Source organism: Microbacterium schleiferi, from assembly GCF_015565955.1.
In the GTDB taxonomy this organism is placed as follows: domain Bacteria; phylum Actinomycetota; class Actinomycetes; order Actinomycetales; family Microbacteriaceae; genus Microbacterium; species Microbacterium schleiferi_A.
In genome coordinates this window covers 2459594-2515608 of sequence record NZ_CP064760.1, presented here as the reverse complement: position 1 = coordinate 2515608, position 56015 = coordinate 2459594, and the positions used below count along the sequence as shown (strand labels likewise).

At 67.7% G+C, this 56015-nt stretch carries 56 protein-coding genes, 1 tRNA gene and 3 pseudogenes (2 of these 60 running past the window's edge); 31 read left to right on the top strand and 29 right to left on the bottom strand.

Annotated features, from left to right (window positions below):
* Positions 1-536 carry the 3' portion of a LysR family transcriptional regulator gene (locus IT882_RS12200; protein WP_195692078.1) on the top strand. 352 nt of this gene lie to the left of the window's left edge, so only the last 536 of its 888 coding nucleotides appear in the window; its start codon lies off the left edge, out of view; its stop codon occupies positions 534-536.
* 60 nt (positions 537-596) lie between these two features.
* Positions 597-983 carry a hypothetical protein gene (locus IT882_RS12195; RefSeq protein WP_195692077.1) on the top strand — a complete coding sequence of 129 codons (387 nt, stop codon included), beginning with the start codon at positions 597-599 and terminating at the stop codon, positions 981-983.
* Positions 984-994: 11 nt separating this feature from the next.
* Here IT882_RS12195 and IT882_RS12190 read toward each other — a convergent pair whose 3' ends face one another.
* Positions 995-1951 carry an EamA family transporter gene (locus IT882_RS12190; protein ID WP_195692076.1) on the bottom strand — a complete coding sequence of 319 codons (957 nt, stop codon included), beginning with the start codon at positions 1949-1951 and terminating at the stop codon, positions 995-997.
* A 67-nt stretch (positions 1952-2018) separates the two neighbouring features.
* Here IT882_RS12190 and IT882_RS12185 point away from each other — a divergent pair, with 67 nt between their 5' ends.
* Together IT882_RS12185 and IT882_RS12180 are read left to right on the top strand one after the other, a co-directional pair.
* Complete coding sequence (locus tag IT882_RS12185) at positions 2019-4325, top strand: MMPL family transporter (RefSeq protein ID WP_195692075.1); 2307 nt, start codon at positions 2019-2021, stop codon at positions 4323-4325.
* A gap of 19 nt (positions 4326-4344) precedes the next feature.
* Entirely contained in the window at positions 4345-4923 is a 579-nt protein-coding gene (locus IT882_RS12180; protein ID WP_195692074.1) for an isochorismatase family protein, read from the top strand.
* On the opposite strand, the pseudogene chrA reads toward IT882_RS12180, so the two are convergent.
* The 4 genes and pseudogenes from chrA to IT882_RS12160 all read right to left on the bottom strand — a co-directional run bounded on the left by chrA (position 4924) and on the right by IT882_RS12160 (position 8314).
* Positions 4924-6158: pseudogene (gene chrA, locus IT882_RS12175) on the bottom strand (chromate efflux transporter).
* Between the two features lie 9 nt (positions 6159-6167).
* Positions 6168-6932 carry an aquaporin gene (locus IT882_RS12170; protein WP_195692073.1) on the bottom strand — a complete coding sequence of 255 codons (765 nt, stop codon included), beginning with the start codon at positions 6930-6932 and terminating at the stop codon, positions 6168-6170.
* Positions 6929-7339: an arsenate reductase ArsC gene (locus IT882_RS12165; protein ID WP_195692072.1), complete on the bottom strand. Its 411-nt coding sequence runs from the start codon at positions 7337-7339 to the stop codon at positions 6929-6931. Before IT882_RS12165 ends, IT882_RS12170 begins: the two co-directional genes overlap by 4 nt.
* 72 nt (positions 7340-7411) lie before the next feature.
* Positions 7412-8314 (bottom strand): metalloregulator ArsR/SmtB family transcription factor, encoded by a 903-nt coding sequence (locus tag IT882_RS12160; RefSeq protein WP_195692071.1) that lies wholly within the window; start codon positions 8312-8314, stop codon positions 7412-7414.
* 79 nt (positions 8315-8393) lie between these two features.
* Here IT882_RS12160 and IT882_RS12155 point away from each other — a divergent pair, with 79 nt between their 5' ends.
* Both IT882_RS12155 and IT882_RS12150 read left to right on the top strand, forming a co-directional pair.
* Positions 8394-9188: an MOSC domain-containing protein gene (locus IT882_RS12155; protein WP_195692070.1), complete on the top strand. Its 795-nt coding sequence runs from the start codon at positions 8394-8396 to the stop codon at positions 9186-9188.
* A gap of 55 nt (positions 9189-9243) precedes the next feature.
* Positions 9244-10092 (top strand): SDR family oxidoreductase, encoded by an 849-nt coding sequence (locus IT882_RS12150; protein WP_195692069.1) that lies wholly within the window; start codon positions 9244-9246, stop codon positions 10090-10092.
* A 22-nt stretch (positions 10093-10114) separates the two neighbouring features.
* Here IT882_RS12150 and IT882_RS12145 read toward each other — a convergent pair whose 3' ends face one another.
* From IT882_RS12145 to IT882_RS12135, 3 genes are all read right to left on the bottom strand, one after another.
* A complete protein-coding gene (locus IT882_RS12145; RefSeq protein WP_195692068.1) occupies positions 10115-10855 on the bottom strand; it encodes a peptidase M56 family protein in 741 nt (246 codons plus the stop codon).
* The gene (locus tag IT882_RS12140; RefSeq protein WP_195692067.1) at positions 10852-11427 is read right to left on the bottom strand and encodes an RNA polymerase sigma factor; all 576 of its coding nucleotides are present in this window, start codon (positions 11425-11427) and stop codon (positions 10852-10854) included. Before IT882_RS12140 ends, IT882_RS12145 begins: the two co-directional genes overlap by 4 nt.
* Before the next feature lie 84 nt (positions 11428-11511).
* Positions 11512-11587: transfer RNA gene (locus IT882_RS12135), tRNA-Lys, on the bottom strand.
* A 109-nt stretch (positions 11588-11696) separates the two neighbouring features.
* Between IT882_RS12135 and IT882_RS12130 the strand changes: the two genes are divergently transcribed.
* Entirely contained in the window at positions 11697-11948 is a 252-nt protein-coding gene (locus tag IT882_RS12130) for an antitoxin (RefSeq protein ID WP_195692066.1), read from the top strand.
* On the top strand, positions 11945-12373 hold the full coding sequence (locus IT882_RS12125) for a TA system VapC family ribonuclease toxin (RefSeq protein WP_195692065.1): 429 nt from the start codon (positions 11945-11947) through the stop codon (positions 12371-12373). The genes IT882_RS12130 and IT882_RS12125 overlap by 4 nt, the downstream gene beginning before the upstream one ends.
* A 99-nt stretch (positions 12374-12472) precedes the next feature.
* On the opposite strand, the gene IT882_RS12120 is transcribed toward IT882_RS12125, so the two are convergent.
* Positions 12473-13141 carry a fasciclin domain-containing protein gene (locus IT882_RS12120; RefSeq protein ID WP_324253886.1) on the bottom strand — a complete coding sequence of 223 codons (669 nt, stop codon included), beginning with the start codon at positions 13139-13141 and terminating at the stop codon, positions 12473-12475.
* A 122-nt stretch (positions 13142-13263) separates the two neighbouring features.
* On the opposite strand from IT882_RS12120, the gene sigK reads away from it, so the two are divergent.
* From sigK to IT882_RS12100, 5 genes are all read left to right on the top strand, one after another.
* Positions 13264-13854: an ECF RNA polymerase sigma factor SigK gene (gene sigK, locus IT882_RS12115; RefSeq protein WP_195692064.1), complete on the top strand. Its 591-nt coding sequence runs from the start codon at positions 13264-13266 to the stop codon at positions 13852-13854.
* Positions 13851-14606, top strand: coding sequence for an anti-sigma factor (locus IT882_RS12110; RefSeq protein WP_195692063.1), 756 nt, complete (start codon positions 13851-13853; stop codon positions 14604-14606). Before sigK ends, IT882_RS12110 begins: the two co-directional genes overlap by 4 nt.
* Before the next feature lie 30 nt (positions 14607-14636).
* Positions 14637-15275 carry a DNA-directed RNA polymerase subunit beta gene (locus IT882_RS12105; RefSeq protein WP_195692062.1) on the top strand — a complete coding sequence of 213 codons (639 nt, stop codon included), beginning with the start codon at positions 14637-14639 and terminating at the stop codon, positions 15273-15275.
* A 319-nt stretch (positions 15276-15594) separates the two neighbouring features.
* A complete protein-coding gene (locus IT882_RS16640) occupies positions 15595-15903 on the top strand; it encodes a hypothetical protein (protein WP_229382107.1) in 309 nt (102 codons plus the stop codon).
* Positions 15900-16478, top strand: a complete 579-nt coding sequence (locus tag IT882_RS12100) for an aminotransferase class IV (RefSeq protein ID WP_229382106.1) — start codon at positions 15900-15902, stop codon at positions 16476-16478. Before IT882_RS16640 ends, IT882_RS12100 begins: the two co-directional genes overlap by 4 nt.
* 243 nt (positions 16479-16721) lie before the next feature.
* On the opposite strand, the gene IT882_RS16635 is transcribed toward IT882_RS12100, so the two are convergent.
* From IT882_RS16635 to IT882_RS12075, 5 genes are all read right to left on the bottom strand, one after another.
* Positions 16722-17195, bottom strand: coding sequence for an endonuclease domain-containing protein (locus tag IT882_RS16635; protein ID WP_229382105.1), 474 nt, complete (start codon positions 17193-17195; stop codon positions 16722-16724).
* Positions 17196-17806: 611 nt separating this feature from the next.
* Positions 17807-18586 (bottom strand): phosphate ABC transporter ATP-binding protein PstB, encoded by a 780-nt coding sequence (gene pstB / locus IT882_RS12090; protein ID WP_195692061.1) that lies wholly within the window; start codon positions 18584-18586, stop codon positions 17807-17809.
* Positions 18587-18602: 16 nt separating this feature from the next.
* Positions 18603-19694, bottom strand: coding sequence for a phosphate ABC transporter permease PstA (pstA, locus tag IT882_RS12085; RefSeq protein WP_195692060.1), 1092 nt, complete (start codon positions 19692-19694; stop codon positions 18603-18605).
* A complete protein-coding gene (gene pstC / locus IT882_RS12080) occupies positions 19694-20656 on the bottom strand; it encodes a phosphate ABC transporter permease subunit PstC (protein WP_195692059.1) in 963 nt (320 codons plus the stop codon). The genes pstA and pstC overlap by 1 nt, the downstream gene beginning before the upstream one ends.
* Positions 20657-20784: 128 nt before the next feature.
* A complete protein-coding gene (locus IT882_RS12075) occupies positions 20785-21888 on the bottom strand; it encodes a phosphate ABC transporter substrate-binding protein PstS (RefSeq protein WP_195692058.1) in 1104 nt (367 codons plus the stop codon).
* Positions 21889-22063: 175 nt separating this feature from the next.
* Between IT882_RS12075 and IT882_RS12070 the strand changes: the two genes are divergently transcribed.
* From IT882_RS12070 to IT882_RS16625, 3 genes are read left to right on the top strand one after another with little or no spacing between them, the layout of a single operon-like run.
* Positions 22064-26077 (top strand): Pls/PosA family non-ribosomal peptide synthetase, encoded by a 4014-nt coding sequence (locus IT882_RS12070; protein WP_195692057.1) that lies wholly within the window; start codon positions 22064-22066, stop codon positions 26075-26077.
* On the top strand, positions 26074-26775 hold the full coding sequence (locus IT882_RS16630) for a hypothetical protein (protein WP_229382104.1): 702 nt from the start codon (positions 26074-26076) through the stop codon (positions 26773-26775). The genes IT882_RS12070 and IT882_RS16630 overlap by 4 nt, the downstream gene beginning before the upstream one ends.
* Positions 26667-27503, top strand: coding sequence for a M1 family aminopeptidase (locus IT882_RS16625; RefSeq protein WP_229382103.1), 837 nt, complete (start codon positions 26667-26669; stop codon positions 27501-27503). The genes IT882_RS16630 and IT882_RS16625 overlap by 109 nt, the downstream gene beginning before the upstream one ends.
* Here the strand turns inward: IT882_RS16625 and IT882_RS12060 are convergent.
* The 4 genes and pseudogenes from IT882_RS12060 to IT882_RS12045 form a co-directional block, all read right to left on the bottom strand.
* Positions 27500-28069, bottom strand: coding sequence for a chemotaxis protein CheY (locus IT882_RS12060; RefSeq protein ID WP_195692056.1), 570 nt, complete (start codon positions 28067-28069; stop codon positions 27500-27502). The two genes, IT882_RS16625 and IT882_RS12060, sit on opposite strands and share 4 nt — an antisense overlap.
* The gene (locus IT882_RS12055; protein ID WP_195694353.1) at positions 28066-29004 is read right to left on the bottom strand and encodes an NUDIX hydrolase; all 939 of its coding nucleotides are present in this window, start codon (positions 29002-29004) and stop codon (positions 28066-28068) included. The genes IT882_RS12060 and IT882_RS12055 overlap by 4 nt, the downstream gene beginning before the upstream one ends.
* Positions 29005-29033: 29 nt before the next feature.
* Positions 29034-31199 carry an RNA degradosome polyphosphate kinase gene (locus IT882_RS12050; protein ID WP_195692055.1) on the bottom strand — a complete coding sequence of 722 codons (2166 nt, stop codon included), beginning with the start codon at positions 31197-31199 and terminating at the stop codon, positions 29034-29036.
* Between the two features lie 50 nt (positions 31200-31249).
* Positions 31250-31947, bottom strand: a pseudogene (locus IT882_RS12045) (response regulator transcription factor).
* 78 nt (positions 31948-32025) lie between these two features.
* Here IT882_RS12045 and IT882_RS12040 point away from each other — a divergent pair.
* The 4 genes from IT882_RS12040 (at position 32026) to IT882_RS12025 (ending at position 35447) form a co-directional block, all read left to right on the top strand.
* Entirely contained in the window at positions 32026-32316 is a 291-nt protein-coding gene (locus IT882_RS12040) for a hypothetical protein (RefSeq protein WP_195692054.1), read from the top strand.
* Positions 32317-32581: 265 nt separating this feature from the next.
* Positions 32582-33193: an FABP family protein gene (locus IT882_RS12035; protein WP_195692053.1), complete on the top strand. Its 612-nt coding sequence runs from the start codon at positions 32582-32584 to the stop codon at positions 33191-33193.
* On the top strand, positions 33193-34305 hold the full coding sequence (locus IT882_RS12030) for a YgfZ/GcvT domain-containing protein (protein ID WP_195692052.1): 1113 nt from the start codon (positions 33193-33195) through the stop codon (positions 34303-34305). Before IT882_RS12035 ends, IT882_RS12030 begins: the two co-directional genes overlap by 1 nt.
* Positions 34302-35447, top strand: coding sequence for an FUSC family protein (locus IT882_RS12025; protein ID WP_229382102.1), 1146 nt, complete (start codon positions 34302-34304; stop codon positions 35445-35447). Before IT882_RS12030 ends, IT882_RS12025 begins: the two co-directional genes overlap by 4 nt.
* Positions 35448-35462: 15 nt before the next feature.
* On the opposite strand, the gene IT882_RS12020 is transcribed toward IT882_RS12025, so the two are convergent.
* On the bottom strand, positions 35463-36284 hold the full coding sequence (locus IT882_RS12020) for a class I SAM-dependent methyltransferase (protein ID WP_195692051.1): 822 nt from the start codon (positions 36282-36284) through the stop codon (positions 35463-35465).
* A gap of 94 nt (positions 36285-36378) precedes the next feature.
* Between IT882_RS12020 and IT882_RS12015 the strand changes: the two genes are divergently transcribed.
* Positions 36379-37128 carry a phosphoglyceromutase gene (locus IT882_RS12015; protein ID WP_195692050.1) on the top strand — a complete coding sequence of 250 codons (750 nt, stop codon included), beginning with the start codon at positions 36379-36381 and terminating at the stop codon, positions 37126-37128.
* Positions 37129-37199: 71 nt separating this feature from the next.
* On the opposite strand, the gene phoU is transcribed toward IT882_RS12015, so the two are convergent.
* The gene (gene phoU / locus IT882_RS12010) at positions 37200-37871 is read right to left on the bottom strand and encodes a phosphate signaling complex protein PhoU (protein WP_195692049.1); all 672 of its coding nucleotides are present in this window, start codon (positions 37869-37871) and stop codon (positions 37200-37202) included.
* A gap of 166 nt (positions 37872-38037) precedes the next feature.
* Here phoU and IT882_RS12005 point away from each other — a divergent pair, with 166 nt between their 5' ends.
* Positions 38038-39342 (top strand): sensor histidine kinase, encoded by a 1305-nt coding sequence (locus IT882_RS12005; protein ID WP_195692048.1) that lies wholly within the window; start codon positions 38038-38040, stop codon positions 39340-39342.
* The gene (locus tag IT882_RS12000; protein ID WP_195692047.1) at positions 39339-40022 is read left to right on the top strand and encodes a response regulator transcription factor; all 684 of its coding nucleotides are present in this window, start codon (positions 39339-39341) and stop codon (positions 40020-40022) included. Before IT882_RS12005 ends, IT882_RS12000 begins: the two co-directional genes overlap by 4 nt.
* Before the next feature lie 77 nt (positions 40023-40099).
* Here the strand turns inward: IT882_RS12000 and IT882_RS11995 are convergent, their stop codons facing one another.
* On the bottom strand, positions 40100-40564 hold the full coding sequence (locus tag IT882_RS11995) for a DNA modification methylase (RefSeq protein WP_195692046.1): 465 nt from the start codon (positions 40562-40564) through the stop codon (positions 40100-40102).
* A gap of 167 nt (positions 40565-40731) precedes the next feature.
* On the opposite strand from IT882_RS11995, the gene IT882_RS11990 reads away from it, so the two are divergent.
* Positions 40732-41214 carry a CarD family transcriptional regulator gene (locus IT882_RS11990; protein ID WP_195692045.1) on the top strand — a complete coding sequence of 161 codons (483 nt, stop codon included), beginning with the start codon at positions 40732-40734 and terminating at the stop codon, positions 41212-41214.
* A gap of 4 nt (positions 41215-41218) precedes the next feature.
* Complete coding sequence (ispD, locus tag IT882_RS11985) at positions 41219-42448, top strand: 2-C-methyl-D-erythritol 4-phosphate cytidylyltransferase (protein WP_195692044.1); 1230 nt, start codon at positions 41219-41221, stop codon at positions 42446-42448.
* A 16-nt stretch (positions 42449-42464) separates the two neighbouring features.
* Here the strand turns inward: ispD and IT882_RS11980 are convergent, their stop codons facing one another.
* Positions 42465-42938, bottom strand: coding sequence for a GNAT family N-acetyltransferase (locus IT882_RS11980; protein WP_229382100.1), 474 nt, complete (start codon positions 42936-42938; stop codon positions 42465-42467).
* A 92-nt stretch (positions 42939-43030) separates the two neighbouring features.
* Between IT882_RS11980 and cysS the strand changes: the two are divergent.
* Together cysS and rlmB are read left to right on the top strand one after the other, a co-directional pair.
* Positions 43031-44463: pseudogene (gene cysS, locus IT882_RS11975) on the top strand (cysteine--tRNA ligase).
* On the top strand, positions 44460-45455 hold the full coding sequence (rlmB, locus tag IT882_RS11970; protein WP_195692043.1) for a 23S rRNA (guanosine(2251)-2'-O)-methyltransferase RlmB: 996 nt from the start codon (positions 44460-44462) through the stop codon (positions 45453-45455). Before cysS ends, rlmB begins: the two are co-directional and overlap by 4 nt.
* Positions 45456-45584: 129 nt before the next feature.
* On the opposite strand, the gene IT882_RS11965 is transcribed toward rlmB, so the two are convergent.
* The 3 genes from IT882_RS11965 to IT882_RS11955 form a co-directional block, all read right to left on the bottom strand.
* Positions 45585-47015: an amidohydrolase family protein gene (locus tag IT882_RS11965; protein ID WP_195692042.1), complete on the bottom strand. Its 1431-nt coding sequence runs from the start codon at positions 47013-47015 to the stop codon at positions 45585-45587.
* A gap of 69 nt (positions 47016-47084) precedes the next feature.
* Entirely contained in the window at positions 47085-47981 is an 897-nt protein-coding gene (locus tag IT882_RS11960) for an NAD(P)-dependent oxidoreductase (protein ID WP_195692041.1), read from the bottom strand.
* Positions 47978-49360 (bottom strand): M24 family metallopeptidase, encoded by a 1383-nt coding sequence (locus IT882_RS11955; protein ID WP_195692040.1) that lies wholly within the window; start codon positions 49358-49360, stop codon positions 47978-47980. The genes IT882_RS11960 and IT882_RS11955 overlap by 4 nt, the downstream gene beginning before the upstream one ends.
* Before the next feature lie 115 nt (positions 49361-49475).
* Between IT882_RS11955 and IT882_RS11950 the strand changes: the two genes are divergently transcribed.
* Together IT882_RS11950 and IT882_RS11945 are read left to right on the top strand one after the other, a co-directional pair.
* Complete coding sequence (locus IT882_RS11950; RefSeq protein ID WP_229382099.1) at positions 49476-50177, top strand: SDR family NAD(P)-dependent oxidoreductase; 702 nt, start codon at positions 49476-49478, stop codon at positions 50175-50177.
* 92 nt (positions 50178-50269) lie between these two features.
* On the top strand, positions 50270-50956 hold the full coding sequence (locus IT882_RS11945; protein WP_195692039.1) for a helix-turn-helix domain-containing protein: 687 nt from the start codon (positions 50270-50272) through the stop codon (positions 50954-50956).
* Positions 50957-50991: 35 nt separating this feature from the next.
* Here the strand turns inward: IT882_RS11945 and IT882_RS11940 are convergent, their stop codons facing one another.
* Both IT882_RS11940 and IT882_RS11935 read right to left on the bottom strand, forming a co-directional pair.
* On the bottom strand, positions 50992-52053 hold the full coding sequence (locus IT882_RS11940; RefSeq protein ID WP_195692038.1) for a zinc-dependent alcohol dehydrogenase: 1062 nt from the start codon (positions 52051-52053) through the stop codon (positions 50992-50994).
* A 5-nt stretch (positions 52054-52058) separates the two neighbouring features.
* Positions 52059-52370: a Dabb family protein gene (locus IT882_RS11935; RefSeq protein WP_195692037.1), complete on the bottom strand. Its 312-nt coding sequence runs from the start codon at positions 52368-52370 to the stop codon at positions 52059-52061.
* A 138-nt stretch (positions 52371-52508) separates the two neighbouring features.
* Between IT882_RS11935 and IT882_RS11930 the strand changes: the two genes are divergently transcribed.
* Complete coding sequence (locus IT882_RS11930) at positions 52509-53534, top strand: ketopantoate reductase family protein (RefSeq protein ID WP_195692036.1); 1026 nt, start codon at positions 52509-52511, stop codon at positions 53532-53534.
* Positions 53535-53562: 28 nt separating this feature from the next.
* Here IT882_RS11930 and IT882_RS11925 read toward each other — a convergent pair whose 3' ends face one another.
* Positions 53563-54264: a GntR family transcriptional regulator gene (locus IT882_RS11925; protein WP_195692035.1), complete on the bottom strand. Its 702-nt coding sequence runs from the start codon at positions 54262-54264 to the stop codon at positions 53563-53565.
* Positions 54261-54803, bottom strand: coding sequence for a VOC family protein (locus IT882_RS11920; protein ID WP_229382098.1), 543 nt, complete (start codon positions 54801-54803; stop codon positions 54261-54263). Before IT882_RS11920 ends, IT882_RS11925 begins: the two co-directional genes overlap by 4 nt.
* Positions 54804-54950: 147 nt before the next feature.
* Between IT882_RS11920 and IT882_RS11915 the strand changes: the two genes are divergently transcribed.
* A protein-coding gene (locus IT882_RS11915) for an alpha-ketoacid dehydrogenase subunit alpha/beta (RefSeq protein ID WP_195692034.1) crosses the window boundary here: on the top strand, positions 54951-56015 show its start. It continues 1110 nt past the right edge of the window; 1065 of the gene's 2175 nt are visible here — the first part of the coding sequence; it begins with the start codon at positions 54951-54953; the stop codon falls past the right edge of the window.

The following is a 56015-nucleotide window of genomic DNA, read 5'->3' as shown; positions in this document are numbered from 1 at the left end:
TCGACGAGATCCCCGGGGTGAGATTGACCGCCGAGAACAGTGAAACGGTGTGCCGCCGTCTTCGCGACGGAGACGCCGACCTCGGGTTTATCGAGACCCCGGACCTGCCCGGTGACCTCGATCATGTTGTGGTCGGGCAGGACGAGCTCGTCCTCGTCGTTGCCCCGACGCATCCGTGGGCAACGCGCGCTGAGATCGCGGCACCGGAACTGGCGCGGACGCCGTTGGTCTTGCGAGAATCCGGCAGCGGGACCCGCCGCGCGCTCGATGCTGCCTTGCAGAGTGCGGGAACGCCGCGCCTGGCCGATCCAGCGGCCGAGCTTCCCTCGACTCTTGCCGTGCGAGGGACCGTGCGGGGAGGATTTCACGCCGCGGTGCTGAGCGCGCTCGCGGTCGATACCGACCTGGCTGAGGGGGCCCTCGTTGCGGTCCCGGTGCGGGGAGTGATGCTCCGCAGAGCGCTCACGGCGGTGTGGCCCCGAACGGGCCTCACGGGGGCTGCGAGAAGCCTGCTGGAGGCGATCTCAGGCTCCTGAGAATACGGACGCGGTCGGAGCGATCGTGGTGTGACGATGTGCGCCTGCGAGAATGAGGCCGTGCCCCCCGCGCTTGCCATCGCCCTGGAGATCTACACCTGGATCGGACTGGGCGCGGCTGTGCTGCTCGGGATCGGCGCGCTGATCGCCTGGGTCGCCGATGGGTCCTGGGTGCCGGTGCGCGCGGTGGTGTCGGCGACGCCCGCTGGCGAGGTGGTCCGCTGGTTCGATGACAGCGGCATCCTCGGCGAAGCTCCGCTCCCGCACGGCGCGAGCGTGCACGATGAAGAGGTCGAGCTGTGGGCGCGCCTGGGCCGGCACGACACTGTTCGGGTAGCTCGGAGCTCGCCCCTGGTGCGATCCCTGGCCCGTCTTACCGCAGGCTTCGCGGCGCTCGCGCTCATCGGCCTTGTCGTCTCTGTCGTGCTGCTGTTCCTGGAAGGCTGAGCGGCAGCCCGTCAGGCAAGCGCGAGCAAGACGCCAGCGCCGAGCGCAAGGGCAAGGCCCAGCCACTGCACGGCGGCGACACGCTCGCGCAGCACGATCGCCGCGAGCAGAATCGTCCCCGCCGGATACAGCGCGGTGAGGGCTGCCACGATCGAAAGGTCTCCGAGGCGCAGGGCAGCCAGCAGCAGCACGTTGGCGGTGACATCGAGCACGCCGCACACGACAGCGAGTCCCCATCCGGCGAGCCCGACGCGCGACGGCGCCGCCGCATTCGTGCGAGCGTGCTCGAGATCGGCATGCCCGGTGGGGGTTGCGCCGAGCTCAACCCCGCCGGCCCGCAGTGCGGATGCCGCCCCCTGCCCGCGTCGGACGGCGGCGATGATCATCACGACGACGATGACGGTGGTGATGATCGAGTTCGTGGTGCGGTTGGCGATCATCGGCACGAGACCGCTGTCGTCGCTGGCCTGATCGAGGGTGATGAGGAAGGCGCCGATCGCGAGCCCAGATCCGACGGCCATCATGACACCGCGCCCGGACGGACGCACCGCGCCCTGACCGGGGATGAACCCCACGAGCACGACGGCGATCAGGGCCACGCCGAGCCCGAGGTATCCGGTGAGAGAGAGGCTCTCGCCCCCGATCGTGAGCCCCCAGATCATCGGTGCGATCGCGGATGTGACCGCTGTGACGGGGGAGAGGATGCTCATCGGGCCGATCGCAAGACAGGCGTAGAGCAGGGCGATGGCGATGACGCCGAAGACACCCGACAGGGCACCCCACGCGACATCCGGGAGATTCCAGCGAGCCCCGAGCAGGGGAATGAGCGCGAACAGGACGACGAGTCCGCTCAGCGCCGCGGTCGCCGTCACGACGATCGAACGCAACCGTCTGGCCGCGAGTCCGCCGAAGAAGTCGGCCGCACCGTAGATGAACGCTCCGAGGAGCGCGACTGCCGCCGACGCCATCCGTCAACGATAGAGGCTGGACTCCCGGGGTTGCATTACCTCCCCTTTAGCTAGATAAGCTAGCGACATGGCTGCATTGAGAAGGCCCCTTCGCCCCTCGCGGTGGTTGCGCATCGGCATCCCCGCCCTGCTCGTTCTGATCTGGGTCGGCGTCGGTTCCGTCGGCGGCCCGTACTTCGGCAAGGTCGACGAGGTCGCCAGCAACGACCAGTCGAGCTTCCTCCCCGAGAGTGCGGATGCGACGCGGGTCGCCGAACGGTTGCCTGACTTCCTCGGTGACGAGGCGATCCCCGCCGTGCTTGTCGTCACGGGCGATGGTCAGCTCACCGACGAGCAGCTCGCCGAGGTCCAGACGCTGGTCGACGACATCGCGAGTATCGACGGTGTCCTCGATGGGGTGTCGCCACCGGTGGTCTCTGATGACGGCGAGGCGGTGCAGATCTTCATCCCCATCGACTCGTCGGGTGAGGTGCGGGAGATCGTCGAAGAGATTCGCGCCCTCGTGACCGAGGACCTGCAGGCCCCGCTCGAGGGGTGGGTGACCGGGCCGGCAGGCTTCACGTCCGACCTCGTCAAGGGATTCCTCGGCATCGACGGGCTCCTGCTGATCGTCGCGCTCGTCGCGGTGTTCGTCATCCTGGTGATCGTCTATCGGTCTCCGCTGCTGCCGATCCTCGTGCTCATGACATCGACGTTCGCCCTGACGGTTGCGCTCCTGGTCGTGTGGTGGCTCGCGTACGCCGGCGTCTTCGTGCTCAACGGGCAGGTCCAGGGGATCCTCTTCATCCTCGTGATCGGTGCAGCGACCGACTATGCACTCCTCTATGTCGCGAGGTTCCGGGAGGCGATCGGCGAGGGCGAACCCCGGTGGAACGCGACCCTGCGTGCGTGGCGGGGGTCCTTCGAGCCGATCCTCGCGTCGGGCGGTACGGTGATCGCCGGCCTGCTGATCCTCCTGCTGTCCGATCTCGCGACCAACCGCGCGCTCGGCCCGATCGCTTCCATCGGTATCGCGTTCGCGATGCTCTCGGCGCTCACCTTCCTCCCGGCGCTGCTCGCCCTGTTCGGGCGCGTCGCGTTCTGGCCGTTCATCCCGAAGCACGGCCTCACGGAGCTGCCCGATGACTTCACTCAGCCTGTGAAGGGCTTCTGGGCGCGGCAGGCTCGACTGATCGCACGTCGGTCCCGTCCCGTGTGGATCATCACGACGATTGCGTTGCTGGTGGCAGCGCTGGGGGTCACCCAGTTCAAAGCCGATGGTGTGGCCTCCAGCGACCTCGTCCTCGGATACTCCGAGGCCCGCGACGGGCAGGATGTTCTCGCCGAGCACTTCCCGGCGGGCTCTGGCAGCCCCGTGTACGTCATCGTTCCCGAGAGCGAGATGGCCGCGGCCGTCACGGTCCTCGGCGACAGTAACGGCATCGACTCGGTCTCGGTCGCATCCGAGGACTCGCCCAGCGGACAGGCGCCTGTCACCGTCGAGGATGGCGAACCGGTCTTCACCGCTTTCGGGCCGCCGGGCACGCCCGCCCCCAGCCCCACGGTTTCCGACGGCGACGTGCTCGTGATCGCGACGCTGACGGATGCCGCGGACTCGATCGAGGCCGAGCAGACCGTGCGCGATCTGCGCGTGGCCTTCACCGACGACCTCGGCGAGGGAGTGGCCCTCGTCGGCGGGGTGACGGCGACGGATGTCGATTCCAATGACACCTCGATCCGGGACCGCACCGTCATCATCCCGATCGTGTTGGGCGTCATCCTGTTGATCCTGATGCTGCTGCTGAGGGCGGTGATCGCTCCCGTGCTGCTGATCCTGACGGTCGTCGTGTCGTTCGGTTCAGCTCTCGGTGTCAGCGCCCTGGTGTTCGACTACATCTTCCAGTTCCCGGGAGCAGACCCTGCGGTCCCGCTCTACGGATTCGTGTTCCTTGTGGCTCTGGGCGTGGACTACAACATCTTCCTGATGTCTCGCGTTCGAGAGGAGTCGCTGGTGCACGGGACGAGGCGCGGCATCCTGCGGGGCCTCGTCGCCACGGGTGGGGTCATCACCTCGGCCGGGCTCGTGCTCGCGGCAACCTTCGCAGCCCTCGGGGTCATCCCGATCCTGTTCCTGGCTCAGCTGGCATTCATCGTCGCGTTCGGTGTGCTGCTCGACACGTTCGTCGTGCGGTCTCTGCTCGTTCCTGCCCTCTCGTACGACATCGGGCGGGCGATCTGGTGGCCATCCAAACTCTGGCGACGCGGTCCCGAGACAGACGGCACGGTCCGCGACCCGCGCGAGCCCGAGCCCGTGGGGGCAAGCCCGGCCGAGGGCGCGTCACAGCCGCTCAGTCGCCGCGCGCTGCGTGAGGCGCGGGATTCCGACGGCGGGTGAACGAGCGTAGCCTCGAGGTATGGGTAGGGCACTGTTCATCGTTGACGTCCAGAACGACTTCACCGAGGGTGGAGCACTCGGGGTCGAGGGCGGGGATGCCGTGGCCGAACGCATCTCGCGCTACCTCGTGACCCACGCCGAGCAATACGACATCATCGTCGCCTCGCGCGACTGGCATCATCCCGATCACGACAACGGCGGGCACTTCCATCCCGAGCCCGACTTCGTCGATACGTGGCCTGTCCACTGTGTGAGCGGTACGGAGGGTGCGGAGTACGACCCCGGTTTCGATACGGCATCGGTCACCCACCACGTCAAGAAGGGGCAGGGTGAGCCGGCGTACTCGCTGTTCGAGGGAACGACGGATGACGGCGCCAAGGTCTCGGATCTACTCACCGAACACGGCATCCTCGAAGTCGATGTCGCCGGGATCGCGACCGACTACTGCGTCCGCGCTTCGACGCTGGACGCGATCGCGCACGGCAGGCGGGTGCGGGTGATCACCAACCTCGTTGCTGGTGTTGCTGCCGCATCCAGTGAGGCTGCGCTGGCCGAAGTCGCCTACGCGGGCGCGGAACTCGTCGAGATTCCGACCTGATCACGCGACCCCGAGGAGGGCGAGCAGGATGCCGCCCGCACCTCCGACCAGGACGACTGCCCACGGTGGCAGCTTCCACGCGATGAGCAGCACGAAGCACACGAGCGCCAGGCTGAACGACCCGGCGCCGACGATGCCCGTCGTGAAGAGGGGATCGTAGAGAGCGGCACCGAGGATGCCGACGACGGCGGCGTTTGCGCCTCGCATCAGGGACTGCATCGCCGTGCGGCCGCGTAGCGCGTTCCAGAACGGCAGAACCCCGACCAGCAGAAGGAACCCGGGGAGGAAGATCGCGATCAGGGCGATCGCCGCACCGAGAACGCCGCCGGGGCCGACGGACGAGAGGGTGCCGAGGTAGGCCGAGAACGTGAACAGCGGCCCGGGCATCGCCTGCACGGCGCCGTAGCCCGCGAGAAACTGCTCGGGACTGACCCACCCGGTCTCGACAACGCCGGCTTGCAGCAGCGGGAGGACGACGTGCCCGCCGCCGAAGACGAGGGCGCCGGCCCGGTAGAAGGTGTCGAACAGCGTCAGCGAACCGATACCGGTGAGCGCGGCGAGAAGCGGCATCCCGAGCAGGAGGACGACGAAGGCTACGAGGCTGGTGATTCCCGCCGCGCGCGATACCGGGAAACGCATGAGGCTGATGTCGCCGACTCCGGCAGGTGCGGAGCGGCAGAGAAGGAGGCCGGCGACCGCGCCGAGAACGATCGCGAGGATTTGACCGATCGACCCCGCGAGCAGGAGCGCAAGGACGGCCGCGACCACGGCGATCGAGGCGCGCCGGGCGTCGGGAGTCAGCGTCTTCGCCATGCCCCAGACCGCCTGCGCGACGATCGCCACCGCGACGATCTTCAGTCCGGTCAGCAGCCCCGCACCGATGATGCCCTCGAACAACGCCGCCCCGAAGGCGAAAGCGACCATGAGGATCGCCGAGGGCAGGGTGAAAGCGAGGAAGGCCGCGATGGCGCCGAGCGGGCCGGCGCGGTGCAGGCCCATCGCGAAACCGACCTGGCTGGACGCGGGCCCAGGAAGGAACTGGCATAGCGCGACGAGGTCGGCGTAGGCCTTGTCGGTCATCCATCGACGCCGGGCGACGAGGTCGTCGCGAAAGTAGCCCAGGTGGGCGATCGGGCCCCGAATGATGTGACACCCAGACGCAGGAACGCCCAGAACACCTCGGCTGCCGAGCCGCGCGATGCGGAAGGGGTCGTCTCGGGGGCGTCCGCGGTCACGGGCGGATTCTACGGGGCGGGCCGGTCGCGCCGGTGAACAGCTGAGGCGTCAGGGTCGGCATCCAGCTTCGGGATGACGATCTCTTCGGCGGCGTCGGTCACATGCGGAAAGAGCAGGACCGCCGCGAGCACCGCGACCGCGGCCCCGGCCAGTTGGGCACCGATGAATGGCAAGACAGAGGAGGCCCCGATCCCGGCGAACGTATCGCTGAACAGGCGACCGATCGTGACGGCGGGGTTGGCGAACGATGTCGAGCTGGTGAACCAGTACGCGGCGCCGATGTAGGCGCCCACTGCCGGAGCCGCGGCAGCACCCCGTCCGGTGCGCGCGAGGGCGACGATGAGGAGCACGAGTCCGAAGGTCGCGACGACCTCGGCAACGAGCGTCGCCGGGGTCGCACGATCGGTCGTCGACAGGCTCGTCGGCACGGCGAACATGACATTGGCGAGAACGGCACCGCCGACGGCGCCCGCGATCTGGGCGAGCGTGTAGATCCCGAGGGCCGGCGCCGACAGTCCGACGCGGCGCCGTCGCCCCAGGAACCAGTCCACGAGCGACACGGCCGGGTTGAAGTGGGCGCCCGAGACGGCGCCGAACATCAGGATCAGAACCGCCAGGCCCAAGGCTGTCGCGATGCTGTTCGCGAGCAACTGGATTCCGACATCCGGCGTCAACCGGGTCGCCATGATGCCCGAACCGACGACAACCGTGACAAGCAGCCCCGTGCCGAGGAACTCGGCTAACGCCCGGCGAACCAGGGGAGCGGCACTCACGCTGCGGGGGCGATCTCGGACAGCAGCGCTTCGACGCGCCCCCGGATTTCGTCACGGATGCGGCGCACGGTCTCGACATCCTGGCCTGCCGGGTCATCGAGCTGCCAGTCTTCGTAGCGCTTGCCGGGGTAGATGGGGCAAGCATCGCCGCATCCCATCGTGATGACCACGTCGGACTCCTGCACCGACTGCACCGTCAGCACCTTCGGGGCATTGTTCGCGATGTCGATGCCCTCTTCGGCCATCACCTGCACCGCTACCGGGTTGATCTGGTCCTTCGGCTGCGATCCGGCTGAGCGCACCTCGACACGGTCGCCGGCGAGAGCCTGCAGGTAGCCCGCGGCGATCTGGGATCGTCCGGCGTTGTGGACGCAGACGAACAGGACAACGGGCGGGGTGGTCGACATCGGGTCGCCTCTCTCTCGATGAGAAAAGCATAGACGAGCATCTATCTATTTGAGAAGCCCCGCGAGGCGAGTTCAGCGAGTGTTCACCGTCTCGGTGGCGGGGATACGGAGCTCGGCGAGCAGCCCGCGGATGCGCTGGTCGATGTCATCACGGATGCCGCGCACAGCAGCCAGCGGCCTCCCCACCGGATCTTCGAGATCCCAATCGAGATATCGCGTGCCGGGGTAGATCGGGCAGGCGTCGCCGCATCCCATCGTGATGACGACGTCGGCGGCCCGTACCGCTTCGTCGGTGAGCGGCTTCGGGAACTCGTCGCCGATCGAGACGCCGATTTCATCCAGCGCGGTCACGATCGTGGAGCGGACGTCGCTGGTGGGTGCTGACCCAGCCGTGCGCACGGTGACGGCGTCACCGGCGAGGTGGCGCAGGATGCCGGCCGCCAGCTGCGACCGCCCCGCGTTCTGCACGCACACGAACAGCACGCTCGGCGGCGTTCCCGCCGAGACCGCTGATGCCTCAGCCAGCGCTTCGAGCCTGCTCGCAGCAAACGAAAAGGTGCGGGATGCCAGCAGGGGGGCTTCAGTCTCGGACAGGCGCGCATGGCTGTCGGTGACGACCTCGCGAACCCGGTCGGGGTCGACACGGTCGCCGAATCGCGTGGCGAGGTCGCTGACGATCCGGTCCAGATCCACGGATGCCACCTCGCGCGGACGGCCGAGAATCGCGTCGACGCGGTCGGCGGCATCCGGGGCCACGGAGTACCAGACCTGCCGGCCCTCAGGTTCTCGGGTCACGATCCCGTCGGTGAGCAGCGTCTTCATGTGGTGGCTGACGGTGGGCTGGCGCAGTCCGAGCTCGCTCGCGAGGCGGCCCACGAGCACGCGGCCCTCGGGCGAGGAGCGCATCAGTCGCAGGATGCGGGCGCGCGTCGGGTCGCCCAGCGATGTGAGTGCGGCGTCCGTTCCGGCATCCATTGATCGCAGTCTATTCGATGGGATGCCGGCGGAACTTGCGCCGCCGCGCGCGGTGACGGATGCATGGGACGATGTGCCCATGGCGACCGTCGAAGCCCTCTTCCGCTACCCGGTGAAGGGGTTCACCCCCGAGGCCCTCAAACAGCTCGTGGTTCAGTCCGACGGCCGCGTCGAGGGCGATCGCGTCCTGGCCTTCCGGTTTGCGGACGCGGTCGACCCCGAAGACGACGCCGGGCTCGAGTACTGGCCGAAGAAACGCGGGCTCGCGCTCATGGACATGCCCTCGCTCGCGCGCCTGCGGCTCGAATACGACCGATCGACGCGCCGGCTCCGGATCTCGGATGCCGGAACCGTCCTCGTGGAGGCGGGACTCGATCCCGACGGCAGAGCAGAGATCGAGGATGCGGTGACCCGCGCCGTCGCGGCGGGCCCCGATGCGCGGAGGCTCCGGGGCGAGGGGCGCCTGCCGCTCACGCTGATCGGCGACGGGGTAACCTCCCGTTTCCAGGACCGCGCTCGCGGGTATATCTCACTGCACGGCTCAGCATCCGTGGCAGAGCTCGATAAGGCAGCCGACCCGACGGTCGACCACCGACGATTTCGCTCGAACATCGTGGTCTCGGGGCTTCCGGCGTGGAGCGAGGTGGGCTGGGACGGGGTCGTGCGTATCGGCGAGCTGCGGTTCACGATCGCGGCGCCGATCCGTCGGTGCGCGGCGATCATGGCCAACCCGGATGACGGGACGCGGGACGTCAACCTGCTGCGGGTTCTCACGGATCGGTTCGATCAGGAGGCGCCGACTCTCGGCATCCTGCTGCTGCCGGTAGGCGGCGGTGGCACGATCCGTGTCGGCGATCCGGTCGATAGGGAGTGAGGTTCGGGTCAGGATGGATGCAGACCCGGAACAGATCACCGCTGAGGAGCACCCCATGACCCTTCCCGCTCTCGCCGTCACTGGCTCGACCGGTCACATCGGAGGCCTCGTCGCCGCGCATCTCGCGGACGCCGGTGTGGCCCAACGCATCCTTGCTCGAACGCCGGAGAAGGCCCCGACGCTGCCGGGGGCTGTCGCGGTGCGCAGCAGCTACGAGAACACCGAGGAGTCTCGTGCCTCGCTGGCTGGCGTCGACCTGCTGTTCATGGTCTCGGGCTCGGAGAGCGCCGAACGACTGAACCAACACCGTGCCTTCATCGACGCGGCAGCCGCTGCCGAGGTCGGCCACATCGTGTACCTGTCGTTCTTCGGCGCCGCACCGGATGCGACCTTCACCCTGGCCCGCGACCACTGGGCCACCGAGCAGCACATCATCGCGTCCGGCGTTCCCTTCACCTTCCTGCGCGACAACTTCTACACCGACTTCTTCTCCGCGATGGTCGGCGACGACGGCGTGCTTCGTGGGCCCGCCGGAAACGGGCGCGTCGCATCCGTCACGCGAGCAGACGTCGCTCGCGTTGCCGCAACCGTGCTCCAGAGCCCCACCGAGCACATCGGGCAGACCTACGACCTCACCGGGCCCGAAGCGCTCACCTTCGACGACATCGCCCAGACCATCACCGAGATCACCGGGCGTTCCGTGTCGTACCACAACGAGACCGTCGAGGAGGCGTACGAGTCGCGGCGTGCCTGGGAGGCGCCGCAGTGGCATTACGACGCATGGGTCTCGACCTATACGGCCATCGCCGCCGGTGAGCTCGTGCCCGTGAGCGGTGACGTGGAGCGGATCACCGGGCGCCAGCCGGAGAGTCTGCGCGACTTTCTCACGCAGGAGCGCGAGTAGCTCCCGAACGCGGGGTCGACTGTCACCGTTCGATCAGGAACGTCCCAATCTCGGTTGTCCCGTCTGACAGATAGACCGTGAGCGACGCCGTGGTTCCGGCTACCGATTCCTGCCACTCGAGCGCGGCTTCCGGTGAGCGGAAGTCGAGATCGCCAGCTGCCTCGGCGAGTTCGCTCGAACGCACATAGCCCTCCTTGCCGTTGGTTGCGACGACGGCCACCAGGTCGGGGCTCCCTGCCGAGGTCACCACCCCATACGTCTGGCCGTTCGCGTTGACGGCCCACGGATGCGTGGTCGAGATGACGTAGGCAGCCGACGCCGTCCACGCCGAATCGGGGTCTGTTGTGACTGACACGGGCGTGGTCAGCGGCAAGGCCACGGTGACGGTCGAACCTTCATCGCCGACGGTGCAGGTCAGCTGTGATCCGTCGTCGAAGTGAAATGTTCCCGGTGAATCGCACGTCAGCGCGAGAGTCACCCCGGTCGCTTCGGCAGGCGGATCGCCCAGCTCGATCAGCCCGCTGCCGGTTGCGGTCTTTCCCACCGGTTCGCTCAGCGAGAAGGTTTCGACCCCACCCGGCAGCACGTTCGACACAGCGACAGCGATCCCCGAACCCACCGCCGCGGTGGCGGCGAACACGCCGGCGCCCAGGAGGAACGCCCGGCGTCGCCACCAGGGGCGCAGCTTCTCGCGCACGTGCGAAACGAGCTCCGCGCGCAGCGCCCGAGCGAAGCGCGGGCTCATCGTGACGTCGGGAATCATGAATCCACCTCATTCCTTGCGGCGCTGACCTGATCTCGCAGACGGGACTTGACGCGGTGAAGTCGGACGCGCGCCGCGCCCTCGGAGATCCCCAGGGCGACCGCAACATCGGCGATCGGCAGCTCCTCCACTGTTGTGAGGGTGAGCAGTGCGCGATCGGTGGCGCTCAGTCGCGCGAGTGCCGGTGCCGCGACCGAGAGATCGTGCTGAGCATCCAGGCGACGCCGGACGAGTTCTTCCGTGTCGTCGGGACTTTGCGACTCGCGAGGCAGCCGCGTCAGAAGCTCCCGGTAGCGACGCCGTGCCCGCGAGAGGTTCCGCGACAGGTTCGTCGTGGTCACGAGCAGCCACGGCAGGATCGAGCCGTTGGAGACTCGAACGCGTGACCGCCGCCGCCACAACTCGAGGAAGGCGCTGGCTACCGCATCCTCCGCATCTTCCCTGTTCCCGAGCTGGTACATCGCGTGTCGAAACACGCGGTCGCCGTGTCGATCGAACAGCACGCCGAATGACGCTGCGTCCCCGCCGAGCACCTTGACCCAGTGGGAGGCGTCATCCTGACTGTCGCTCATACTGTGGAGTGTCCGGACATGGGCCGCACGTTACACGCGAGATCGAGAGGTCCGGAGAACCAGTCAGTTCCAGTAGCGGTGATGTGGTGGGCCCGGAGGGGCTCGAACCCTCGACCCGCGGATTAAAAGTCCGATGCTCTACCGACTGAGCTACAGGCCCCAGACCTCCCAGCCTACTTCGTGCGCGGCATCCGTTTCGCGACATCCCGGTCAGTCCTGCTGACTGACATGCATCACTGCATCAATTCTTGTGATGCTATGATGCAGATGTGCGAACCACGATCACGCTGACATCGGCTGCAGAGGAGGCCGTGCGCAAGGTCATGCGTGAACGCGGCCTATCGTTCAAAGACGCCGTGAACTCGGCGATCCTCGCTGGTCTGGATCCCGGCCCGGCATCCGCGTACGAAACGCCGGTTCACAGGCTCGGAAGGGCGCGCATGCCGCTGGACCGCGCTCTCGCTGTTGCAGCCGACCTCGAAGACGAAGCCATCACTCTGAAGCAAGAGCTCGCGAAGTGAAACTCGTTGATGCCAATGTCCTGCTCTACGCCGTCGACGCGGATGCGCGTCATCACACAGAAGCTAAGGCCTGGCTCGACACCGCTCTGAATTCGAGGGAGACTGTCGCGATCCCGTGGGTATGCGCGTTGGCTTTTGTCCGCCTGACAACGAGTTCTCGGATCTACCCGAATCCGCTGCCGGTCGACCGTGCTTTCGACATCCTCAACGGATGGATGAGCCGATCTAGTGTCATCAGCCTTGAGCCAGGAAGCGGACACGCGGACAGGATGCGCACGCTTCTTGCCGAGGTGGGAACCGGCGGAAATCTCGTCACGGATGCCCACCTCGCCGCGCTCGCGGTCGAGAATCGCGCAACGATCGTGACGTTCGACGGCGATTTTGCGCGATTCCCGGGCGTTGTGTGGCACCGACCCGGGGACTGAATCGGCTCGCGCCCCACGCCACAGAAACGACGAGGCCGCCGCATCCGAAGATGACGGCGGCCTCGCGTCCCTCCACCCTGGGGGATCGCCGACGGGCGCTCACATGGGAGGCATGAGCACCGTGTCGACGAGGTACACGACAGCGTTGGCGGTCTGGACTCCACCGCAGATGACCATGGCGTCGTTGACCATGAGCGAGTCGCCCGAACCGGTCACCTCGACATCAGCACCCTGCACGGTCGTGTGAGTGCCGGGAAGGTCCTCGGGCAGGATCTGACCGGGAACCACGTGGTAGGTCAGGATCGAGGTCAGCAGGTCGGAGTCGGTCGACAGCGTGTCGATCGTGGCCTGGTCGATCTTCGCGAACGCGTCATCGACGGGTGCGAAGACGGTGAAGTCGCCACCGTTGAGCGTGTCGACGAGATTCACGTCGGGGTTCAGCTGGCCGCTGACGGCAGCCGTGAGGGTCGTCAGCAGCGGGTTGTTGGATGCCGCGGTCGCGACCGGGTCCATCGCCATGCCGTCAACGGAGCCGGCGCCCGAGGGCACAGCCTCGGCGTACTCCATGCAGCCCGGGCCTACGAGGTAGGCGGCGGCATCCATCTCCTCCACGTCATCCATGGGGGTGGTCTGTTCGGTCATCGGCGTCTCGGCCATCTCGTCATCCATGTCCCCCGTGCTGGCGGTGGAGCAGGCGGACAGGGCGAGCGCGGCGACGAACGCCAGCGAGGCGCCAGCTGCGACGCGCGACTTCTTGGTGATCAACATTGTTCCTCCGGTGTTGTCGGAGCCTCGTCAGGGCTCTTGGTCGTCCGCTCGTGGCGGCCTACACAGGGGTCTTCGGAAGCGCGGCGACATCGGATGGGAAATTCTTGCGGCATGCTGGATCCATGGTGATCGACGGCATGGACGTGCCAGACGACGGAGCGGGCGTCGTCGATCACATCGCGGAGCTTCTCGAGCGCATCGCGCGCGGTGACAGCGAGGCCTTCGCGAGCCTCTATGACACGCTCTCTTCGCGCGTGTTCGGTCTCATCCTTCGAGTTCTGGTCGACCGGTCCCAGAGCGAAGAGGTCCTGCAAGAAGTGTTCCTGGAGGTGTGGCAATCCGCCGCGCGTTTCGCTCCGAACAAAGGCCAGGGCAGATCCTGGGTGCTGACGATCGCACACCGCCGAGCCGTCGACCGCGTGCGGGCTTCGCAGGCGAGCGTCGATCGTGACATCCGGGTCGGGTTCCGTGACATCGATGTCGCCCACGACGGCGTCGCCGAGCAAGCGGAACTGCGGATCGAGAGCCGACGGGTGACAGAAGCTCTCGCCGCCCTTCCCGAATCACAACGCGAGGCCCTCACCCTCGCGTATTTCGGGGGTTACAGTCAGAGCGAAGTCGCGGCGCTGGTGGGGGCGCCGCTCGGAACAGTGAAGACCCGGATGCGTGACGGCCTGTCGCGCCTGAGAGCAGAGATGGGGGTGGCCTCATGAACGAGAAGGAGTTCGCCGAGCTGTCGGCGGCATCCGCCCTGGGCGCCCTCGACGCGGATCAGCAGCAGGCCTTCGACCTCGCCCTCGCGATGCATCCGGAGTGGCGCGGGATCGCCGAACGCGACCTCGAGACCGCAGCAGCGCTCGCCGACTACGCCCCTGAGGTCGAGCCCCCGGATGAGTTGCGCCACCACATCCTCACCCGGATCGCGCTGACGCCGCAGACCGATGCCATCCCGGTCGGCGCAGAGCCTCTCCCCAGCACCGGCGTGATCCAGACGCAATCGCGCACCCGGTGGATGCGGAGCATGTTCGCGCTCGCGGCATCCTTGGTTCTTCTTGTCGCGCTGGGGTTCACGGCGGTGAGTCTCAGCGACTCGCTCAACCGTCCGGATGCCGTCGTTGCATTGGAGCAAGTGCAGGCAGCACCCGACGCGCAATCCGCTGCAGCCGAGTTCGAGAGCGGTGGCGGAGAGTCGACGGTCTATTGGTCGGAGTCAGTCGGTAAGGCCGTCATCGTGTCGGATGGGCTGCCGCAGATCGCCGAGGACCAGAGCTTCGAACTGTGGTTCATCCGTGACAACACGCCGATCGCGGCCGGAGCGTACGATCCGAGCGGCGGCGATCAGGACACCTGGGTCCTGCAGGGCGCCATGGAGCCCGGCGACACCATCGCGATCACCATCGAACCGCAGGGCGGGTCACCGGATGGCGTCCCGACCGGTGACCCGGTCGTCGCGATTCCGACCTGAGTCGCGGCCGTCGCGACTACCCTGGAGCGGGTGAGTGACGACTCCCGGCCCTACCACAAGCCCGTGCGCAGACCCGCGGAGCTGTTCGACCGGCTGTTCGCCGCGGAAGACCCCGCGGAGGTTTCCCGGGTCGCCCATTCGACGGCCCAGGCGCTGTTGTCGCGCGTGCGGACCAACCCGGACGAGGCCGTTGTCGACAGGCTCGTGGCGTTCACCGCCGAGCACGGAATCGACGACATAGCTGAGTTGTGGTCTCGGTCCCCAGCGAAGACCCTGCCCGGAGCGCTGTGGCGTCTGTATCTCGTACAGCTCATGATCCATGACGACCCGCTCACAGCCGCACTGACATATGAACGGGGACGGGCCGCGCTCGACACGGCTGACGCGCTCATCGCCGGCGCGCCCGTTCCCGCGAGCCCCGATGAACTGGTGTCGCTGGTCGACACGATCCTTCGAGGTCTCTTCAGCGGGGATTTCGCGGTAGCCCTCGACCGGGCGGCGGCGTTCTGCCGCGTGCAGGCTGCCGGCGCCACGCACCTGGCCGACGACTACGACGCCACCGAGTCAGACCGCAGCGCCGCCTTCACGACACGCGCCCTGCGTCTGAGTGACTACGCATCCGATCTGAGCGCCTGCGCCGCCCTCTGGCGCCGCGAATCCCTCACCTAGCGCGCAGTCCACGCCAACATCCGCCCCGTCTCCCACGACCCTCGAACCCACAGCTTCGGCCGCGAGCCCACCTGTCTCTCGCGTCAGATCGCATGGGTTCGCGGAGAGTGCTGTGGGTTCGACCCCTTGGGTCGTGATCGTCGCGGAGCGGCCGGCGGCGCGCGGAGCGGACCAGAAAGGAAAGTGCCGGGCCGCAGAACGCCTCTCGGCGCGTGGCCGCTCGTAGCGGCAGAAGATGGAGCCCGGGGTTACTGCGGCCCGGCTATGACAGTCTAACGGCGACGTCAGGGTGGGTATTCCCGCCGCGTAGGCTCATCGCATGGCCACGAGTTTCGCTCTCATGATCCAGCCCGTCGATGCGGATGCCGACCGCATGGACTTCGCCGACACCTTCGCCGCCGTCGACCCGCAGGCCCCGGCCCTGAGCGTCGGCGAACTGAGCACGCAGCGCGGTGACGGGATCTTCGAGTCGATCGGCGTCGTTGACGGACATCCCCAGGAAGTCGGCGCGCATCTCGAGCGGCTCGCCCACTCAGCCCGCATCTGCGATCTTCCGGCTCCGAACCTGGCGCAGTGGCGCGCTGCGATCGACCACGTCGCGACCCACGCGCCGGCGGGGAGTCGGTGATCAAGCTCATTCTCAGCCGCGGGATCGAGCACGGTCCGACGCCCACGGCGTGGACGACACTCGCGCCAGCAGCCGACTTCACGGCGGTGCGGGAGCGCGGCATCCGCGTCGTGACCCTCGACCGTGGCTACGACTCGACAGTTCCCGCCCGGGCGCCGTGGCTGTTGCTCGGCGCCAAGACACTCTCGTACGCGGTCAACATGGCTTCTCTTCGCGAGGCTCGGCGCCGCGGAGCCGATGACGCGATCTTCGTGACGACCGATGGGTTCGTCCTCGAGGCGCCCACCGCATCGCTCGTGGTGCGCCGGGGCGACAGGTTCACGACACCCGCGCCGACGGGCGGCATCCTGCACGGCACGACACAGCTCAGTCTGTTCGCGTATCTCGAAGAGCGTGGCTTTGAGACGGGCTACGAGCAGATTCCGACAGAGGCTCTCGCCACCGTGGACGCCGCCTGGCTCGTCTCCAGCGTCCGCCTCGCGGCGCCGATCACAGCCGTCGACCGCGCCGACATCCCCACGGATGCCGCACTCACGGCGGACCTGAACGCCTACCTGTTGAGCCCGCGCGACTGACGCCCGCGCGCCCGGTGCGCGCCGCGGGTCGCAACGGCGCATAGTTTCCGCGACATGCCGCCGCCGGGAGCCGCGATTCGGCGTGTCGCGCAGGAGGTGCGCCGTTGCGACCCGGCGTCCACAGTTACCCGCCGGCCCAGTCGCGAATCCGGTGCTGCCCCCGCTCGTCGCAACGGTGCATAGTTTCGGCGACACGCCGCCGCCGGATGCCGCGATTCGGCGTGTCGTGCAGGAGGTGCGCGGTTACGGCAGCGGGCGCCCGAGCGCGCCGAGGATCGCGGCCTCCACAAGCTCCCAGTCGTGTACGACGAGGGCGTAATCGAAGCGGAGCGTCGTGTAGCCCCAGAGGGCAGCGTTCGCGTCCCTCACGAGATCTTTGTGGCGCATGCTGGTGCCGTCGTGGTTCTCTCGACCGTCTAGTTCGATCAGCAGACGTTCACCGATGACAGCATCCACGACGCCGACGCCGGTTATGGGCACTTGCGTTCGCACGCTCACGCCGAGGTGCCGGAGGCGCCACCGCAGGAGCGACTCGAGGCCGCTGTCGGCATCCTTCCGCGCCAGGTCGATGGCTTCACGGGCCGCGGCGTTCGTCCGAGACCGCAGCCAACGCAGATCGCTCGCGCCAGCGAGCCGCTGCCGCAGCGCGGATTCGAGGACGACGAAGAATTCCTCTGTTCCGCGGCAGTGCAGAATCTGCCGCAGTATGTGCCGCACGGGCGGCACCGCCGTCCCCGCGCCGGCTCGGCTATCGCCCCAGTGTTCGATGCAGTCACACCTATCGTGGGCATAGTGGTGTCGCGAGGGGAGCCAGACGTGAACTTCGGGGGCATCGTCGAGTACCCAGAGTCCGAGATGGCGCGCGGCAGAGACACAGGCCAGGGTGCCGCCATGCGCTGTCGCACGTACGAGGTCCCTGCAAGCCCACGGGCGTGCGTACACTCCCCGGCGCACGCGTGAGATCACGCCGTGGTGTAGCGCGGCGCGCACCCAGGTATACCCGACCCCGCGGGTACGAAGTTCCGCCACGGTCATCACGGCGAGAGGCGCGTCACACACTCCGTCATGCTGCGACGGGGAGCCTTCGCTGTGGGGCTCTGTCACCGGATGTGTGTGCTCTCGCCCCGCCAGAGACCCTGGGGAGGAGCTCTCGCGCGCCGTGAGTCATGAGCACGCCCCGAGGCGCTGCGTCGCAACGGCGCAGTGATTGCGGGACACGCCGATCATGGATGCCGCGGCTCGGTGTGTCGGCAACGATGTGCGCCGTTGCGACGAAACGCGAAGGGGCCCGACCGGTCGGCCGAGCCCCGTCGCGAATACCGGGATGCTTACCCGAAGCGGCCCGAGACGTAGTCCTCGGTGTCCTTGACCTTCGGGCGGGTGAAGATCGTGGTGGTCTCGTCGTACTCGATGAGCTTGCCCGGCTTGCCGGTGCCGGCGATGTTGAAGAACGCGGTCTTGTCGGACACACGCGACGCCTGCTGCATGTTGTGGGTCACGATGACGATCGTGTATTCGCTCTTGAGGTCTTCGATGAGGTCCTCGATCGCGAGGGTCGAGATGGGGTCGAGGGCCGAGCACGGCTCGTCCATCAGCAGCACGTCGGGTTCGACGGCGATGGCGCGGGCGATGCACAGGCGCTGCTGCTGACCACCCGAGAGGCCTGAGCCGGGGCGGTCGAGGCGGTCCTTGACCTCGTTCCAGAGGTTCGCGCCCTGGAGCGACTTCTCGACGAGGGTGTCCTGGTCGCTCTTGGACATGCGCTGGTTGTTCAGCTTGACGCCGGCGAGCACGTTCTCACGGATCGACATCGTGGGGAACGGGTTAGGACGCTGGAAGACCATGCCGACCTGGCGGCGCACCAGCACGGGGTCGACGCCCGGACCGTAGAGGTTGTCACCGTCGATCAGCACTTCGCCCTCGACGCGTGCGCCCGGGATCACTTCATGCATCCGGTTCAGAGTGCGAAGGAACGTCGACTTGCCGCAGCCGGAGGGGCCGATGAAGGCGGTCACCGAGCGAGGCTCGATCGTGAGCGAGACGCCCTCGACGGCGAGGAAGTTGCCGTAGTAGACGTTGAGGTCGTTGACATCGATGCGCTTGGACACGGGTATTCCTTCGGGTTCAGCGACCGGTCTTGGGCGCGAAGAACTTCGCGACGAAGCGGGCGGCGAGGTTGAGCACCATGACGATCAGGATCAGGGTCAGGGCACCGGCCCATGCACGCGAGATCGCGGCGTCGGGGTTGGTGCCCTGGTTGGCGTACTGGTTGTAGACGAACACGGGGAGGGTCATCATGTTCCCGTCCCAGATGTTCCAGTTCAAGCTCTGCGTGTATCCGGCGGTCAGCAGCAGGGGAGCCGTCTCACCGATGACGCGGGCGATCGCGAGCATGACACCGGTCGTGATACCGGCGATGGATGTCGGGAGAACGACCTTGACGATTGTCAGCCACTTCGGAACACCGAGGGCGAAGGATGCCTCGCGGAGCTCATTGGGCACCAGACGCAGCATTTCTTCCGAGGAGCGGACGACGACGGGGATCATCAGGACGCTCAACGCGATCGCGCCTTCGAAGCCCGACGAGTACCCCGCTCCGAAGAAGATCACGAATACGGCGTACGCGAACAGACCGGCGACGATCGAGGGGATACCGGTCATGACGTCGACGAAGAACGTGATCGCTCGGGCGAGCTTGCCGCTGTTGCCGTACTCGACCAGGTAGATCGAGGTCATGAGTCCGATCGGCACCGAGATGATCGTCGCGGTGAGCGTGATCAGCAGGGTTCCGACGATCGCGTGCAGCGCTCCGCCGCCGTCGCCGATCACGTTACGCATCGACTGGGTGAAGAAATCGATGTCGAACCGGGCGATTCCGTTGACGAGGACCGTGAACAGCAGCGAGATCAGCGGCAGGAGGGCGACAGTGAACGCCGCCGAGACCACAGCGGTGATGAACCGGTCGGTCGCGTTGCGCCGTCCCTCAACGATCGAGGCGACAACGAAGATCAGGATGGCGTACAGCACCGCACCCAGGAAGACGGCGGCGACGATGTTGTAGTTGGCGACGGGCTGGTCGATGTTCAGGAGGAAGAACACCAGGCCCATCACCACGAGCGAGCCCGCGAGCAGGAGCCAGCTGGTGCCCTTCGGGAGCCGTCCGTTGGAGAAGCTGTTGGCCTTCGAGGCTGTCGCGGTAGCGGTAGCGGTGGACATCAGTTGGCTCCCGAGAACTCAGCGCGGCGGTTGACGATCCAGCGAGCGATCGCGTTGACGGCGAAGGTGACGACGAACAGGACAAGGCCGGTGGCGATCAGGAGGCTCACGCCGGTGCCGTACGCCTCGGGGAATTGCAGTGCGATGTTTGCGGGGATCGTGGTCGGGTTGGTGGCGGTGAGCAACTCGAAGGTCACAACCCCCGACACCGAGAGCACCATCGTGACGGCCATCGTTTCGCCGAGCGCGCGACCGAGGGCCAGCATCGCCGCCGAGACCATGCCGCCTCGGGCGAAGGGCAAGACGGCCATCTTGATCATTTCCCAGCGGGTGGCGCCGAGCGCGAGTGCCGCCTCCTCGTGAAGCACCGGGGTCTGGAGGAACACCTCACGGCAGATGGCGGTCATGATCGGCAGCACCATGATCGCGAGGACGAGAGCGGCGGTGAGAATCGTGCGCCCGGTCGCAGAGACCTGGCCGCTGAAGAGCGGGATCCAGCCGAGGTAGGTGTTCAGCCAGACGTAGAACGGCTGGACGAAGCCGGCGAGCACGAGACCGCCCCAGAGACCGAAGACGACGGAGGGGACAGCGGCGAGAAGGTCGATGATGTAGCCGAGGACGGCTGCTGCGCGTCGGGGGGCGTAGTGCGAGATGAACAGCGCGATGCCGATGGCCACCGGTGCTGCCATGACCAGCGCGAGGATCGAGGACCAGATCGTGCCGAAGACCAGCGGCCACGTGTACTCGAGGAAGGTCTGACCCTTCAGGAGCGGGTTCTCGTCCGACGGGGTCGTGAACGCCGGGATGCTCTCGATGACCAGGAAGATCGTGACGGCAGCCAGGACCGCCAGGATGATGATGCCTGCCCCGAGAGCGGTTCCCGAGAAGACGAGGTCTCCCGGCCGTTTCTTGGCGTGGATCTTCGCCGGGGCTTCGGGTCCCGCGTCCGTGGTCGTCGCCATCCGTGTGTCCTTCGTGTCGAGTCCGGGTGAGGCTCAGCGAGAGCTCCGGCGGAGCCGGCCCTCTCGCTCAGCCCGCCCCGTTCAGTACATCGTGAATGTACCGAACGGGGCGGCCGAGGGGGAGTTGATCAGCCGATCAGGGCGATCGCGGCGTTGACCTTGTCGCGCAGCGAGTCCGAGATGGGAGCCGAGCCGGCGTTCTCAGCGGCGGCATCCTGGCCCTCGGGGCTGGCGATGTAGGTGAAGTAAGCCGAAACGAGCTCAGCGACGTTGGCGTCCTCGTACTCGACGCAGCCGATCTCGTAGCTCACGAGAGCGATCGGGTAGACCCCGGCCTCTTCGGTCGCGTAGTCGATGTCGAAGACGATGTCGCCCTCGGTGCGGCCGTCCTGCAGCGGCGAGGAGTCAACGATCATCGCGGCAGCCTCAGCCGAGTAGGGGACGAACTCGCCACCGACGCCGACCGAGACGGTGCCGAGGTCGCCAACCTGCGAAGCGTCGGCGTAGGCGATGGTGCCGTTGCCGTTGCGGGTCGCGTCGACGACACCCGAGGTGCCCTGAGCAGCCTCGCCGCCCTCGATCGGCCATTCGCCGTCGGGCTCGTAGGTCCACACCGAGGGAGCCGCGGCCGACAGGTAGGAGGTGAAGGTCTCGGTCGTGCCCGAGTCGTCCGAGCGGTGAACCGGCGAGATCGCCAGGTCGGGGAGCTCGACACCGTCGTTGAGGCTCGCGATGGCCTCGTCGTTCCAGTTGGTGATCTGGCCGGCGAAGATGCCCGCGACGACGTCGGCGGTCATGTTCAGCGACTCGACGCCCTCGAGGTTGAAGGCGACAGCAACGGGCGAGATGTAGACGGGGATCTCGACGATTCCAGCCGAGCCGCCGTCGGCGCACGCCGCGAAGGTGTTCTCGGTGATCTCGTCGATCTTGAACGCGCGGTCGGAGCCGATGAAGTTGCTCGCGCCGGCGATGAAGTTCTCACGGCCGGTGCCCGAGCCGGTGGGCTCGTAGTTGACGGTCGCGTCGGGGTTGGCGATCTGGAAGTTGGCGACCCAGGCCTCCTGGGCAGCGGTCTGCGACGATGCGCCGGTCGCGCCGATGGTGCCCGAGAGGGTGGACTCCATGGGCTCTTCCGTCGAGTCACCGGTGGACTCGTTGGTGGCGCAGCCAGCCAGCGCGAGAGCGGCGACAGCTGCGACAGCGCCCAGCTGGGCGAAACGGGTGATCTTCACTGTGAATCCTTCACTGTGTCGGGGATGTGTTGCGGGCCCGGTGCAGGGCACTTACGTGACGGTAGACAGCGACTCTTAAGGGATCGGTTGGTCTAGGTGAACACGAGGTAAACGGGCTCAGGCGGTCTGCGGTGTCTACCCCGCCCCCAACCACGCTCACCGGTACCGTCGAACGGTGACTTCCGACCAGGCGACCGTCCTCGACCGGGCTGCGTATGCCGCCTCACCGCGGACTCTCGTCGACATCCTGCAAGAGACGGTGCGCCGACACCCCGAGGCGTCAGCGATCGATGACGGTGCCGGTCCTGCGGTCAGCTACCGGGAACTCGCTGCCCGGGTGGCCCTGACCGCCTCCCGCCTCGTGGCCGCGGGGGTGCGGCACGGCGACCGTGTCGGCATCCGCATGACATCGGGGACCAAGGAGCTGTACATCGCCATCCTCGGCGTCATGGCAGCCGGCGCTGCCTATGTTCCCGTCGACGCCGAGGATACGGAAGAGCGCGCCGCGCTCGTGTTCGGCGAGGCCGGTGTTCGAGGCGTCATCACCGGCCGGGGTCTCTATGCCCCGAGCCCTCAGGGTGACGCTGACGGACCGGGACTCGAACCATCCGATGTCACCTCCGAGATCCCCACGGTCGAGGACCCTGACGGTGCCGCAGACGAGGACCTGTTCGCGGGCGAAGCTCCGCAGGGGCACACGCGAGCGCTCGACATCCTTGCCCCGCCCGCGCCGGACGACGACGCGTGGATCATCTTCACCTCCGGTTCGACGGGGGTTCCCAAGGGCGTCGCTGTCACGCATCGGTGTGCCGCGGCCTTCGTGGATGCCGAGAGCAGCCTCTTTCTGCAGGATGAGCCGCTCGGCACCTCAGACCGGGTGCTGGCGGGGCTGTCGGTCGCCTTCGATGCTTCGTGCGAAGAGATGTGGCTCGCATGGGCACATGGCGCCTGTCTGGTGCCGGCGCCGCGCGCTCTCGTCCGCTCGGGGGTGGACCTGGCGAACTGGCTCGCGCGACAGGGCATCACCGTCATCTCGACGGTCCCGACGCTCGCTGCGATGTGGCCGAGCTCGACAATCGACAACGTCCGGCTGCTGATCTTCGGCGGTGAAGCCGTGCCGCCCGAACTCGGTACGCGCCTGGCAGCCGAGGGCCGCGAAGTATGGAACACCTACGGCCCGACGGAGGCCACGGTCGTCTCGTGCGCCGCGCCGCTCGTGCCCGACGCTCCCGTCCGAATCGGGCTCCCGCTGGAGGGCTGGTCCCTTGCCGTCGTGGATGCCGAGGGGAATCCGGTCGCGGAGGGGGAGAGCGGCGAGCTCATCATCGGCGGGGTCGGGCTCGCGCGCTACCTCGACCCGGCCAAGGATGCCGAGAAGTACGCATCCATGCCGACGCTGGGGTGGGAGCGCGCCTATCGATCGGGCGACCTGGTGCGGTACGAAGCCGAGGGCCTGGTCTTTCTCGGCCGCGCTGACGATCAGGTGAAGATCGGCGGGCGCCGCATCGAGTTGGGCGAGGTCGAAGCCGCTCTTCAGGACCTGCCGGGCGTGACGGCAGCGACCGCCGCGGTCCGCACCTCGGATGCCGGCAACCCCGTGCTGGTCGGCTACGTCGTCGTCGACGAACCCGACAGCTTCGATCGCGCTGCGGCTCGCGCCGCCCTCGCCGCACGCCTCCCCGCCGGCATCATGCCCCTCTTCGCCCTGCTGCCGGATCTTCCGGCGCGGACCTCGGGCAAAGTCGATCGCGCGGCGCTCCCGTGGCCGGTTCCCGGCACCGAACAACCCGTCGCGGGGCTGTCCGAGAACGAGGCGTGGCTGGCGGAGCACTGGCAGGCGGTGCTTGGCGTGCCCGCCGACGACCGCGACTCGGACTTCTTCGACCTCGGGGGCGGATCGCTCGCGGCTGCGCAACTGGCATCACGGGTGCGGGCGCGCCTTCCCGAATTCACCGTCGCCGACATCTACGACATGCCCCGCCTGGGCGCGATGGCTTCGCTCCTTCCGGCGGTGGATGCCGCCACCGCTGCGTCCGCGGCGGACTATCACCGCGCCGTCCCGACGCCGGCCGCTACCGGCCTCGTGCAGACCCTGCTTGGGGCACCCTTGTTCGTTCTGTCCGGCATCCGTTGGCTGCTCTACCTGCTCACCGCGAGCACGATCCTGCGGCTCGGCGGCGGATTCGCCTTCCTCCCGGACGTGCCGTGGTGGGTGCTCGCGATCGGTCTTCTCGTGTTCGCGACCCCGTTCGGTCGCATGGCGATCGCGGTGGCCGCCGCGCGGACGCTGCTTGCCGGGCTCGAGCCCGGAGACTATCCGCGGGGCGGTGGCGTTCACCTGAGACTGTGGCTCGCCGAGCAGATCGCCGACCAGATCGATGCTGTCGGCTTCGTCGGGGCGCCGTGGGTGACGTACTACGCGCGGGCGCTCGGAGCCTCGATCGGCCGTGACGTCCACATGCACACGCTGCCTCCGGTCACCGGAATGCTGCAGGTCGGCGACAACGCCGCCATCGATCCCGAGGTCGACCTCAGCGGCACGTGGGTGGACGGCGACACGGTACGCGTGGGCGGCATCCGGATCGATGCGGATGCCATCATCGGCGCCCGCAGCACGCTGGCCCCCGGCACCAAGATCGGTCAGCGCGCACGCGTGGCCCCCGGCTCGGCGGTGTTCGGCAGAGTCAAGCCCGACCAGGCGTGGGCGGGGTCTCCTGCCGTGCGCGTCGGCGAGCCCGCCGCCGACTGGCCTCCGGGACGAGCGCCTGCGCCACACCGGTGGCTGTGGGCCTATATCGCCTCGTCCCTCGCGCTGGCCCTGCTGCCGATCGTTGCGTTCGCCGCCGGTGGCGGCATCCTGGCGCTGGTCATGCGAGACGCCGACACTCTCGGCGAGGCGTCGCTGGTGGGCCTCGCCTGGATCGTGCCCGGCATCCTGGTCGCGGGCGTGGTCTTCGCCGGGACCGTCGTGCTCGCCGTGCGAGTGCTGTCGATCGGCCTTCGCGAAGGTACGTATCCCGTGCGCAGCAGGCTCGGCTGGCAGGTGTGGACGACCGAGCGCCTGCTCGATTCGGCACGCACCGTGCTGTTCCCCCTGTACTCGAGCCTGTTCACCCCGATCTGGCTGCGGATGCTGGGAGCGTCGATCGGCCGCAATGTCGAGGCGTCCACGGTGCTCCTGATCCCGACGATGACCACGGTCGACGATGGCGCCTTCCTCGCCGACGACACGATGGTCGCCTCCTACGAGCTCGGTGGCGGCTGGGTGCGGGTCGACCACGTCAAGATCGGCAAGCGCGCCTTCGTCGGCAACTCCGGCATGGTGGCCCCCGGTCACCGCGTGCCGAAAGACGGCCTGATCGCGGTGCTGTCGGCGGCGCCCGCGAAGGCGAAGGCAGGATCGTCGTGGCTCGGTTCCCCGGCCGTGCGTCTGCGACGCGTCGCAGCGAGCGTCGACGAGTCTCGCACCTACGAGCCTCCCGCGTCGTTGCGGATCGCTCGCAGCCTGTGGGAGCTGTCGAGGATCGTTCCCGTCTTCGTCACGGGGGCCATCGGGTTCGCGGTGCTCATGGGGCTGGCAGTGCTGTGGAACACCATCGGACCCGGGTGGACGGTGCTCCTGTCGGGCATCGTCATGCTCGCCGCCGGCGCGGTGGCCGCCGCGGCCACGACAGCCGCCAAGTGGGCACTCGTCGGGCCGATCCGCGCGGGCGAGCACCCGCTGTGGTCGAGTTTCGTGTGGCGCACCGAAGTGGTCGACACGTTCACCGAGATGGTTGCGGCGCCGTGGTTCGCGCGCGCGGCATCCGGAACTCCCGCGCTCGCGGTATGGCTGCGGTCCCTCGGCGCTCGGGTCGGTCGGGGAGTGTGGTGCGAAACGTACTGGCTGCCCGAGCCCGATCTGGTCACTCTCGGCGACGGATCCACCGTCAACCGGGGATGCGTTGTGCAGACGCACCTGTTTCATGATCGGATCATGAGTATGGATGCCGTCACGCTCGAACCCGGCGCAACGCTCGGGCCGCACTCCGTCATCCTGCCCGCCGCCTCGATCGGCGCGCACGCGACAGTCGGGCCGGCCTCGCTGGTCATGCGCGGCGAGAGTGTTCCGGTCGGCTCCCGCTGGAGCGGGAATCCCATCGGCCCGTGGCGTGCGGTGAAGATCCGCGCCTATCAGGCGGCCCCGTGAGGAATGACCACGATCACCGAGACGGCGTCGACACGGGAGACCCCCGCGCCCACGACTCCTACACGCCCCAGAGCGGCGATCCCTCGTTCGACGTCGACGCGTACGCGCTCGAGCTGTCCTACCGTGTTCGCACCAACAGACTCGAGGGCCGCGCGACCCTGAGCATCCGGATCGTGACGGCGACCTCGTCGATCGCGCTGGATCTCATCGGCCTGCGGGTCAGCAGGGTGCGGATCGACGGGCAGCGCCGCACGCAGCACGCGCAGGGTCCCCGCAAGCTGCGGATCACGCTGCCGCGCGCGATGCAGCCGGGGGAGACCCTGACGCTGACCGTCGAGTACGCGGGCGCGCCGTCGCCGCGACGATCGCGCTGGGGCGCCATCGGGTGGGAAGAACTCACCGACGGCTCACTCGTCGCGTCGCAGCCGATCGGTGCGCCCACGTGGTTCCCGTGCAACGATCGCCCCGACAACCGGGCGACGTACCGGATTCGTGTCACGACGGATGCCGAGTACACGGCCGTGGCCACCGGAGTGCTGCAGTCCCGCACGCGCTCGGGGGTCAGGTCACCGCCGAGTACGCGATCGGTGTGCCGGCCGCCACCTACCTCGTCGCCGTCTACGTGGGTCAGTTCGAATCGCATCGGCTCGGAGAGCGCATCGTGGTCGCCTCACCGCCGTCGCTTCGCGCCGATGTGAAACGGGCCCTCGACCCCCTGCCGCGCATGATGGCGGCGTTCGAGGAGCGGTTCGGACCGTACCCGCAGGAGGACTGCACGATCGTGGTGACCGGCGATCCCCTCGAGATCCCCCTCGAGGCGCAGGGAACTGCCGTCTTCGGCGCCAACCACCTCGATCCCGCCTCCGAACGCCTCGTGGCTCACGAACTGGCCCACCAGTGGTTCGGCAACAGCGTCGGGGTGGCGCGGTGGCGTGACATCTGGCTCAACGAAGGATTCGCGTGCTACGCGGAGTGGCTGTGGTTCGAGTCGATCGGCGTCGAGACCGCCGACGCTGCGGCGCGCCGGGCTCATGGCAAGCTCGCGAACCTTCCACAAGACCTCGTCATCAGCGACCCCGGCGCCGATCTGATGTTCGATGACCGTCTCTACAAGCGTGGGGCGCTGACCCTGCACGCGGTACGCCTGGCGATCGGTGACGAGCCGTTCTTCGACCTGCTGCGCGGATGGTGCGCGGCGTACGCGAACGCGTGCGTCACAACTGGCGACTTCCGCAGCTTCGTCTCCGAGGCCGGTCACGACCTCGGCGCGGTGCTGGATGCCTGGTTGGATGCCGGCGCGCTGCCGCAGCTGCCGACGCGACCGGGTGGGACCGGCGAGCCAGGCAAACCGGGAGCGAAGTCCGGGTCCAAGAGCGCTGACAACGATGCGTCCAAGCGCGGTGCGCGAAAGAAGTCCTCGCGCTAGATGTTGCTGGCGACCGCGGCGGGGGCAAGCGCTGCGCTGACGAGCACCCGCGGTGGGCCGACGAGGTCCCATCCGGCGATCACATCGGGGCGGCCAGGAACGTCGGCATGCCACACCGCGCCGGAGGCGTTCTCGGCGTCTGCGGGACCGCTGACGCTCGTCACGTGCACCAGCCCGGGTTCGACGAGCAGTCCTCGCCGATCGGCCTTGAGCGCTGCCTCCACCCTCACCCAATCCCGCACGCTCGCCGGGCCGGCGCCGAGAACGCCGGTGAGACCGGCCCGATCGCGGCGGGCGTCGACCTCGGGTTCGGCATCCACCCCCACGGTTCCGGCGGCCGCCGGTGCGATAGCCACGACCGCCCAGTCCGCCGCGTAGGAGACGCTCGCGGTGACTGCCGCGCCGTCGATGTGCACCGGACCGTGGTCTTCACCGCACCGTGGACACGGGTTGGTGATCCGGATGCCGGGCTCGTCGATGAGATCGCGCAGGAGCCGCCAGGCGACCGCGCGTCGGTCGTCGTCGTCGCCGACCACGGCCCAGCCGAGCCGGATGAGTCCGCTCACGCGGGAGGCTGATGCGTCTCGATCGCGACGATCCCCGACCCGGGGTTGTCGGTGGACAGATGCACGACAGAGAAGCCGCCCGTCGCGAGGCCTGACGCGTTGCCCAGGTGCGAACCCATGAGCGATCCGGTGGCCATCGCGAGCTCCTCGATGATCTCGGGCAGCACGGGGCCGTGGCTGCAGAGCAGCGCGGGCTTGCGGGCACGCACGCGTTGGCCGACGATCGTGCGGGCGTCGGTGGCGCCCTCCTCCCACGCGTCCTGACTGATCAGCGGGGAGAAGTCGATGCGGCGCCCCAGAGCGGCGGAGAGGGGACCGACGGTCTTCGCACACCGAACGGCGGGGCTCGACACGATCCGGCGCGCACCGAAGGCCAGCAGCGGCCCGACGAGAGCGTTAGCCTGCTTGCGTCCGCGCGGGGCAAGCGGACGCGAGGCATCCGATCCGTCCCACTCGTCAGCGGGCACGGCCTTCGCATGACGCAGCGCGATGACGGGGAACGTGCGCAGCACGTCCTTGTCGCGGATCTCGAGGAATTTGTCGAGGATCTCCACGTCGACGGGGTAGCTGAGCTTGGCGCGCGCCTTCTTGGTCGAGACCCACTCGAGCGCGGCGATCTCTTTGTTCGGAACGAACGTCGACGCCCTGATGGCGGCATCCGTGGCCTCGGCAGCCCAGTAGTGCACGATCTTCTCGCGCTTGGAGGGCATGTGGTAGGTCGAAACGCCCACCGGCACGCCCAGTGAGACACGGATGCCGGTCTCTTCGTGGATCTCGCGGACGGCGGTCTCGGGGAGCGTCTCGCCGGGATCGACCTTGCCCTTGGGGAGCGTGACGTCCCGGTACTGGGTGCGGTGGATCAGCAGGATGCGGAGCTTGCCGTCAACCAGGCGCCACAGCACCCCGCCGGCGGCGTAAACAATGTTCTCGGTCATGGTCGGGTCCGGGACGGTGAGAGTATCGGTCATCGCGTGGCTCGCGCCCGTCGCCGGCTCTGCACATCGGTCATGGTCTGGTCTTGCAGATCGACGAGCTGGTTGCCGTGCTCGTCGAGGTGGTGGCGCGCCCAGGTGCCGGTGTGGTCCAGCCACCAGGAGCTTGTCGTGTCGCTCATCGCGAGGTCGAACAGGGCGGTCAGCTGTGCCAGGTGCGCCTGGTCCCTCACGCGGACAAGGGCCTCGACACGGCGGTCGAGGTTTCGGTGCATCATGTCGGCGCTGCCGATGTAGATGTGCTCGTCGCCGTCGTTGTGGAACGCGAAGATGCGCGAGTGCTCGAGGTATCTGCCGAGGATGCTGCGCACCGTGATGTTCTCGCTCAGCCCGGGAACGCCCGGCTTGATGGAGCAGATGCCTCGCACCCAGATCTCGACGGGGACGCCGGCCTGACTCGCCCGGTAGAGCGCATCGATGATCTGCTCGTCGACCATCGAGTTGACCTTGATGCGAATTCGCGCCGGTTTGCCCGCGAGGGCGTTGCGGCGCTCGGACTCGATGAGGCGCAGCAGGCCCTTGCGGAGGTGGAGCGGGGCGACCAGGAGCCGCTTGAACTTCTTTTCGATCGCGTACCCCGACAGCTCGTTGAACAGGCGCGTGAGGTCGCGTCCGACCTGCTCGTCGGCGGTGAACAGCCCGAAGTCCTCGTACATCCGGCTGGTCTTGGGGTTGTAGTTGCCGGTTCCGATGTGGCAGTAGCTGCGGAGGGATCCCTCTTCCTCACGGATGACGAGAGCCAGCTTGCAGTGGGTCTTGAGTCCGACGAGGCCGTAGACGACATGGACGCCGGCCTTTTCGAGCTTCCGCGCCCACACGATGTTCGCTGCCTCGTCGAAGCGGGCCTTCACCTCAACGAGAGCGAGCACCTGCTTGCCGGCTTCGGCGGCGTCGATGAGCGACTGGATGATGGGGCTGTCGCCGGACGTGCGATACAGCGTCTGCTTGATCGCGAGGACCTGCGGGTCCTTCGCTGCCTGATCGAGGAAGGCCTGGACGCTCGTCGCGAAGGACTCGTACGGATGGTGGACGAGCACATCGGCGCTGCGGATGGCGCTGAAGATGTCGGATCGCTCGTTGTTGTCGCCCGGCTGGAAGGCCAGTGCGGTCGTCGGAAGGTGCGGCTTGTACTTCAGCTCCGGCCGGTTCACGCGGCTGAGGCCGAACAGGCCCCGGAGGTCCAGCGGCCCGGGGATCCGGTAGACCTCTTGTTCGGTGATGTCGAGTTCGCTGATCAGGAGCTTCAGGGTCAGCTCGTCCATGTCCTCGGTGACCTCGAGGCGGATCGGCGGACCGAAGCGACGGCGCATGAGTTCAGCCTCGAGAGCCTGGATGAGATTCTCGGTCTCGTCCTCCTCGATGACCATGTCCTCGTTGCGGGTGAGGCGGAAGGCGTGGTGGTCGAGCACCTCCATCCCGGGAAACAGATCGCCGAGGTGGTTGGCGATGAGGTCTTCGAGCGCAAGGTAACGCGCGCGCTCGCCGTCCCGGGAGATCTCGACGAACCGCGGCAGCATCGGCGGCACCTTGAGGCGCGCGAACTCCTGCCGTCCGGTCCGGGCGTTGCGGATTCGGATCGCCAGGTTCAGCGAGAGGCCCGAGATGTAGGGGAAGGGGTGGGCCGGGTCGACGGCCAGGGGCATCAGGACGGGGAAGACCTGCTCGTGGAAGTACTCGTACAGCCGGTTCCGCTCATCCTGTTCCAGAGACGCAAACGAGACGAAATCCACACCGGCCTCGGCCAGTGCGGGCGCAACGAGGCGGCTCCAGGCATCCGCGTGGCGAAGCTGGAGGCGGTGGGCCTCTGCCGAGATGTCGGCGAGGGCGTCTTCCGGGGAGGTGCCGACGTTCGTGGGCACCGCGAGTCCGGTGACGATGCGGCGCTTGAGCCCCGCGACCCGGACCATGAAGAACTCATCCAGGTTGCTCGCGAAGATCGCGAGGAAGTTGGCGCGCTCCAGCGGGGGAAGGCGCGGGTCCTCGGCCAGCTCGAGCACGCGCTGATTGAACGCGAGCCAGCTCAGCTCGCGGTCGAGAAAGCGGTCAGTGGGCAGGAGCTCATCGTCTGCTGCCGCTGAGTCGAAGTCGTCGTCATCTTCGTCGCCGAGCCCGGTGTCGAGAACCTCGTGGTCGATCATGGGTCCATCCTGTCAGCGCTACGTAACTCGCGCGTGAACAGTTTTTCTCGTCAGGCGTCAGTGCGTTCGCGTGGCGGCGGGGGAGCGTCGTCCTCGTAGACGTTGAAGCGGTATCCGACGTTGCGAACCGTTCCGATGAGCTGCTCCAGGTCGCCGAGCTTGGCGCGCAGTCGCCGGACGTGCACGTCGACAGTGCGGGTGCCACCGAAGTAGTCATAGCCCCATACCTCGCTCAGCAACTGCTCGCGGGTGAACACGCGCGACGGGTGGGTCGCGAAGAAGTGCAGCAGCTGGAACTCCTTGTAGGTGAGATCGAGCGGGCGACCGTGCACTTTGGCGGAGTACGAGGATTCGTCGATGGTGATCCCGAGGTCTGAATGCGGGTCGAGACCTGCTCTTTGGCCATCCGTCCAATCGCGAGGCGAACGCGCGCGTCCACCTCGGCCGGGCCGGCCGTGACCAGGATGACGTCATCGACGCCCCAGTCGGGCGAGACTGCCGTCAGGCCGCCCTCGGTCACGATGAGGATCAGCGGAACATCCAGCCCCGTCGTACCCAGGATCTTGCACAGCGACTTCGCCCCGACGAGGTCGGTGCGGGCATCCACGAACACGATGTCGGCGCTGGGCGCATTGACCAGCTGAGCAGGCTCGGCGGGGATCTGGCGAGTGCGATGGCTCAGCAGCTCGAGCGCGGGCAGAGCTGGGCCACCGCCTGGGGCGGAACTCAGAACCAATAGCTGTGCCACGCTGACATCCTCCCGGTGCCGGAGGCGCACCGCGCCCCTCAGTTTAGGCCGTCCCCCACCATGGGAGACAATAGGGCGATGGACCTGCCTCCGCTCGCTCCACGCCGTGCCTTCGGCGGGATCGTCGCCGTCTGGGTGGCTGCTGCGGTTGCCGGCACGATCATCGGCTTTTTCGTGCCCGCGGAGTGGCGGATCGCCTGGCTCGGCGTGGCCCTCGGGCTCTGCGTCGTCCTGGCCTTCGCGGTGCAGCTGGCCTATGGCCGCTCCCAGGCCTTCGTCGAACGTGTCGCACTGAGCACACTGGGCGCGGCCATCGTGCTCGGTGTCATCAGCCTCGGGTTCGGGCTCGCCTCGATCGTGCCGCGCTGACGCGAGATTTAGAGCGTGGGCTGGGCGCCGAGACACCGGAGCCTGGGTGAGACACTCCGCCACGCGCAGTGTCTCGAAACACGTCGGGTGTCTGACGCGTCAGAGGCGCCGTTCGAGCAGAGCGATTCCGAGATAGAGTGGGGTCATGGACCTCGTAGCGCTCGAACTCTTCTTCGTGGGCCTGCTTGCGCTCGCGTCGCTGGCGATCGTGTTCGTCTCGGGTGTCGTCGTGAAGAACCTGTACCGCGGCCAGCGCTGACGCGCCGTGATCGATCTTCCCACCGACCTCCCTGCCGAACTCGCGCCACTGTCGTGGCTCGTCGGCGTGTGGGAGGGGACCGGTGTCATCGACTACGACACCGACGGGACCCATTTCACCGGTGAGTTCCATCACCGGGTGAGTTTCAGTCACGACGGCGGCGACCACCTCAACTATTCGGCTCAGGCGTGGCTTCTGAACGCTGACGATCCGTCCGGCCCGCGCAGCGCTCTGGTCAGCGAGACCGGCTACTGGCGGTTGGCGATCCCGGCGACCGATGCCATGCCCGGTCCGGGCCTGCTCCCTGCCGCGTCTGCTGCCGCGCCGCTCACGGTCGACGACGTCGAGGCCCTCCGCACCGCCGAGGGCGGGTTCGAGATCGAAGTCTCGCTCGTGCACTCCGATGGCGTGTGCGAGCTCTACCTCGGTCAGATCCGTGGTCCTCGCATCGATATCGCCACCGACGCCGTCATCCGCACCGCATCGGCCAAGTCCTACTCCGCTGCCACCCGCATGTACGGGTTGGTCGACGGTCACCTGCTCTGGGCCTGGGACATCGCGGCGCTCGGGGGATCGCTCGCGTCCCACGCCTCGGCACGGCTCGCGAAGGTCGACTGATGGCATCCGCGTTCGAGCGGGTACCCGGTGCCGTGGTCGAGGACGGCATCCTGATGCACGTCGGCAACCCCCTCGTCGAGCAGCGTCGACTTCTGCGCGGCGACGCCGTGGCGCCTCTCGACAATCGTGCGGTGGTGAGCGTGTCAGGGCCCGACCGACTCGCGTGGCTCGACTCGATCACCTCGCAAGCGGTCGCCGGCCTCGCGCCCGGGGTCAGTAGCGAACTGCTCATCCTGGACCCGAATGGTCACATCGAGCACGCTGCCGGAATCGTCGATGACGGTGAGACGGCGTGGCTCATCGTCGACACCGCCGATGCCGACCGACTCGTGGCCTGGCTCACGAGGATGCGATTCCGGATGCGGGTCGAGATCGATCGCCGCGACGAGCTCGCCGTCTTCGGAGCGGTCTCGCCCGAGGTCGCCGCGCTCGAGGCCTTTTCGCCTGCGGGAGTTCCCGTGGTGTGGCGCGACCCCTGGCCGGGCATCACCGCCGGCGGCCACGGGTACGCGGTCGGTGAGCATCCGGGCGCGGCCCGCGCCTGGGTCGAGGTCATCGTCAACGCGTCCGAACGCGACCGGATCGCGGGCGCCGCAGCTGCGCGCGAGGTCTCGCTGGCAGGCGTGATCGCCGTGGATGCCCTGCGCATCGCCGCGTGGCGGCCGAGCTGGGTACGCGAGGTCGACGAGCGCTCACTGCCCCATGAACTGGACTGGCTGCGAACCGCCGTCCACCTGAGCAAGGGGTGCTACCGGGGTCAAGAGACCGTCGCGAAGGTTCACAACCTCGGCCACCCTCCGCGCCGCCTCGTTGCCGTGCACCTCGACGGCGCCGACAGCATCCTGCCGCCACCGGGGTCTGAGGTCCGTGTCTCCGGCGACGCCGTGGGCGTGCTCACCTCGGTGGCCCTCCACGTCGACGACGGCCCCATCGGGTTGGCGATCGTCCGGCGCACAGCCGCCGACGGCGACGCGACGGTCGAGACCGCGGAGGGCACCGTCGCGGCGCGGCTCGAGATGATCGTCCCGCCCGAGGCCGGTGCTGCAGCATCCGTGCCCCGGCTCCCGCGGCTCTCCCGACGCGCGGCGAATGCCGCGCCCTCGGGGTCGTGAGCGCCGGGCAGGACCCGCGCTCACCGAAGCCGAGCGCACCCGACGAGACCGCGCCGCTGACCCTGCCGGTGCGCGTGCGCTGGTGGAGCAGGTTCAGCCCGCTGCCCGGGTGGATGCGGCTGCGGGGATCGTCGATCGCGATCCTGCAGATCGTGGTTGCGGCAACGGGCGCGTACGCCTTCGCCGCCTATGTCCTCGGGCATCAGGCGCCGCTGCTTGCCGCGACAGTGACCGTCTCGAGCCTGGGCCTCGTTCGCGACGCTCGGCCCCGTCGGGTGCTCGAGACCGTGATCGGCATGATCATCGGCATCCTCGTGGCCGAAGTGCTGCTGATCGTCGCGGGCACGGGATGGTGGCAGCTGAGCCTGGCCCTGGGTGCCACGCTCGCCGTCGCCCGGTTCCTCTCCCCGCAGCCGGGCTTTGCCATCGCTGCCGCGATCCAATCCCTCATCGTCATGATCATCCCCACGAGCTCGCCGATGCTGCGGCTCATCGACGGGGTCATCGGCGGAATCGCTGCGCTGCTGGTCACGGCGCTGATTCCGCGCAGCCCCCAACGCACCGAGGTCGCCGCCGGGGAGGTGCTCTTCACGCGCTTCCAGAGCGCGACCGAGACGATCATCCGTGCTCTGCGTCGCGGCGACCGCGTCCGCGCGCAGCGCGGGCTCGAGAAGGCGCGCGCCCTGCAGGCCGACATCGATGATTGGCGACTGACGCTCGAGTCCGGTCTGGGGATTGCTCGCATTTCACCGTTCCTGCGCTCGCAGCGGCACGAGATCGCGCGCCACCAACGGATCTGGCAGTCGATGGACTTCGCGTGCCGCAACCTCCGGGTGATCGCCAGGCGCACGGTCTACCTCGTCGACGACCGCGAGCCGCGCGCCGTCGGAGCCGAGATGCTGGCCGATCTCGGCCGCGGTGCTGACCTCATCGCCCGGTCGTTGCGGGACATCTCGCTGGAGCCGGTGGCTCGGGAGACGCTCCGCTCGGTCGCGGTGCGCCTCGATCCCGCCACCGTGCTTCCCGAGGCGACGCTCGGCGATCAGAACCTCATCGCGGCGCTTCGACCGCTCGCCGTGGATCTCCTCACCGCCGCGGGCATGTCGGGCGAGGATGCCGCCCACACCGTTCCCCGTATCTGACCTGCCCGGCGCGTGTCAGCGCGGAGCGACCGAGGCCCACGGGATGGTCACCTCGCCCAGCCGCCACCGATGGCGGCCCGCCAACGGCCAGCCGGCATCCTGCATGGCCTGGAGGCTCGCGCGCCAGCGCTGCACGGGCGAGAACGTCGCCAGCGGCGCCGACCGCTCCCACTCCCGCGTCAGGTCGACAAGGAAGGCGTGAATCCTCTCACCGGGCACATTGCGGTGGATGAGCGCCTTCGGAAGGCGTTCGGCGGCGATCGCCGGGGAGTCGAGCCCCGCCAGGCGCAGCGACACCGTGAGAGAGCGGGGCACGGCATCCGCTCCGACGGCGACCCAGGTCATGACGCGTCCGATCTCATCGCACGTGCCTTCGACGAGCAGGCCGTCGGGAGTGAGGCGCCCGGCCATGCGCGCCCAGGCCTCCTCGACCTCGGCCTCGTCATACTGGCGCAGCACGTTCAGTGCCCGGATGACGGTGGGGCGCCGGGGCGCGGGAATCTCGAACCCGCCCAGCTCGAACGAGACGTGCGTGTCCGGGTCGAATCCCGTGAGACCCGCGCGGACCGCCCGCAGCTGCTCACGGGCGCGCGCGACCCGCTCCGGATCGATCTCGAGTCCCAGCACCTCGATGTCGGGCCGGACTGGCAGCAGGCGCGCCGCCAGTTCGAAGGTGGTCACGCCCGTTGCGCCGTATCCGAGATCGACGACGAGGGGATCCGTGGCGTGACGCAGCACGGGATGCCGCGCGATCCAGCGGTCCACGCGTCGCAACCTGTTCGTCCCCGTGGTGCCACGCGTGGGTCGTCCGGCAGGCGCGGAACGAGGGGGGGACACGCCCCCATGATGCCAGCAGGCCGGGTGCGCCGGCGCGGCTTTCACGGCCCGCCCCGCCCTGTTGGTGTCATCGCACCCGGATATCATGAAGGCCATGACCGAGCCATACACGTTGATCCTTCTCCGACACGGCCAGAGCGAATGGAACGAGCTCAATCTCTTCACCGGATGGGTCGATGTGCGGCTCACCGAGCAGGGGCAGGCTGAGGCCCGCCGGGGCGGCGAGTTGATGGCCGCGCAGGGCATCCTCCCCGACGTGCTGCACACCTCTCTGCTGAGCCGTGCCATCCAGACGGCCAACATCGCCCTGGATGCCGCCGACCGCCTCTGGATCCCGGTCAAGCGCACCTGGCGGCTCAACGAGCGTCACTACGGCGCCCTGCAGGGTAAGGACAAGGCGCAGACCCTCGAAGAGTTCGGGCCGGAGCAGTTCATGCTGTGGCGCCGTTCGTTCGATGTGCCGCCGCCGCCGCTGGATGACGACAGCGAGTACAGCCAGGTGCACGATCCGCGCTATGCCGGAATCGACGGCGACGTTCCCCGCACCGAGTCGCTCAAGCTCGTCATCGACCGCATGATGCCCTACTGGGAAAGCGATATCGCCGCTGACCTCCGCGCTGGCAAGACAGTGCTGGTGACCGCGCACGGCAACTCGCTGCGCGGACTCGTGAAGCACCTCGACGGCATCAGCGACGCCGACATCGCCGAGTTGAACATCCCGACCGGCATCCCGCTGGTCTACAAGCTCGACGAGAACCTCGTTCCCCTCGGCCCCGGTGAGTACCTCGACCCGGATGCCGCTGCCGCCGGTGCTGCTGCTGTGGCCGCGCAGGGCAAGAAGTAAGCCCGGGTCCCCAGCAACGACAAGAGCGGATGCCTCACACGAGGCATCCGCTCTTGTCCTGTCGTGTGGTGTTACTCGCCGATCGCTGACCCGTCCGAGGCGTAGAACTCGCCGCCTTCTGCCAGGTACTGGACTTTCTTGGCAACCGAGACCGCGTGGTCGACGAAGCGCTCGTGGTAGCGGCTCGCGAGGGTGGCATCCACCGTCTGTGCGGGCTCGCCGGACCAGCTGTCGCTGAGAACCTTCTCGAAGACGCTGACGTGCAGGTCATCGACCTGGTTGTCGATGTCGCGGATCTGGTCGGCGATGGCGAGGTCCTCGGTGCGCAGCAGCTCGGTCAGCTTGCGCGCTGCTTCGACATCGAGTTCGCCCATGCGCCCGAACGTCGACTTCAAGCCCGAGGGAATGGCACGCTCGGGGAACCGCAGCCGCGTGAGTTGAGCGATGTGCTCGGCGATATCGCCCATGCGCTCGAGTGATGCGCTCACGCGAAGGGCCATGACGACGATCCGCAGATCGCGGGCAACGGGCTGCTGGCGGGCCATGATCTCGATGGCGATCTCGTCAAGCTCGTGCGCCTTGTCATCGATCTCGGCGTCAGCCGCAATGACCTCTTCGGCGAGGGCGATATCGCTGGCCTTGAACGCCGTCGTAGCCTTCTCGATAGCGGTGGTGACCATCCCGGAGATCTCGACGAGACGGTTCTGCACATCTTCGAGCGACTGGTGGAAGACTTCGCGCATTCCGACTCCCTTTCGTGTGTTGTCGCCCGACAGGTGCCAGACGACCCGGTGATTCTCGCCACCGAAGGTTAACGGACGGTGCCGCCCTGGTGAATAGTGACGCGCCCGAGGCGGGGCGCCAGCACCCCCGCGAGGCCACCGGCCGGGCCGCCCGTACGCTGTTCCCATGCAACCTGCGCAGATCGCCCTGCTCGGCATGCTGGTGGGGCTGCTCATCGGTGCGGGCCTCGCGACCCTGATCCTATGGGCGCTGCGCGCTCGTGAGCGCGCCGAGTACGGTGCGGGCATGGACGTCCCCGAGGGAGCGCGGGTGGTGCTCCAGGGCCTCGACGATCCCGCCGTTGTCATCGATTCATCCGGCGTCATCATCGCGGCGTCAGCATCCGCAGCCCCCTTCGATCTGAGCGAGGGGCTCATGCTGCCGACCCCCGAGTTGCGGGGTGTCGCGCGCCGGGTCAGTGATGCCGAGGCTGCGTCCAACGCGACGTTCCGCATCCGCCGCGGCACGGGGCCGGGGGAGTTGCGCCTGGTCACGGTGCGGGCCACGCCACTGACGGCTCGGCTCATGCTCCTGGTGCTGCGCGATATCACCGAGAAGGAACGGGTGGAACAGATGCGGCGTGACTTCGTGTCCAACACGAGTCACGAGCTCAAGACGCCGGTCGGTGCGGTGAGTCTGCTGGCGGAGGCGATCGAGTCGGCCTCCGACGACCCTGCCCAGGTTCGTGTTTTCGCCGCCCGGCTCTCGGCTGAGGCGACGCGGCTGGCGACCCTCACCTCGCGCATCATGAACCTCTCACGCCTCCAGGCTGCCGATGAGCTCAACGACGAACGGGATGCCTCGATCGACGAGATCATCACGTCGGCGGTGGAGGCCCATGCTGTGCAGGCCGACTCCGCCGGGGTGCAACTCGTGCGCGGCGGCACCCGGGGGTTGTTCGTCCGCGGCGACGCGCAGGTCCTGAGCGAGGCTGTCGGCAACCTCATCGCCAACGCGATCGCTTACTCCCCGAAGGGCTCGAGCGTCGGGATCGGCGTCAAGGCCGCCGAGGGGGTCGTGGAGATCGCCGTGACCGACCGGGGGATCGGGATCTCGGAAGAGGATCAGGACCGCGTCTTCGAACGGTTCTACCGCGCCGATCAAGCCCGATCGCGGCGGACTGGGGGGACGGGCCTGGGGCTCGCGATCGTCAAGCATGCTGTCCAGCGCCACGGCGGTGATGTTCGTCTCTGGTCGCGCGAGGGTCGCGGCTCGACGTTCACCATCCGGCTTCCCGTGATCGAGTCCCCGCTCGATGAGCCGGCCCGCAAGCGTGCTCGCAAGGACAAAAAGATCAAGAAGAAGCAGAAGAAGCTGCAGACCCCGGATGCTGCGCTGACCACTCGCAGCGCCGCCGCTGCGCTGAACGGGACCGCTGCGCCGGAGAGAACCGATGCCGCGATCCGAGAACATAAGGGAGAAACCGCATGACTCGCGTCCTACTCGTTGAGGACGAGCCCGACCTCGCCGACCCGCTCGCCTACCTGCTTCGCCGCGAGGGCTACGAGGTCGAGATCGCGGAGGACGGGCCCACCGCTCTGGCGTCGTTCCGTGAACTCGGCGCCGATATCGTCTTGCTCGATCTCATGCTTCCGGGGATGCCCGGGACCGAAGTGTGCCGACAGTTGCGCGCATCATCCACGGTTCCGATCATCATGCTCACGGCCAAGGACTCCGAGGTCGATATCGTCGTCGGTCTCGAACTGGGCGCTGACGACTACGTCACCAAGCCCTACTCGGCGCGCGAGCTCCTCGCGCGGATGCGCGCCGTGCTGCGCCGGCTCTCGACCGCCGAAGCCGACCTCGACGACCGGGTCCTCGAGGGAGGGCGGGTCACTCTCGACATCGACCGGCACACGGTCGCGGTCGACGGCAGCGAGATCAGCATGCCGCTGAAGGAATTCGAGCTGCTCGAGGTGCTCATGCGCAACGCGGGGCGCGTGCTGACCCGGGGCCAGCTCATCGACCGCGTGTGGGGCACCGACTACTTCGGCGACACGAAGACGCTCGACGTGCACATCAAGCGCATCCGGTCACGGATCGAGAAGAACCCGAGCGAGCCGGCGATGCTCGTGACGGTGCGTGGGCTCGGCTACCGCTTCGAGTCCTGACGCGCGTCGGCATCCGGAAACGACATCGGCCCCGCGCTCGAGAGAGGCGGGGCCGATGTGATGGCTTTGGGAAAGACTCAGGGCACGAACGGCGCGAGATATTCGAGTTCGCCGCCGAGGACCGGCACCGAGACGACCGAGGTGACGCCGTCGCCCGACTGGAAGGATGCCGAGAGCACGGCACCGGGGTCGGTGTCGAGCCCGCGAATGAGGATGGGGTCAGCGTTCTCGCCGAGGCTCTTGACGGTTCCTGCCGGGACGATGACCTGCTCGGCGACGCCATCGGCGAAGTCGATGTGCACGACGTAGGTCTCGGTCGTGTTGTTGATGAATGCGGCGAGGAAGTTGCCCTCGGTGCCTTCGTCGTTGGCAACGATGACCGTGTTGCGAATCTGCACCGGACCCGACTCGTCGGGAACGTTCGTGCCTTCAGCGGCTGAGTAGTCGATCGTCGTCGCGTGCGCGGAGATCAGGCTGCATCCCGACGTTCCGAGGACGAGGGCTGCGCCCACAACGAGCGACGCGATGAGGCGCGATTTCACGGATCCTCCTTGAGCGGATGACGGCTTCACGTTGCATTCTACGGGGTTGCGACCCCTCGGCTTACGTCTCGCTGAAGCTGCCTGCCACCCGTGCGGGGGAGTGGGTGGCGAACTCTAGCGTATGACCCCTGTGGTATTCTGGAGTTTGCCGAAAGGAACATAACTCCATGCTTTTTGAGGTTGGCGAGACGGTTGTCTACCCGCACCACGGGGCCGCAACAATCATCGAGGTCAAGGAACGCGTCATCAAGGGCGAGACCAAGAAGTACTTGAAACTCAACGTCACTCAAGGCGATCTGATCATCGAGGTCCCGGCTGAGAACGTCGATCTGGTCGGCGTCCGTGATGTGATCGGCAAGGACGGTCTCGAGCGCGTCTTCGACGTACTGCGCGCACCGTTCACCGAGGAGCCCACGAACTGGTCCCGCCGCTACAAGGCGAACCTCGAGAAGCTCGCGTCGGGCGATGTCATCAAGGTGAGCGAGGTCGTTCGCGACCTGTGGCGCCGTGACCAGGACCGCGGCCTGTCGGCCGGAGAGAAGCGCATGCTGGCCAAGGCCAAGCAGATCCTCATCTCCGAGCTGGCGCTCGCCGAGAAGACCGACGAAGAGAAGGCCAGCGTCCTGCTCGACGAGGTTCTCGCCTCCTGAGCGGATGCTGCCGCGCGGTAGCGTGGCATCCGTGAGCATCGTCCCGGTTCCGCGCGTCGCGGTCATCGTTGTCGCAGCAGGATCGGGTACCCGGCTCGATGCCGGAGTCCCCAAGGCCTTCGTGGGTCTCGATGAGCACACCATCCTGCGCCATGCTCTCCGCGGCGTTTTCGCTGCGCCATCGATGCAGGTCATCGTCGTCGCGCCTGCGGGTCGCGAGGGCGACGCTCTGACGGATGCCGAGGAGGCTGCGGGGGATCGGCGAGACCTCGTATCCGTCGTCACCGGTGGATCCAGCAGGCAGGCATCCGTGGCGGCAGGCCTAGCCGCGCTCTGGGGCGATATCCAGTACGTGCTCGTGCATGATGCGGCGCGGGCACTCACCCCGCCCGATGTTTTCGCGCGCGTGATCGCCGAGCTCGAAGCCGGCGCGGCGGGGGTGGTCCCGGTCATGCCCGTCGTCGACACGATCCGGCAGATGGACGGGGAGGCGATCGTCGGCGTCGTCGACAGGTCGACCCTGAGCGCCGCGCAGACGCCGCAGGGCTTTCCCCGAGGCATTCTGGAGCGCGCATACGCCGCCGCAGACCGGGAGCACACGGACGACGCCGCCGTTGTCGCCGCGGCAGGGCACGCGATCACCACCGTGGCCGGGGACGCGATCGGGTTCAAGATCACGACTCCCGCCGATCTCGACCGCGCGCGAGCCCTCGTGGCTCCCGTCCCCCCGTTCTCGGCACCGGCGGCGGACGCTGTCCTGGCGCCGCGCGTCGGCATCGGCACCGATGTCCATGCGTTCGGGGGAGAGGGCTCGCTGTGGCTCGCCGGGCTCGAGTGGCCGGGTGAGACGGCACTGTCGGGGCACTCCGACGGCGATGCCGTGGCACACGCGATCGTCGACGCACTGTTGTCGGCGGCCGGCCTGGGAGACATCGGCACGCACTTCGGCACCGAACGTCCCGAGTACGACGGAGCCCACGCTGATGCCTTCCTTGGCAGAACGCTCGCGCTTCTCGGGGAGGCCGGCTTCCGCGTCGGAAACGTCTCGGTGCAGGTCCAAGCTCGACGGCCCCGGTTCGCGGTGCGGCGCGCTGAGGCCGAGGCGGTGCTCTCGCAGGCGCTCGGCGGTGCCCCCGTGTCGGTCTCGGCGACGACGACCGACGGGCTGGGCTTCACGGGCACGGGGGAGGGTGTCGCAGCCTTCGCCGTGGCACTCGTCCTCCCGCAGCGCTAGCTCGCCCCGTCTGTTGCTACAGTCTCGTGGTCATGAAGACGGAGTACGGGTCGAACACGTAGCTGCCGAACGGTTCGCACTGGGTGAAGCCGGCGGACTCGTAGAGTCGCTGGGCTGGCAGAAACTCCGCCGTCGCACCGGTTTCGAGCCACAGCGCCGACATGCCGCAGCTGCGGGCCTCGGCGATCAGGTGCTCGAGCATTGCGCGTCCGACGCCCGTTCCACGGTGAGCGTCGGCGACACGCATCGACTTGAGCTCGCCGTTGTCAGCGTCGAGCTGAGCCAGCGCGCCCACGCCCGCCAGCTCGCCCGCGAGCCACGCCGACCACACGCGAACCGACGGCTGCTCGAGCCCGCTGAGATCGAGCGCGTGGCAGCTCTCCTCGGGCGAGATCGCGCGCATGTCGGACAGGTGCGCGGTGATCAGCGCGCGCGTGGGTGCGCCGCTCAGGTCGTCGGGGCGGATCTCAAGCACGGAGGCGGAAGACACGTATCCGTTCTACCTCAGATCCGGCCCGCGCCCGGCGCTATGACCGCCGCCTCGACCGCGGATTCTCAGACCCCCGCCGGTAGGCTGGAACGATGACGGATGCGGTGACGACTGTGGGTGGGGGAACCCTGCAGCTCTACGACACCCGCGCTCAGCAGTTGCGCGTGTTCACACCGCTGGATCCTCGAAACGTCACCGTCTACGTGTGCGGCCCCACGGTGCAGTCCGGGCCCCACATCGGGCACCTCCGCGGCGCTCTCGCGTTCGACATCCTGCGGCGCTGGCTGACCCACCGCTACGGTCGTGTGACGTTCGTGCGCAACGTCACCGACATCGACGACAAGGTGCTCGCCAACGCCACCGACACCGACCCGTGGTGGGCATTGGCCTACCGTGTCGAGCACGAGTTCGCCGAAGCCTATGCCGCGATCGGCATCCTGCCGCCGACCTATGAGCCGCGGGCGACCGGCTCGATCCCGCAGATGATCGCGCTCATCGACCAGCTGATCCGCGCCGGTCACGCCTATGCCGCCGAGCGCGGAACGGATGCCGAGGGCGACGTGTACTTCGACGTGCGGTCGTGGGCGGCGTACGGCGAGCTGACTCGGCAGTCGATCGATGATATGTCTCCGGCGGCCGATGCCGACCCTCGGGGCAAGCGCGACGTCCGCGATTTCGCACTCTGGAAGGGCGCGAAACCCGATGAGCCCACGGACGCCACGTGGGACTCGCCGTGGGGCCCCGGCCGCCCCGGGTGGCACATCGAGTGCTCCGCGATGGCTCGCCGCTACCTGGGGGCGGACTTCGACATCCACGGCGGTGGGCTGGATCTGCGCTTTCCGCATCACGAGAACGAACTCGCCCAATCCGGCGCGGCCGGTGATGGATTCGCCCGCTACTGGGTGCACAACGGCCTCGTCACGGTCGAGGGACAGAAGATGTCGAAGTCGCTCGGCAATGTCGTGCTCGCCCGCGATGTCCTCGACGAGCGCGACCCCCTCGTCGTGCGCTACGCGCTCGCCGCTGCCCACTACCGATCGAACCTCGATCTGTCGGGCAAGTCGTTCGACGAGGCCGAGGCAGCGCTGGACCGCATTCGCACGTTCCTCGAGCGCGCCGCCCGTCACGGGGGTTCGCCGATCCCCTCGGAGCCGACGCGGACTTTGCCGCGGCGATGGATGACGACCTCGGGGTTCCGCAGGCCCTCGCTGTCATCCACGAACGCGTTCGAGAAGGCAACACCGCCCTCGACGCCGGAGACACCGAGACGGCACGCGCCGTGGCTGGGCAGGTCACCGCGCTGACCGGCATCCTCGGACTGAACCCCCTCGACCCGCAGTGGACGCCGGCGTCCGGCGCGGCGATGCCCGCGCTGGATGCCCTCGTGACCGAACTCATCACCCAGCGCGCCCGCGCGCGCGCCGACAAAGACTGGGCAGCGGCGGACCGCATCCGTGACGCGATCGCCGCTGCCGGGGTCGCCCTCGAAGACGGCCCCGACGGAACGCATTGGAGCATCTCATGAGCAAGCCAGGGCGCCCCGGCGCACGCAAGTCCACGAAGAAGGGCGCGACCAAGGGGTCGGGCGGCCAGAGACGAAAGTCGCTGGAGGGCAAGGGTCCGACGCCGAAGGCGGAGGACCGTAGCTGGCACGTCGCCGGCAAGCGCAAGGCAGCTCAGGAGCGCTATGTCGCTGCCGGTGGAACGGGCCGAGCCGGCCAGCGGATCGCGGGATCGAGCTCGAGCCGCGGCGGGCGCCCGAAGCAGAACGATGACACCGAGACGGTCACGGGCCGCAACTCGGTCCTCGAGGCGCTGCGCGCTCGCATCCCCGCCACCGCGTTCTACATCGCGCAGCGCGTGGAGATGGATGACCGCGTCAAAGAGATGCTCTCCATCGCCTCCCACCGGAACATCCCGGTGCTCGAGGTCACCCGGCCCGAGCTCGACCGGATGGCAGGATTCGACGGCGTGCACCAGGGTGTCGCGCTCAAGGTGCCGCCCTACGAGTATGCGCATCCGCAGGATCTGCTCGAGAGTGTGATCGAGGCTGGCCAGCTGCCGCTGCTTGTCGCGCTGGATGGTGTCACCGATCCACGAAACCTCGGCGCCATCATCCGTTCGACCGCAGCATTCGGCGGCCAGGGCATCATCATCCCGCAGCGCCGCTCGGCCGGAGTCAATTCGGCAGCGTGGAAGACGTCGGCCGGTGCCGCCGCCCGGGTTCCGGTGGCCATCGCTCCGAACCTGACGACCACGCTCAAGGAGTTCAAGAAGCAGGGAGTGTTCGTGCTCGGCCTCGACGGCGATGGTGACGTGTCGCTGCCCGAGCTGGAGCTTGCCGATCGCCCCGTCGTGATCGTCGTCGGATCAGAGGGCAAGGGTCTCTCGCGCCTCGTGACGGAGACGTGCGACCAGATCGTGTCGATCCCCATCTCGGCGGCGACCGAGTCGCTGAACGCGGGAATCGCGGCATCCGTCGCGCTGTATCAGGTTGCGACACTGCGCGCCGGCTGACAAACCGCCACCACTGATACGCACTGACAAACCAATAAGCACTCACAAACCAATAAGCACTCACAAACACTGACGGTGTCGGACCCGCGGGGCCGACACCGTCAGTGTTCTGCGGGATACGAGCCCGTGTCAGTCCTTCTTGTACTGATACGGGTTGTAGAGGACCTCGGCTTCGGGAATCTCCGGGAACTGCCCCGCGACCCAGTCGTCCCCCACTTCGCGTTCGAGGTACGAGACGGTGTCTTCGAGCTTCGTCTTCACGCCCGGTAGGTCACCGGCCACAAGCACGCCCTCGGACTTGACGATCTCGCCGCCGACCAGGACCGTGTGCACGTCTCCACGCTGGGCCTGGTAGACGATCTGACCCCAGGGGTTGATCAGGGGAGCCCACGTCGCCGAGTTCTTGTTCTTGAGCAGCACGACATCGCCGAGCTTGCCCTTCTCGAGAGACCCGATGAGGTGGTCCTTGCCGATCGCCATCGCGCCGCCGCGGGTTGCCATGTGCACGACCTCCTCGGCGCGAAGCTTGACATGGGTCACCGTCTCGGCCGGCTCCAGCTGGTGCGCGACGTAGTGCTCGAGGGCACGATCCGCGTTCACGGTGGCCCGCATCGCCGAGAACAGATCGGCGCTGAACCAGACGCTGGTGTCCACCGACAGCGACGCGGGGATGCCGTAGCGACGCAGCTGGTGGACGGGAGGGTAGCCCTGGCCGCAGGTGTCTTCGGACTCCGTGGCGAGCGAGACGTTGCCGCCCGTGGCCGCGATCTTCTGATACGAATCCGCCGAGAGCGAGGCGGCGTGCACGTATGTGTAGCCCTCCTTCATCACGCCTGCGTCGTACGCGTTCCGGATGCCCCAATCGTTGGTTGCACCCCAGACGCCGGCGTGGGTCGTGACCGGCAGCCCGAGTTCCTCCGCCACGCGGTAGGCGGCCAGCTCGGGGAAGGCATCGTCCTGGTTCGGCACGTCGAAGGCGATCTGCGTCCCGAACATCCGGGAGTCGTCCCGCGAGCGAACCAGCAGGTCCTGGATCGCGGGATCGGCAGTCCACTCCCAGGGAGACCCGGCGAGGTTTCCGTACGCGAGGACGAAACGGCCCGGTGAGGTCGCGAGGGCTTCGTAGGCGGCTTCACCGTGTTCGACAGTGCGCAGGCCGTGTGACCAATCGACGCTCGTCGTGACGCCCGATTCGATCGCGTCCAGCGCCGAGATCAGGTTTCCGGCCGCGACATCCTGGGGGCGGAACTTCGCCCCGTGCTGAAGGTAGTACCAGACGAAGTACTGAGTGAGGGTCCAGTCGGCACCGTACGCGCGCATCGCGGTCTGCCACATGTGACGGTGGGTGTCCACCATCCCGGGCATGACGATGCCGCCCTTCGCGTCGATCTCGAACGTGCCGTCCGGGACGGCGAGGCTCTCTCCCACCTCGGCGATCTTGCCGTCGACGACGAGGACATCCCCGTTCGGCAAAACAGTGTGGGCATCGTCCATCGTGATGACGATGCCGTTCCGGAACACGACAGGCTGTCCGGGTTGGGGCAGCGGGCTCTCGGGCATTGACGCTCATCCTCCTTGATTTGCGGTCGGTGCTCCCAATAAAGCACTACTGAACAGCCTTGTCCAGTATCACTTTTCGGGTGGTCTGCGCTCCGTGGTCGGGATGCCCCGCCGACTCACCTCGGCGATGGCGCTCCAGTCGAGGTCCTTCAGGTCGTCATCGGCCAGGGCAGCTTCGAAGACGGCAGTGAGGGCGGGAAGGGTCGCCGGCGCGACCCCGACGGAGCGCGCAACCTGCTCGGCAAGGTCGAGGTCCTTCCGCCCCAGGGCGATGTGAAACCCCGGGGGTGTGTAGCGTTGCGTGGCGATGATCTCGCCGTAGCCCTCATAGGCGACGCCGCCGAAGAGAGTACTTGAGAGCAGCTCGGTGAAGGTCTCGGCCGGGACCCCGAGTCGCTCGGTCATGGCAACCGACTCGCCGATCGCCTGCATCGCGTGGATGATGTTGTAGTTCACCGCCGCCTTGACCGCATTCGCGACGCTCGGCTGCTCGCCCAGCACCCACACACGCTTTCCCATGGCGTCCAGGTAGGGCCGAACGATTGCCGTGGCATCCGGGTCACCCGCCGCGAGGATGTTGAGCTGACCGTCCGCGGCTACCGCCGGACGCCCCAGCACCGGCGCGGCCAGGTAGGTGCCTCCCGCCGCACTGACCTGAGCGGCCAGCGCCTGCGCCAGGTCGGGACTGATGGAGGCCATCGCGACATGGATGCCTCCCGCGAGCGTGCTGATCCGCGCCGGCGTCATGACCGCGCTCATCGCCTCGTCGTTGGCCAGCATCGAGAAGGAGACCTCGCACGACAGGGCGTCTTCCGGGCTTTCCGCGGCGACCGCGCCGTTCGCGACAGCCGCCGCGACGGCCTCGGGAGACCGGTTCCAGACGCGAACCTCATGCCCGGCGTCCACGAGGCGGCCCGCCATGGCCGAGCCCATGGAACCGAGCCCGAGGAAGCCGATGGTACTCACGCTTCGCCGCGTCCCCAGATGGTGTTGCGGTGGGACTGGGAGTCGCGGTTGAGGTTCAGCGGCCCATCGATCGTGTAGTAGCGGCGTCCGGCCACGATGAGCTCTTCGGCCGGGAACTTCGTGATGACCTCGCATCCGTCAGCGGTCACGACGACCTCCTCCTCGATGCGCGCCGCCCCCCATCCGTCGGCAGCCGGCCAATAGGTCTCCAGCGCGAAGACCATGCCCTCTTCGAGAACCTCCGGATGATCGAACGACGTCAGCCGCGAGAAGATCGGCTTCTCCCAGATCGAGAGCCCCACGCCATGACCGTACTGCAGCGCGAATGCGGCCATCTCATCCGGGAACCCGAACTCTTCGGCGCGTGGCCACACGGCCGCGATGTCTGCCGTCGTCGCCCCGGGGCGCACAAGCGCGATCGCCCGATCCATGTACTCGCGAGCGCGAGTGTAGGCATCCTTCTGGGCCTGACTTGCCGAGCCCACGGCGAAGGTGCGGTAGTAGCACGTGCGGTAGCCGTTGAAGCTGTGCAGGATGTCGAAGAACGCGGGATCTCCCGGGCGGATCAGCCGGTCGCTGAACACGTGCGGATGCGGAGAGCAGCGCTCGCCGGAGATCGCGTTGACGCCCTCGACATACTCGGATCCCAGGTCGTAGAGCGTCTTGGCGACAACTCCCACCGCCTCGTTCTCGCGAACGCCGGGGCGCAGGAAACGGTACAACTCCTCGTACGCGGCATCCACCATGCTGGCCGCCTGGGTGAGAAGCCGGATCTCGTCGGAGGTCTTGATGCGCCTCGCCTCCATGAATACCTGCTGCCCATCCACCACCTCGATCCCCTCGCGCTGGAGGGCGATCAGTACGGGCATCTCGATCACGTCGACCCCGAGAGGTTCGTTGGCGAGGCCGAACTTCTCGAGTTCGCGCTTCACCTTCCGCGCGACGTCGCCGGCGAGGTCCGCATCCGGGGGAAAAGCGCCGCGAAGAGTCGAGATGCCGGCACGAGCACCGCTTTCGAGTCGCGGTCGCTTCGCGCCCTCGTGGGGGGAGTGAGGATCGGCATCCGCTTCGGCGGAGGTGACATCGAGCCACGGGTTGTAGAGGGCGTGGTGCTTGGCAGCTGAGCCGAAGTCCCACACGATGGGGTCGGTCTTCCGCGTGAGCAGTGCGAAGCGGATGAGCTTGTCCATCGCCCAGGTGCCGATGTGGGTTCCGCTCATGTAGCGGATGTTGGAGAAGTCGAAGGCGAGCACAGCTCCCAGGTCGGATCGCTCCAGTTCGGCGTGCAGCCGAGCGAGCCGAGCGTCGCGGAGGCGCTCGAAGTCGACGCGCTGCTCCCAGTCGACCGCTGCCGTGCCCGTCGTCCCCGTGCTCTTCATCGAAGCTCCCTCAGTCCCTGGCGTGCTTGACATCGACCCGTGGGTCGAGTTCACTCAAGTAAAGCTCTACTGGACACCGATGTCCAGTTGCACTTCGTCCTCGTAGGGAGAGACCGTGAGCGAACGGACCATCGTCGTTGTCGGCGGAACATCGGGTATCGGACTGGAGATCGCGAGGGATTGCCTGCAACGGGGGGATCGGGTCGTCATCACGGGCCGCGATCTCGAACGCACGCAGGAGATCGCGCGTGGTCTCGGCGACGGCGCGAGCGGCGTCGCGCTGGATATCTCGGAACCCCACACGATCGCCGACCAGCTCACCGACATCGGTCGCGTGGACGGCCTCGTCCTGGCGGCTATCGAGCGCGATGCGAACTCGATCCGCGACTACGACATCGACCGAGCCATCCGTCTGGTCACGCTCAAGCTCGTGGGCTACGCGGCCACGATCCGGGCGCTGCTGGATCGCATGGACCCCACTGTCGAGACCGGGATCGTCCTGTTCGGAGGGCGGGCCAAGGACCTGCCCTACCCGGGATCGACGACGGTGTCCTCGATCAACGGCGGTGTCACGGGGCTCATCAACACCCTCGCGCTCGAGCTCGCACCGATTCGCGTCAATGCGATCCATCCCGGGATCATCGGTGACAGCCCCTTCTGGGCATCCAAGCCCGAGGGCGTCTTGGAGCAGTACGAGCGGCACACGCCGGGGGCAAACTCGCGACGATGGCTGACGTCGTGGATGCCACCCAATTCCTCCTCCGCAACCGCGGTGTCTCGGCGGTCAACCTGCCCGTCGACCGGGGAACGGTGCTGATGTAGCTCGCGGCGCTCCGAGGTGGTGCGGCCGTCCTGCCCTAGAATGAGCGGACGTTCGCGGCCGAGGAGTGGCTGCACTGGTGGGAGATCATGACCGAGGGCCTGGGAGCAAAGCTCCGTGAGGTGCGAACCGCGAAGGGCATGAGCCTTCGATCGCTCGCGCAAGCGCTGGGCGTTTCTGCATCACTGATCTCGCAGGTCGAGATCGGCAAGACGCAGCCGTCGGTGTCGACGCTGTTCGCCATGGCGAACCACCTCGGTGTCTCGCTGGACGAGCTGGTCGGCAACGTCCCGACGGCAGGACCGTCTCCCGTCGCGCCTGCGCCCGCCGCCACGGATGCCTCGACAGTGCGCCGCGCGGCTGAATACCCCGTCATCGAGATGGAGAACGGCGTCCGCTGGGAGAAGCTCGCGAGCGTTCCCGGTGGGCCGGCCGATGCCCTCCTCGTGACGTACCAGCCCGGCGCGAGCAGTTCCATCGAAGATCGGCTGATGCGCCACGCGGGAGTCGAGTACGCGTACCTGCTGGAGGGCGAACTCACGCTGCAGTTGGACTTCGACACCTACGTCCTGCATCCGGGTGACTCGCTCAGCTTCGATTCGATGCGCCCGCACCTGTTCGTCAACCACACCGACCAGGTCGCGCGCGGTGTCTGGTTCGTCTTCGGACGACGGCCCCAGAACGAAACGATGCCGCCGGCGCCGGTCTCGATCGCGCACTCGGCCGCACCGTCGTCGGCCGTGGACGTGCTGCGGGCGATGGAGAGGCTGCCCTGAGCGCTGCGGCATCCTGAACCGGCCCGCGCGGAACGTCAGGACGGTGTGTGCCCGTGCGCTGCCGGTCGGCGTGATCTGATCCACGGGTCGATCAGGGTCTTGACCTGCCCGGGTGCGCCGCTGAGCAGCGGCTGGAGCGCCCCGTCGACGACCTCGTCCAGGGGCAGGACCTCGGCGGCAAGATCCGACCAGTCAGCTCGAGTCGCGAGCAGGCGCACAGCCTCGGGGATGTCGTCGCGATAGACGTGCGCGACGGTTCCGACGATCGTGTACTCCCGGAGGGTCCACGAGCCCAGCGGCAGGGACGGCTCGCCGCGCTGGATGCCGACGGGAACGATCGTTGCTCCCGGACTCGCAGCCTCGAGGACCGACCCGAGCCCGGGCGCTGATCCCGAGACCTCGAAGAACACATCCGGCACCACACCGCGCTCCGCGAGAGCCGCGTGAAGGCTCTGGTCACCCGCTTGTACAGTGTCTGCCGCGCCCAGGGCGCGCGCCAGCTCGAGGCGCTCAGCGTTCAGGTCTGTCACGATCACCCGCGCTCCGGTGGCCGCGGCAGCGTAGGTGATGAAGGCGCCGATGCCGCCGACGCCGACGACGACGGCATCCTGCCCCGGCTGCAAGCCCGAGCGGCGGACTGCGTGCACCGCGATCGCCATGGGCTGTGCGAGGCCGAGCGTGTCGAGGGTGAGTCCGTTGGCGGACACATCCCACACGATGGCGGCGGGGCAGACGACGTATCCCGCGAGTCCGCCATCGTGGTGGAAGCCGATGGTCGTGTACGACGTGCACAGGTTGGTGCGTCCGGCACGGCACATCTTGCACTCACCGCACGAGACTCCCGCACCGCACACGACCGTCGCGCCGGCGGTGAGGTCGGTGACGCCCGGACCGACCTGTTCGATGACGCCGGCAAACTCGTGACCGAGCGTGACAGGGGGCTGCGCAAGGACGAGCCCTCGCCCGAACTCCGTGGCATCCGAGCCGCACACCCCGCAGACACCGACTCTGATGAGGACTTCCCCCGGCCCGGGAGCGGGGACCGGCACGTCCTCGACGCGCAGGTCGTGAACCTCGTGAAGCACTGCGGCGCGCATGGCGCTCACCTGAGCTCACCCGCGCTCAGGGGGAGCTGGGCGGCGGCGCGTTCGGCGAGCATGTCTCCCATGAGGTCGGCGTACACCTGTGCGTGCGCGGGGTGATCAAGGTAGGTGTGCAGCCCCGCCTCATCGTCGACGACCGCGGCTACCGCATAGTCCATTCCGCCGGGACGGAGATGCAGATTGGGGCCCGCGACATACGAGCGCAGCTCGGGGATCTGTGCAGCCATCGCTGTCAGGGCCGTTGTCAGTCGGGCGACATCGTCATCGGTGACGCCGTCGGCCCACCGAAAGGATGCGAGGTGGAGGATCATGCTGTCCGCTCTCTGCGCTGATAGTGTCCAGTGATAGTGAACAGTACCAGCCTCAGGGTGGGTATTCGAGACGTCAAGGGCGCAAATGTACGCCTCTGCTGTATCGTGCGAGTGTTCCGGCGGACGGGAAGGTCAACGATGACGAGAATCGCGGTTCTGGGCGCTGGCGCCAACGGTTCGTCGATCGGTGCCGACCTGATCGACGCGGGCGAGGACGTCACGCTCATCGAGCAGTGGCCGGCCCACGTCGAACGGATGAGATCCGAGGGTTTGCGGATCATCAGCCCCGAGGGCGAGCTCCATGTGCGGCCTGACGTTCGGCACTTCTGTCAGGTGGCAGAGCTACGCGGGCGCTTCGATGTGGTTCTGATGCTCGTGAAGGCCTACGACGCCCCGTGGGCGAGTCGGCTCATCGAGCCGTACCTCGCCGAGGACGGCATCCTCGTCGGTGTTCAAAACGGGATGACGGCCGGAGTCATCGCCGATGCGGTGGGCCAGGCCCGCACCCTCGGCTGCGTCATCGAGTGCTCCGCGACGATGACCGATCCGGGCGTCGTGCATCGGCACACACCGGTGGCCCGATCGTGGTTTGCCGTCGGGACGATGGCGGGTGGTCCGCTGGGCCGCATCCCGGAGCTGCGTCGGATCCTCAGCCTGTCGGGTACCGTCGCGGAGTTCGACGACATCCTCGCGGCGAAGTGGATGAAGCTCGTAAGCAACAGCACCCTGCTGGTCACCTCGGCGATCCTGGGCTTGCCGATGCTCGAGGCGTTGCACATGCCGGGATTCCGGCAGGTCATGATCGCCGCGGGCAACGAAGCCCTGAGCGTGGGCGCGGCAGAAGGCCACGCTGTGCTGCCCATCTTCGGGTTGAGCGAGCAGGAGATCAGCGACCCCGAGCAGGTGGTCGACATCATGACCGACAAGCTCTTCGCGAGTTTCGTCGTCCCGGGTGCAACCACGACGGTTCTGCAGGACTGGCAGAAGGGTCGCCGGAGCGAGGCCGACGACCTCAACGGTCATGTCGTCGCGCGCGGTGCCGCTCACGGCATCCCCACCCCCGTCAACGCCCGGGTGGTCGCGCTGGCGCACCGCATCGAGGCGGGAGAGATGCTGCCGGCGGCTGAGCACCTTGCCGCGCTGCGCGAACCTCTCGGGCACTGACGCGAGCCCGCGGATTCGATCTCAGCACCTACCGCGGGTCGGTGCTGAGAGCGAAGATCTCGGGGGTGCGGGCGAGCTGACGGCGCGTACGGCGGATGTGGCCACCGAGCACGCGTTCAGCTTCTTCGGTGTCACGATCGCGCAGAGCCGCCACGATGAGGTGGTGCTCTTCATGGGCAATGCGGCGCGCTTCGGGGGACCAGGAGGCGACGTAGCTGCGCCGATACGGCGCCGTCACGTTCCACAGCCGCACGACGAGGTCCGTGAGGTGCGTGGTCTCTGCCGCCGCATAGCTCGCGTGATGAAAAGCCGCGTCGAGGTCGAGGAAGGCTCCGGTGTCGTCGCCGGTGTCGCTGATGCGGTCGGCGAGGGCGGCGAGGGCACCGATCGCGTCATCGGACAGGGCAGGAGCGCTGTAGGACAGAAGCAACGGTTCGAGGCGCTCCCGCATTCGGTAGATCTCCTCGCACTCGGCGAGCGTCATCGTCGAGACCCACGCGCCGGCATTGGGCACGACAGTCAGCAGCCCCTCGTACTCGAGCTGCCGGATCGCCTCCCGGACGGGAACACGACTCGCGCCGTACCGGGCAGCGAGTTCCTCCTGCAGGATGCGGCTTCCGGGCGGACGCGTGCCGTCGATGATTCCGCGACGGATGCCGTCGGCGATGCGTGCGTGGGCATCCCCGTCTCGGCTGCGCGGTCCTGCCAGTGCCGGTGGTGCAGCGGTCATCGAGCGGGGTCTTTCGGGTGCCAGAGCAGGGTCGTCGCGGTGTTCTCGTAGGCCTTGCCGTCGGGAAAGCTCACGAGCTCGAACTGCATGCCCCAGGGGCTCCGGAAGTACACCCACCGCTGGCCGGCTGAGGCTCCTGCGCTGGCGACGGGTGTGCCCATGACCTCGACGCCGTGCTGCAGCAGGGAGGCCACAGCAGCATCCATGTCGTCGACGTACAGGGCGAGGTGATGGCCCCCGATATCGCTGTTGCGCGGTTGGGGAGCTTGCCCGTCCGCGCTGTCATACGCGAACACCTCGAGGTTGGTGCCATGGCCGAGGCGGTAGAAGCGGATCTCGCTGATCTCGGTGCGCGGGTGCACGCCGAGGTGCGCGCTCATCCAGTCGTCGTCGGCCCGTTTGGCAGCCAGGGTGTACACGTGAATCGCGCCGAGGATCTCGACGAGAAACGCATGAGCCTCATCCATGTCGGGAACGGTGAATCCGATGTGGTCGAGGCCACGAACTCCGGGGAGGGCCATGAGAACCTCCTTGGTCACGGTCGCCGCCCTGATTGTATCCAGATCGAGCATCAGAGCTCAATAAGGTCGCGAATGGCGGGGAATGGGCTTGAGATTGGATGCAATCACCCGTACAGTCTCAGCAGACACAGGGTCTGAGCACGCAACGACGCGAGGATGGGCGAAATGCCGCGACGCCGACGACTGGAAACCGGCACCGATTGGGTTCAGCTGACGACGACCGCCGCCGACTGGAAGGCTGCCGATCCGGCGCTGCTGGGAACGATGCTCTCCGAGCTCCATCTCATTCGGGCCTTCGAAGAGACGGTGCTGGCGTTGGCAGCCGAAGGCCTCGTGCACGGACCTGCGCACTCCAGCATCGGTCAGGAGGGCGGCGCGGTCGGGTCGATCGTCGGCCTGCGCTCGACGGATGCCGTCAACGGCTCACACCGGGGCCACCACCAGTTCCTCGCGAAGGCCCTGACGCATGTCTCCGGGGGCGCCATCGATCCGCGCGATCCCGTCGCGCCGGAGATCCAGACTGTCTTGCAGCGGACCCTCGCAGAGATTCTGGGCCTTGCCCAGGGGTATTGCCGCGGACGCGGGGGGTCGATGCACCTGCAGTGGTTCGAGGCGGGGGCGCTCGGAACCAACGCGATCGTCGGCGGTGGCGCGCCGATGGCGACCGGGAACGCGTGGGCACAGAAGCACGCGGGCACGACCGACCTCACCGTCAACTATTTCGGTGATGGCGCGAGCCAGATCGGCTCGGTGCTGGAATCGATGAATCTCGGTTCCGCGTGGCGATTGCCCGTCTGTTTCTTCATCGAGAACAACATGTACGCCGTGTCCACGCACGTGGACGAGATCACCGCGGACACGCGGCTCTCCGTCCGCGGCCAGGGCTTTTCCATCCCGGGATGGCGGGTCGACGGGATGGACCCGCTCGCGGTCCACCTCGCGATGACCGAGGCTGCCGAACGGATGCGTGCGGGTGAGGGCGCCGCCATCATCGAGGCCGAGGTCTACCGGTACTTCCACCAGAACGGCCCTTACCCGGGGAGCGCGTTCGGATACCGCACCAAGCAGGAGGAGGCATCCTGGCGTGATCGTGATCCGCTGACGCGGGTCGCCGCCGAGATGCAGAAGCTCAACCTCATCACCGAAGACGACGTTGCCGAACTGCGGCGCCGCGCGCAGGCAGCCATGGAGTCGGCGGTCGCGGAGCTGGTCGAGGCCGACCCCGATCGC

Bases quoted from the DNA above. Each gene is read 5' to 3' on its own strand.
- pstC (WP_195692059.1), bottom strand. From the start codon at position 20,656: ATGGCGACGACCACGGACGCGGGACCCGAAGCCCCGGCGAAGATCCAC.
- phoU (WP_195692049.1), bottom strand. From the start codon at position 37,871: ATGCGCGAAGTCTTCCACCAGTCGCTCGAAGATGTGCAGAACCGTCTC.
- IT882_RS12190 (WP_195692076.1), bottom strand. From the start codon at position 1,951: ATGGCGTCGGCGGCAGTCGCGCTCCTCGGAGCGTTCATCTACGGTGCG.
- IT882_RS12050 (WP_195692055.1), bottom strand. From the start codon at position 31,199: ATGATCGACCACGAGGTTCTCGACACCGGGCTCGGCGACGAAGATGAC.
- IT882_RS11955 (WP_195692040.1), bottom strand. From the start codon at position 49,360: ATGAAGAGCACGGGGACGACGGGCACGGCAGCGGTCGACTGGGAGCAG.
- IT882_RS12165 (WP_195692072.1), bottom strand. From the start codon at position 7,339: ATGTCGACCACCCCGCCCGTTGTCCTGTTCGTCTGCGTCCACAACGCC.
- IT882_RS11990 (WP_195692045.1), top strand. From the start codon at position 40,732: ATGCTTTTTGAGGTTGGCGAGACGGTTGTCTACCCGCACCACGGGGCC.
- IT882_RS12040 (WP_195692054.1), top strand. From the start codon at position 32,026: ATGGACCTGCCTCCGCTCGCTCCACGCCGTGCCTTCGGCGGGATCGTC.
- IT882_RS12110 (WP_195692063.1), top strand. From the start codon at position 13,851: ATGAACGAGAAGGAGTTCGCCGAGCTGTCGGCGGCATCCGCCCTGGGC.
- IT882_RS12160 (WP_195692071.1), bottom strand. From the start codon at position 8,314: ATGGATGCCGGAACGGACGCCGCACTCACATCGCTGGGCGACCCGACG.
- sigK (WP_195692064.1), top strand. From the start codon at position 13,264: ATGGTGATCGACGGCATGGACGTGCCAGACGACGGAGCGGGCGTCGTC.
- ispD (WP_195692044.1), top strand. From the start codon at position 41,219: ATGCTGCCGCGCGGTAGCGTGGCATCCGTGAGCATCGTCCCGGTTCCG.
- IT882_RS12000 (WP_195692047.1), top strand. From the start codon at position 39,339: ATGACTCGCGTCCTACTCGTTGAGGACGAGCCCGACCTCGCCGACCCG.
- IT882_RS12155 (WP_195692070.1), top strand. From the start codon at position 8,394: ATGGCGACCGTCGAAGCCCTCTTCCGCTACCCGGTGAAGGGGTTCACC.
- IT882_RS12150 (WP_195692069.1), top strand. From the start codon at position 9,244: ATGACCCTTCCCGCTCTCGCCGTCACTGGCTCGACCGGTCACATCGGA.
- IT882_RS12055 (WP_195694353.1), bottom strand. From the start codon at position 29,004: ATGACCGAGAACATTGTTTACGCCGCCGGCGGGGTGCTGTGGCGCCTG.
- IT882_RS12005 (WP_195692048.1), top strand. From the start codon at position 38,038: ATGCAACCTGCGCAGATCGCCCTGCTCGGCATGCTGGTGGGGCTGCTC.
- IT882_RS12120 (WP_324253886.1), bottom strand. From the start codon at position 13,141: ATGTTGATCACCAAGAAGTCGCGCGTCGCAGCTGGCGCCTCGCTGGCG.
- IT882_RS12185 (WP_195692075.1), top strand. From the start codon at position 2,019: ATGGCTGCATTGAGAAGGCCCCTTCGCCCCTCGCGGTGGTTGCGCATC.
- IT882_RS11925 (WP_195692035.1), bottom strand. From the start codon at position 54,264: ATGACCGCTGCACCACCGGCACTGGCAGGACCGCGCAGCCGAGACGGG.
- IT882_RS12145 (WP_195692068.1), bottom strand. From the start codon at position 10,855: ATGATTCCCGACGTCACGATGAGCCCGCGCTTCGCTCGGGCGCTGCGC.
- IT882_RS12030 (WP_195692052.1), top strand. From the start codon at position 33,193: ATGGCATCCGCGTTCGAGCGGGTACCCGGTGCCGTGGTCGAGGACGGC.
- IT882_RS11945 (WP_195692039.1), top strand. From the start codon at position 50,270: ATGACCGAGGGCCTGGGAGCAAAGCTCCGTGAGGTGCGAACCGCGAAG.
- IT882_RS11940 (WP_195692038.1), bottom strand. From the start codon at position 52,053: ATGCGCGCCGCAGTGCTTCACGAGGTTCACGACCTGCGCGTCGAGGAC.
- IT882_RS11930 (WP_195692036.1), top strand. From the start codon at position 52,509: ATGACGAGAATCGCGGTTCTGGGCGCTGGCGCCAACGGTTCGTCGATC.
- pstA (WP_195692060.1), bottom strand. From the start codon at position 19,694: ATGTCCACCGCTACCGCTACCGCGACAGCCTCGAAGGCCAACAGCTTC.
- IT882_RS12015 (WP_195692050.1), top strand. From the start codon at position 36,379: ATGACCGAGCCATACACGTTGATCCTTCTCCGACACGGCCAGAGCGAA.
- IT882_RS11935 (WP_195692037.1), bottom strand. From the start codon at position 52,370: ATGATCCTCCACCTCGCATCCTTTCGGTGGGCCGACGGCGTCACCGAT.
- IT882_RS12140 (WP_195692067.1), bottom strand. From the start codon at position 11,427: ATGAGCGACAGTCAGGATGACGCCTCCCACTGGGTCAAGGTGCTCGGC.
- IT882_RS16640 (WP_229382107.1), top strand. From the start codon at position 15,595: ATGGCCACGAGTTTCGCTCTCATGATCCAGCCCGTCGATGCGGATGCC.
- IT882_RS12180 (WP_195692074.1), top strand. From the start codon at position 4,345: ATGGGTAGGGCACTGTTCATCGTTGACGTCCAGAACGACTTCACCGAG.
- rlmB (WP_195692043.1), top strand. From the start codon at position 44,460: ATGAGCAAGCCAGGGCGCCCCGGCGCACGCAAGTCCACGAAGAAGGGC.
- IT882_RS11965 (WP_195692042.1), bottom strand. From the start codon at position 47,015: ATGCCCGAGAGCCCGCTGCCCCAACCCGGACAGCCTGTCGTGTTCCGG.